Origin of the sequence: Peribacillus sp. NPDC097197, from assembly GCF_050278025.1 — a bacterium.
GTDB lineage: Bacteria > Bacillota > Bacilli > Bacillales > DSM-1321 > Peribacillus.
On sequence record NZ_JBNNST010000015.1, the window covers coordinates 1 to 57,671 of the forward strand.

The following is a 57,671-nucleotide window of genomic DNA, read 5'->3' on the forward strand; positions in this document are numbered from 1 at the left end:
AAAAACCAATAGAATGGATGGGACAGTTGGAGAACTGTCCCGTCTCATTTAAGAAAGTTTAGAATTGAGAAACCAAATTGGCATTTATTTGCTGCCTGAACTTTGCCCTATATAGTTACGTTTTTACAATACCTAGTAAAATCATTTTAAAGCTTATTAAGCTTTTTATTTGATGGGTAAACTCAAGTCTGATCAGTCAGCGACAATGACTCTGGAAAGTTATGAAAAGTAGGAATTAAGATAATTGATGAAATTGATCAGTTTTAGCCATTTTATCCTTGTTATTTTTACTTCTCCTGCGCCGGGCAAGGTACACGTTAAAACGGACTATAGAAATATCACATAGGGACAATTGTACCCATTTCATCCATTAGTAGTTGGTATTAATATCGTAGAACCTTACATCAATTACATAGTTAATTATCATAACGAAAGTGTTTGTCATTATAAAGTATCAGGCTATTCTTATGGAATGATTACACCACCCTTGAATTTTTAGAAGGGGACGGAGGAAAATGTATCAAAAAAATTGATGGGAGGTGATTTGCAGGCGCTCTCCTATTAGGGTGCTTAAGAGGTAATTCCCTTAAGTTGCATAAGAATTGAGGTTAAATAAAAGTCTCTTGTATTCCTCAATTTGTTGAATGTCAAATGCTATGGGGATGTCTGCCTTAAGGCCCTATTAAGAATTTGGGAAGAGCGGATAGTTTGCCAAACTACGTTTTCAAAGTAAAGGCGTGGAATGTTAAAAAAGATTGAAAAAGCAAAAAGGGAGCATTCATTTCTAGAAGCTCCCATTTGGTATGACGGGGTGCTAAATCGTGGCGAGACAAACATGACAGTAAAGAAGCATTAGTAAATACTGGCCTTGTAAAAGATGGCGCTTCAGTTACCCACGTATTATGAAGGTATGGAGGCTGAACTTCGCGTTAGAATCGAATGATGAGAGTTATTACTAGTCTCATAGAGGCTACATAAGTTCCTACATCCCTTTATTAGACCTAGACAACAGGATAACACGGAAGAAGCTGGCACTATTTTTTCGATTCTACCTCGAGTTCCTAAGGTTGGCCAGCCTTTTCCTTATGACTGGATTTAACGAAGGAATGTAGGCACACTGATGCCTAAAGAATTGGGAGGGATGTCAACATAGGCATTTATTGATCCATTATGCAGTGGGACACTCTATCAATGGTTAAAACCGTTGATACTACACCATTTATACAGGGGAGGAATATGATGAAAAGGTTTGGTCTGAAAAAAGTTTTTTCAATAGCGATAATAATTGCATTTCTACTTGGTACGAACCAAATGAGTTCTACGGCTGCGGAAAACCGAATTTTCAATGATATGCCACATACAGGAAATGTTTTCGCAGACATGGAAAAACAAATTGATTATTTTAAAGAAGATGGGAATATTCGGAGTGATATCGCGGTCCGTACATTGAAAATGCACATTAGCGGAGTAGCTCTTTTTCAAAAACAAGGACAGACCGATAAGGTAATTAAACAAATGCAGAGTTTTAAACGCCTGCTTGATAATCAGAAAAGCAGCGGGGGCATTTCCGGAATAGCGCATGATGTCCTGAATACGTACACGCAATACGCAATTGGAAAAATTAATGGTACATTTAACTCCGATAATGTTATGAAGCATATCAAACACCTAAGTGTTGATATTGGGCCAAGGGAGGCAGGCAGCGAGGGAGAGAGAGCAGGTGCTGAATACATTGAAAGTGTGTTGAAAAGTTACGGCTATGAGACCAAAATCGAGGAAGCGCCCAGAAGCAATCGAGTTGAATTGATACTTAAGGTGCTCTCCGACAATAACAAAAAACTTCCATTGAGGGCCGTTAGCGGGGCCCCTCAAACGACTGGGGACGGTATCACAGGGAATATATATCATGCGGGTGCTGGCCAACCGAGTGATTTCACTGGGGCTGCAAGTGGCAAAATCGCCTTAATACAAAATGGTGGAATCACTGCCGGGGCCAAGGTGCAAAACGCAATGGCTGCAGGTGCGATAGGTGTCCTTATATATGACAACCAGGATCGCTTTACCCTTCCATCTGTTTCCCTAGGCAGCGTACGCCCTAACATTCCGGTTGCGACAATTACCAAGAAGGATGGGGAAGCATTTGTTTCTCAACTTTCCAAGGGAAATGTAGAAGTCCAACTTTCAATTAAAACACTGACGAATCAAAAAACAGTCAATGTAATCGCTGTAAAAAAACCAAAAGGCATTGAAAATCCTGAAATTTATTACATTGGCTCACATTTGGACAGTGTTGCATTCGCGCCAGGGGCCAATGATGATGCCTCCGGGACGTCTACACTAATGGAGTTGGCAAGGATTTTTAAGGACTATGATGGCGACAAAGAATTACGCTTCGCTGCATTTGGGGGCGAAGAACTTGGATTTGTAGGTTCGAAATACCATATCGGTAATTTGTCAGAAGATGAAGTTAAAAGAACAAAAGTTCAGTTTCAGATGGATATGACTGGTACGGCTTGGGTACCTGCCTCGCAACTTTTTATTAATACTGTAGATGGGAAATCGAATCTTGTTTCGCAATCAACACACCAAGCTGCTGAAAAACTAGATATTAATAAGGATTTATTGCCTGTTCATATGTTGAGTAGGTCTGATCATGTACCATTCCACGAGAAAGGGGTACCATCAGCATTGTTCATATGGATGGAACCTGGTACACCACCTGGGGGAGCTGATATCGAGCCTTATTATCACTCTTTAGAGGATAAAATAGAGCATGTAAGCCCTGAAAGAATACAACTTACCGGGGATGTAGTTTTTAAAGCTATTTCTGATTTAATTGGTTTCCAGGAAAATGGTGGTAAGAATGAAGAGGCATCACTAAAGGATGCTTCATAGATTCATAGTTAAACAGATGAATGCCTGGAGAACAGCTTGATTTCGTAAGGAACTTCCAGATAAGTAACCAAAAATATCAAACATTTCCTTGGGAAGCCTAAAGGAATATTTGATACACTCACCACATTGCGAAGCTGTCGCGGTACTGGAATAGTTTAATAAGCGAAAAATAGCTGTGTCAAAATCCGGGTTTGAGTGGATTTCGGCACAGCTTTTCTTTTGTTAAAATCCTTAAGTCTGCTTCGGCTGAAAGCCAAGTATTTGAAGAAGCACTAGCTGCTACTCTTAGTCTGTTTTAATACAATAGATTTTTACAATGAAGAGCAAAAATTAAAGCTTCTCTATATTGCGATTTAAGCGCGTGAGAAATTGCTTGAGTTGCTCTAATTCGCTTTCTGAAAAATCATCATAGAGATCATTCATAAATTGATCTTTAAACATTGTACAGCCTTCTAATAATGCTCGTCCTTTATCTGAAATCGTTACAAGTACTTCGCGATTGTTTTTTTCATTACGTTTGCGTTCAACATATTGCTGTTCTTCAAGCAACTTTAAATGGCGCGTGATGGCCGATTGATCGATAGCTAAGGATTGTTGCAGTACCTTTTGTGTAACACTATCCTTTTTAACTAAAGAAACTAAAATTTCATATCTAGTCAAACTAACTTCTGTTCTTTTTTCAAAAATTTGAGTGACGTGACGGTCTAACCTTTTCAACATCATAATCATTTGTTTCTTATCATCCAAACAAACTTCCATACTATTCCTCCTCACATTGGTTGCTCGTCGTTTTGCGCTCACTAAAACTTGTGTTCGAATTCGGCCCTATTATAAAAGCAATTTAGGTATCTAATGATGTACGCCAAAAACTGCTCTTTGTTACATTGAGCTTTTGGACGCTTTGCGATCCCTATATGATAGCATTTCCGTTCATTTGGATAAAGTGTAACAAATTTCAAACTTACGTGAATCAAGATATGATTAATGATTTAGTGATACGAATCAATAACACGTCATGTGAATACTTCCTCTAATTCACTTAGCTTGAAAAACGAATAATTTGTTCAAACGGTAAACGTGATGAATTACGTGCTGGCATAGCAGGCTTTCCGATAGCAATTAAAATCATCGGTAACTCATTGGCAGGTAGCTCATATTTTTTAGCGAATGCTGCTTTATCAAAGCCGCCCATTATTACTGTTTCATAGCCCATGTCCTTCGCTAAAAGTACTACTTGCATAGAAATTAAACCAACATCTAAATGTGCAATATTTGTTCGTTCAATTTCAGAAAAATTACTATATGCAGATTCAGAATTGGCAATCATCATATCAGCAATATCACGTGGCATATAACCTAGCTCAACATTTAAATCATTAATTTGTTTAGCGTTTTTATACATTTCATTATCGCCTAATACCGCAATAATCGCTGATGATGTTTCGATTTGTTCCTGATTAAATCCAGCAATGCGTAATTCTTTCTTTTGCTCTTGATCATCAATAACAAGGAAGCGCCAAGGCTGTAAGTTACTTGATGATGGAGCTGATGTTGCTTGTTCTAAAATATGTTGAATTTGCTCACGAGGAATAGTAACACCAGGCTCGTATTTACGCACCGATTTACGTTCATCCATTAATTTTTCTAAAGCTGTTTTTTGTTGTATCATATTTTTCACCCTTTTTTGTTGGAATTTGATTCGGCTTTCATTATAGTTGATTAGTCAACAGTTGACAAGTCATTTATCGATTCGGGATTTTTGATAGGCGAATGATTGGACAATTGGCACGGAAGGGATCAGGGGTTCGAATCCCTTACAGGTCATCTATTTGGTAGGCCAGAATCCTTGATATATCAAAAGCTTTAGTCTTTTTTTATGTTATTATTTACATGATATTAGTTAAATTCCCTAAAATGGTAGAGATTACCAAATAGTATCATTAAGCGGTTAAAGAGGTAATTATAATAAAGATAAAATTAACGCCAGAGAAGCCAAAAAGATAGAAACGGTTTGCGTGAGCCATGGCACTGAATAGGGATTACCACGATGATATAAATTAAATTGCTTAGGTACTAATACATGGAAGCACCTGTCATTAGGTTCTGCTATGTATTTTTTTACATGGAAACTTATCCTAGATCACACTGACGGAAATAATTTTAGCTGAGTATGTGAATTTGTACGTGTGTTATCGTGTGAATTGTACAGAGGAAAAGAAAAATAGAATAACATTATGTGATAAGATACACTTAAATGTTTTTAAGGTTATTAAGTTAGTAAAGTTATTATACTATTATAAGGAGTCCTAAAAGTGAAAAGGATAACAAGTTATTTAGCATTACTTTTAACGATTATGTTTATGGTTGGTTGCACGAACGAAGAAAATGCAACCATTACAGGAGGAGAAATAGACTCACAAGAAGTAACCACAGTCAATACTGATGAAAATAGTATAAAGGAAGAGACTATCAATACGGATCTTGACGGATCAATAGTTGAAGAAACAACAACCGAACCAAATGACGAAAAGTTCTCAGGATACAAACGTATTGAAATTGATGGTGGTGATTTGTCTGGATATCGTGAACCCAACGTCGTTGTTGACATTGGCTATGGGGACCGTGAATATTGGGCATTTACTAATGAATATGGGCAACTAGTACGTGTCATTGCTGATGAAATCACTTTACAAGATGACCGTAACGAACCTGTCACATCGTCTGGAAGATACTATTCGGATGAGGCGAAAGTTCCAGGTGTCGAAAGCGATGTTCTAGATGAAGGACATATCATCGCTGATTCTCTCGGAGGGGTATCGAATGCATATAATATTACCCCACAAGATAGTACACTTAACCGCCATGGTGACCAAGCTTATATGGAGAACGCGATACGCAGTGCAGGTGGAGCAACTAATTTTGAGTCGATTATTACATATCCAAATTCGAAAACGCAGATTCCTTCACATTATCAATACACCTATACTTTGAGGGGCAACAAGATTGTTGATTCATTTGACAATGGAAACCCTGATGAAGTAAATGCATCACTCGGTTTAACAGGCAGCAAACCTTCTAATTCAGATAGATCAAATAAAAATTCAACGAGTTCAAATAAAAACGGTGATATTTCTAGTGTTGATACTAACGGAAATGGACAAGTTACGATTAAAGAAGCAAAAGAAGCAGGTTTCAGTATGCCCATAACGAGGGAACATTGGTTATACCCCTATATGCGTGATACTGATAATGACGGTATGGTAGGTGAGTAAGAGCCTTTAAGGTAAAATAAAGATTATTCACTAACAGATTTTTGCATTAATTTTATAAATAAACGGGGTTGTCCTAAAAGTCATTTGCCAGACTTTTGGGACAGCCCCGTTTTTTATTTTGCCTAATTGGCTGTATTTGAGCTTATAGAAGTATGCTGGTTAAGTACGTTCATTATAATGCGTTTAAAATTAACCCGATTGAAGCGTAGATAATTACCGTGAAGTAGATAACCATCATGTGTACTAAGGAAAATATAAACATTTTATTTGCCCAAACCTTCAGTTCGTTTTTACGTTGTCCGAATAAGCTGAGACCTAACCATATCAGGCCTAAAATAAGTGAAATTAAAGTAAGGCCTAAGCTTAGTGGTAGAAATAAAAAGCTGGACAGCACCAATAGAACTAAATAGAAATTTGTTTGAATATATGTCCGTTTCCTACTTTTTACAACGGGAAGCATGGGAATATTTGCTGCAGCATAATCTTTTTCCTTACGGATGGCAATCGCATAAAAGTGAGGCATTTGCCAAATCACCATGATTAAAAACAATGCCCAGCAAGCGGGATGCCAAATATCTGGAGCGACTGATGCCCAACCGATTAAAGGAGGCATGGCACCAGAAATACTCCCAACTTCCGTATTCCAAATAGTATGGCGTTTAGTCCACATTGTATAAGGGACAACGTAGAAAAATACCCCTAAAAATCCAAGTAAAGATGCTAATGGAGAGGTTAAATATAATAAAACTAACCCGATCACTAGTAATAAAATGGCAGCTACTAAAACTTTTTTAATCGATATAGCACCTGTAACTGTAGGGCGAACCTTTGTACGAGCCATAATGGCATCAATATCGCGATCATAAATGTTATTGAACGCACCGGCTGCGGCTATAACGGCTGCTGTTCCTAAAAATGCAAAAACTACATTCCAAACGTTATCTACAAAACTGTATTGATACGTATATAAAGCGAGCATTAATCCTGCGATCATTGGAATAAGATTTGACTTGATAATTCCTGTTTTAACTACTTGAGCCCATAAGGTCATCTGTGATTGCTTTTTCATTGTATTTTGTAGCTCCTCTTTTATTCACAAGAACTAATATAACCTATAAGGTTAGCTAAATTCCATCATAATATTGCTTTTCTACAATCATTTTTAATTATATCATGTCTATATCTAATGAGATAAAAATATAGATGAACTTTATCCATTTCTTTGTTTTACAGCATTGATTGCTTGCTAGGGGATAGTGGGATGGAAATGATATGGGTTAGTTGATCCAACATGAAAAATCATTGCTTTTGTGTACAGCTACTGAAACATGCAATGGACTTCTCGAAAGAAGTGTACGAAATAAGGAGATTATAATGACTCATGACTCAACCATATTCTTCTGCTTGGAAAATATTGAGTGGCTCTGAATATCCAAAATTGAATGGATAAATACATTCCTTTGACAAATAATAATTGTGAGAAAGTAAGCGGGAATTTTATTTTACATTGGAGGAATATCATGGGTAAATTGGATGGTAAAGTAGCTATCATTACAGGGGCAGCACAAGGGATGGGTGCCATGCATGTTCGCAAATTCGTGGAAGAAGGCGCAAAAGTAGCAATTACGGATCTAAACTTTGAAGGTGTACAAAAACTAGCCAATGAATTGGGAGAAAATACAATCGCTCTTAAATTAGATGTTGCTAGTGAAGAGAACTGGGTAGAAGTGGTAGGAAAAACAGAAGAAACATTTGGTCCAATCAATGTTTTAGTAAACAACGCAGGCATTGGTATTTTCAAAACTTTAGAAGAATTAACCGTAAAAGACTTCGAATTAACATTTAAAGTAGATGAACTGGGAGTATTCTTGGGAATGCAAAAAGTACTTCCTTCTATGAAAAAAGCTGGCGTAGGTTCAATTGTTAACATTTCATCAGTAGATGGTTTAGTAAGTGCGCCAACGGCCATTGCTTATAGTGCTTCTAAACATGCTGTCACGGGTATGACAAAAGGGGCTGCTGCAGAGCTTGGACCCTATAATATCCGTGTGAATTCCGTACATCCTGGAATCATCAAAACACCTATGGCTGACCAACCAGATGTTGAAGAATATCTAAAGCAACTTGAACAAGATATTCCCCTAAGAAGAAGAGCAGAAGTAAAGGAAGTTTCTAATTTAGTTATGTACCTTGCATCCGATGATTCTAGCTATTCGACTGGAAGTCAATTCGTAGTAGATGGCGGAATGATCTCTGACCTATAAAAAGAGGGAATGGTTATGAGGAAATTTTCAAATGCAGTCTTTATATTTTACTAATTATTACTATTATTGGCGCAATTCTGTAGTGGGATTGTGCTTTCTTATGATTATAGATCTAAAAATGGCATGTAGCTTGTCGAGTTAGAGAAAAGAATATATGATGACAAACAAATTATCACGACAGATTTTAATAAAAATTCAAAAGGGCTCGGAATTAAATACTTCCGAACCCTTTTACCTTCAAATTAAACGTCGTGTATGATGGGTTAATTTCTATGTGAAATGTTATATTACACAATTATGTTTTCTAGATAGATGATGAAAAATTAATTCTTGGGAAATCTTCGAAATCTCATTCATATAGTTAATTACGGAAAAAGTTCTGTTGAATTTTAATAATCCAATTTCCTATGACTATAAGTTCAAGTTCCTTTTTTAACATAGAATCAATTTTAATTCCTGGATGGAAGAGAATATGGTGAAGTAGAGGAGACGATTTAATAGTAAGGTTTGTATGATTATTAATCTTTTTTAAGATAACGTTTATAATATACATGATTATAAACGATCCTTTTCATGAGAAAGGTAGATACCTTCGTGTCGTTAGAATCCTTAAAGTATTGAGGAGAGTCCCATAACTCTTTAAAAACTTCTGAAATTAAGTTTTCTGAATGGATCTTAGATCCAGTTAATTTTAAGGCAATGCTCTTTAGCATTTCTTCATGATTAGAGTATAACTTACTAAAATACTCGGTATCTTTATCTAATATATGAGTAACAATTTCATTTTTTGTATCCAATATTACACCTCATTTCTGTGTTGCTATAGGTAATATGTACCCTGTTTTTACTGAAGGAAAACTTGAAATCATGAGAAGCAGAACTTTATATAGAACAAGGTTGTAGAATTTATGATATTTGCAGCTAAAAAGCCTACATGATCTCATAGAGTCATGTAGGCTTTTTCTTAGTTATAATTAAGTTTCATTTCATTTTTTAGGGATTAAAAAAAGATTAAACTAGTACAGACAGTTTGAAAGGAGTAATTATAAAGGAATAGTTATGTACGTTTATCTTTTCTAAAAGATTGCTGCGGAACGACTAGGTGGAATAATCTTTTCTTTTTTTACCTATGATTTAATTCTTTTTTTACCAGACAAACAAGTGATGTACACTCCAATTTAGGGTCGAATATGAGACAGCAATCAAATTTATGAATAGTAGCTAGAAACTACATAGCTTTATTTTTTCGACGAAGCAACAATAGTTCTATTGCTCCCGATCCAAGTAATACTCCTGAAACAATGAAGATAAGACCAAAAAAATGTGCTGGAACGATTGCTTCGTTCAAAAGAATAGCCGCACCGACTAATGAAAAAAAGGTGTTGAAGTTTAAGAAGATAGAGGATTCTGCGGCTCCAACCTTTCCAATGATATAATTATAAGTCATATGACCTATTCCTGTAGCAAAAATAGCTGAGAAAAAGAAAGCTACCCAGATAGAAAACGAAGCAGATGAGATTGAAGCTAAACCATGTGGTTCCTTCCAAAGACTTATGGCAAATAAAATAAATGATCCAATTAGCATCATGTAACCCGTTAATAGCCGCGGGTCCATCGTTTTCGAAGCTTTATAAATCAGGATAAAACTTAGCGCTTGTGAAAGAATGGAGAGTAAAATATCAAAATCTCCTAGATTAATAGAATGGATGCTTCCACTTCCGGCCAAAACGGTAACACTCACGCCAAGAGCCCCACAAATAAACCCAAGAACTCGAATGAATGTAAGTTTTTTGCGAAAAATCACCATAGAAAAGATGGCTGTCAATAAAGGTCCCATCCCCAAAATCAATCCAGTATTCGTAGCTGAAGTTTTTGTTAACCCTTCTGCCAAAAAATAATGGTGAAAGACTACGCTCAAAAGGGCTCCCCCAAAAATGTAAAAAAGTTCAGATTTTTTTGGAAGACGAATGAGGCCAAGCATTCCCAAAATTAAAAAGACTATCAAAGAAGCCGTAAAAATTCTTAGAGAAGTTATGGTCACAGGTTGAATGTGTTCAACTAAAATTTTTATAACAGAAACGTTGAAACCCCAAATAATCATGATTCCAATAAGCAACATGTAAGTTTTAAAATAGCTCATACAAAAACAACCTTTCAAACTTATTCAACAATTGACCTATTATACTACCTTTTTCAAGAAAATACCAAAACTAAAAGAGATAGTTTTTAAAAACTGAGCATGAGTAAATTATTTATGCCAATAATTTGTAGTGACTACTTTGAAATGGATGTTAGTCCCTATACTTCACATCGTATTAGTTTGGGTGTAGATGAAATGATTCTTCAGTTTGAAGAGTGGCTATAAAAAAGCCTACAAGATCTCATAGGATCTTGTAGGCTTTTTCATTAGTTAAAATTTAATTTTTTCTTCCATTTTAAAGAAATTAAACTTGAAGAAATCGTAATGATAAAGAGGACAATAACAATAATGAATACAGTATAGTAAGAACCTGTTGAATCAAAAATGTAACTGAATAATGTTGTACCGAATGCCACACCTAATGTAGAGGCTGACATGATCGTTGTATAAATGGATGCGTAGTCTCGCCCGCCGAATACTTCGCGAATCACGACTGGAGGAAGTAAGGTAGACCCTGAGAATCCTATACCAAATAGTAAGGCACCAGTATATAGCATACCAATTCCGAATGAATCAGAAATAAGTAGTGCGACAACACCTAGCATACCCCCGCCAATACCAACAAATAGAGCTACTTTAATTCCCATTTTATCGTTTATGGCACCAAGCAGGAATTTACCACCTGTTTGACCAATCGTTACACAAGTTACACCTGTAGCAGCCATTGTAGCACTAAAGCCTACGGATTGTACAAAGTTTGGTACATGGAAGCTAACGGTTGAAGCCAGTCCGAAAAGCCCTGTGAATAAAACAACCAAATAGAATGCTGGGGATTTCATTGCAACACCTTTCAAGACACCTGATTCAGGTTTTTGTTGCGTATTAGTAGTATCGGTGTCGACTTCATCGGCACCATAAGCAGTCATATTTAGTTGTTCTGGTTTTGAACGAATAACGAATAGAGAGAATGGTAAAATAAGAATGGCTACAATAACACCTAATGTCATATATGTGGAGCGCCAGCCAATCGATTCAATCAAGGCACCGGTGATTTGAGCGAAGACCGCACCGCCAACCCCCATGAATGCCATAGCAAAACCTAAAGAGGTACCAACTTTTGCTTTAAACCAGTTATTCATGATTAAAGGAATGGACCCGTAAATTAAGAATGTACTACCAATTCCTAATGCAATCCCTGAAATATAGAAAGGGAAGACAGAATGATAGGTACCCATTAATCCAAATGCTAGCGCATTTATAATACCAGCAATCGTCAAAATATAGCGGATGTCAAACTTGTTCAATATCTTTCCTGCAAATGGTAGTAAAATGGTGACAGTTAAATACATTAGCGATGTATACAAGCTAATTTCAGAAACCCCAACTTGAAGATCTTCTGCTACTGCACGGTATAGTAAACCTGCACAGCTTACGATAATTCCGACACTTGCGGCGTAAATTGCAGCACTTGCCACCATAATCCACCAAGCATAGTGGATTTTCCCTTGTTTTTTCATGATGTCACCTCGTAAAAGTGGAGAAACAAGCACGTTGCTTCTCCACTTTGTATTATTTTATAAATTAAGCAGTTAAAAATTTGTATATTTATTGAATGGTAAATCCGCCATCGATTGGTACAGCGGCACCACTTATGAATTTCGCTTCATCTGATGCTAAAAATACAGCTAAATCAGCTACTTCTTCTACTTGGCCAAATGTACGAGTCGGTACTAAATCCTTAGGAATTCCAGCTAAAACATCCTTAACTAAAGGTGTTTCGATGGTTCCTGGGCAAATAGCGTTAATTTTAATACCATGGCGTGCATATTCAGAAGATAAATGCTTGGTATACCCAATTACTCCATGCTTAGTAGCGGTATAAGCAGCTCCACCTTTACCTGCAACCAAACCAGCAACAGAAGCAATATTTACGATGGAACCAGTACCACGCTCAATCATGCTAGGTAAAACAGCATTCGAGAATTCGAATACACTTGTTAAGTTAATATTTAAGAAGAAGTTCCATTGATCTAATGTCGTATCTAATGATTTAGCATATTTATCAAATACACCTGCATTATTTACTAAGACATCAACTGGACCGAAAGTGTCTTCTGTTACTTTGACACAATTTTGGATATCCTCGGTTTTCATAACGTTCACAGATACAGCGATAGCTTCTCCGCCAAACGCTTTAATTTCTTCAGCAACAGCTTTTGCCCCTTCTAAATTCAAGTCAGCTACAACTACTTTTGCGCCTTCTTTTGCAAAACGGATAGCTTCTCCTTGCCCCATACCGGATGCTGCTCCTGTAATGATCGCTACTTTGTCTTTTAATCTCATATTGAAAACCCCCATATATTTTTTGTTCACAATTTATTCATATATCAGTGACAATTACATTTTAAACGTATTTTGATATAATGAAAAATACCAATTAACTATTTACTTATAACTTCAGGTTATTAAGGGTAGGAGGAAAATTATGGACCTAGTAAAGTTACGATATTTTTATACAACCGCACAATTAGAAAACGTGTCACTTGCAGCTAAAGAACTATCGATTTCGCAACCAGCGTTAAGTAAGGCGATCACTAATCTTGAAGCAGAGTTAGGGATGGATTTGTTTTTCCGTAGTGGCAAGCGCATTTCATTAAATGAAAATGGAAGGTTTTTATTCAAACGTGCGGAGCGCGTTTTCTCTGAGGTACATCATTTAGAGCGTGGATTAGAGGAAAGACGAGGCGAGGGAAGTGGGAACTTGTCGATTGTGACGACATTACCATATACTTTCACGAATATCTTAGATCAGTTTTTCAATAATTATTCCAATGTTAAATATCAACAAGTACCGTTATCAAAAGAAAATTTACAACAATTCACGGAAAATGGAAAATATGATGTATGTATTACCACTGAGCAAATCGAACATCCAAATGTAGAATGGGTCCCATTATTTGAAGAGGAAATTTTTCTAACTGTACCAAAATCATATAAAGAGAAGAAAGAAGGAACAATTAATTTGTTGGAATTTGACGAACTACCTTTTATCGGTTTAACCAATAAGTACACCTTTCGTCAATTTACCGACAGATTTTGTAAATCAATAGGATATACACCGACTTATCAAGTTGAAGTGGAAGAAGCAACAACCATTTTACAGCTTGTGAAAAATGGACATGGTGCAGCCTTTACACCTGAAACAGCTGTTAATTTATATGAAAGTAAACTTAAGCACTTAAAAATTGAAAATAAGAAGTTTACCCGTACCATCGGCTTATTAAAGCATCGATATTTATATCCTACAAAAATTTCAGAGGCTTTCATTGCCCACTGTCATCGCTATTTTCAAGAATATAAAAAAGATTAAATGAGATTAGTTTTAAATGGGGAATTATTCGTAATGAAGATTCGGCGAGATAGGGATTTAGATGGAATATCAATATATATTGAAGTGGTGAAGTATATATACACTTTTAGTAAAAGGGCTTAATAAGTTATAAACTAATATTTTTTTGTTAATGGTCATTCTTTAATAGCAGAGTGAAAAGAGAAGACAGGTACATCATCCTTCCTTTTCACTACAATGAAGATTAAAAGAAAAAGTTACGTACATTTCATTAATTAGGTAAATGGAATTTCTACAAATAATATGAGTTAACAATATTTTTGAAAAAGGTCATTGTAAATTCACGAAACTCGATAGCCGCTTGTGATAAGTAATGATTCTTATTCCAAGCCATACCTATTGTTCTTTTACAATCAGGATTGGTAATTTTTATTCGATGAGTATTTGGAGCTGAATCCCTAAGTATAGAAAGACTCGGAATAAAAGCAATCCCGTTACCTAATTCAACTAATTTTTGTACAGCCCAGGATTCTTCTAATTCAACAGTTGTATTAGGGGTGAAACCAGCCTCCTTGCAAAATTGGTCGGTAATATCTCTAAAGCCATATCCCTGCTGTAGTCCAATGAATTTTTCCTCTGCAACTTCCTCAAGGTCAATCGATTTCCGGTTGGCCAATCGATGGTTTAAAGGAACAGATAAGAATATTTCTTCATCAATTAACGGGATCCATTCAATATTAGAACTGTCAATCCGACTAGTAGAAATACAGATGTCTAATTCAGCTTTTTCTAGTTTGGACTGCATTTCTGACGATGAAGCTTGATTATGATTTATTTTAACATTGGGATGCTTGTTTAAAAATTCACTTAAAAACATAGGCGTTATATGAGGAAGAGTCATAGCTAATTTAATTTTCCCATTTTCCAGGCTACTCATGTCATTAATTTGACTTATCCCTTCATTTACTTCAAGAAACATACCATTCACTCGTTCTAGGAAGACTTTTCCGAAGTCGTTAAGATGTATACTCTTTCCTTTTCTGTAAAACAAAGATACGCCTAGTTCTGCTTCAAGACGAGCAATTGTCTTACTTAACGCAGGTTGAGAGATATTAAGATTAGCAGCTGCTTTTGTCATATGTTGATATTTAGCAGCTATTTGAAAATATCTTAACTGTAATAATTCCATTGTTAAACTCCTTTTCTCTTATAACCTTAGTGTTTTAAATATATAACATAAATTATACATTATTGGTTAATTATTTAAAATGATTCTTTGATAAGACTTCATCCATGTTCTGTTAGCCTTCAATAATCCGGGGTACTAGCGACAGTCTATAGCTGTAACGTATATCCATTTGTATTGTTCATTAGATATTTAGAACATCCAAGGGTATAAATGAATTGTTTGTTAGGAATAGTTTGTGCACTGAATAAAAACGAAAAGAATATATACAAGATGTGGATAGAAGAAATTAGATTAATATTTTTAGAAAATTCACAAAATATTTGTATTTATAACAAAAAATGCTATAATTGGGATTGTAAATAACAAGGAGGTTATAAGAGTGATTGTAAATACTCGAATTGAGGTAGCAAAAAAGGATAACTTGACGCGAAAAGAAACAGAAAATTCGAATATATCTTGGAATACTGGGGTTGATGGAGAAAAAATCTGGATGGGGCGTGTCGTGGCTGATCCTAGTGCTGAATCTGGTGCACAGCATCATAAACAATCTGAGACTGTACACTATGTGTTCCAAGGGAAGGCTACTGTTCATTATGGCAAGGAATTTGAAAAATCTGTGATTCTTAACGAGGGGGACTTTATTTACATTCCACCATATCAACCATATATTTTTCAAAATTCAAGTATTAACCAAACACTTGACTTTATCACTGCTATGGTGCCATCTCACCAGATAGTGCATATGGAAAGAAGTGAGAAAGTTGATATTCCTGAAGGTTTGGATAAAGAGGAGGTTTTGGTGGTAAGAGCATCAGATTTAGATGATTCGACTAATCAAACTCAAAACATGCCAAGAAGAACCGGGGTTCAATCGCCGAATCTTTGGATTGGACGCGTAACGGGTGCACCTGCAAAGGATTCAGGGGCTCATCACCACGGTATAGCTGAAACAGCTGGGTTCATTATTAGTGGTACAACACGTCTCTTATATGGTGAAGGTTATGAAGACTTTGAAGAATTAAGTTCTGGAGACTTTCTTCGTGTACCTCCGTTTTTGCCGCACATTGAACGTAATGTAAGCGATACCAATACTATCGAATTTGTAACAGCTCGTAATCCAAAAAATATTGTTACCAATCTAGAGGATTAATGGTGGATTTTATTATTGGAATGACAATATTACATCGGAGGGGTAAGAATGGCATTTCCTAAAAAAGTAATGATACGCGAAGTAGGACCTCGGGAAGGAATGCAAGTTGAAAAAACACCAGTAGCAACTGAGGATAAGATTCGGCTGGTTGATATGCTCTCTGAGTGTCACTTTCCTGTGATTGAAGTCACTTCATTTGTGAGTCCGAAGTGGGTTCCTGAAATGGCAGACGCTGAATTGATCGCATCGGGCTTTAAAAGGCATCCAGGTACAGAGTACCAGTGTGTATACCTGAACTCAAAGGGTATTGAGAGAGCTCAGGCTACAGGGAAATTTGACTTGGAAGGCGTCATTAGTGTAATTGCGAGTGAGACATTTTCCAGAAAGAACACAAATCGATCAATCGAAGAGACCTTTGTTGAAATGGACAATCGGATTTCCACCTTACGCGAGTTTAATATTCCAGTAAGCACAATCGCTGTCATGACTGCCTTTGGTTGTAACTATGAGGGAGATGTAGACTCGCAACATGTACTTGATTTGATTACGCGAACCATAGAAAAGGCAAACGCTCAGGGGATTAACCCTGATCGCATCCTTCTGGGTGATACAGTGGGATGGGCAAATCCCGTTTCTACCGAGTATCTTGTGGGTCAGGTCCAAGATAGATGGCCACAAAAAGACATCATTCTACATCTACATGATACACGGGGGATGGGATTGACGAACGCATATGTGGCGTTAAAGATGGGTGTCAGAAACTTTGATGCTTCAGTAGGAGGATTGGGAGGATGCCCATTTGGTGGGTTTAGTGGAGCAGCAGGTAACATCGCTACCGAGGATTTAGTTCACATGTGTCATGAACTAGGTATTGAAACTGGGGTCGATTTGGAGAAACTTTTGGAAGTGACGCGTGAGGCAGAGCGGATTTTAGGTCGCCAACTTCCTAGTAAAGTAGCTCAAGGAGGAAGTTTAGCTGCCTACCGTCAGCCTTCTCATAGTTAACTTTTAAGTCAGTAATAAATAGTAAAGATATCATCACCTGGTTTCGGCAACTTTATACGATTTTGCAAGAACACATTGTAACCGCTTACTAAAATGATTTATTCAATCAACAATTCATTTTGTAAGCACCAAGTCTATTGGCAGTTCAACTATTTTATTAAAAAAGTGACAAAAAGGAGTAATCATAATATGGGTAAAATAGATAGTTTAGTATATGAAAAATTAGAAAATATAAAAACATCAGCCAATCGTCCCTACTATAGCAAGTTAAAAGAGCAGGGAAAGATGTTTGTCCGTGATAGAATCCGATACTTAGTCGATGAGGACAGTATCGACATTGAAAATGGAATATTTGCACGTGATAATGATGAACAGTTTTTACCTGGAGATGCAGTAGTTACACTTGTTGCTAAAATAAATGGTCGGTCCGTTGCCATTATCGCTAATGATTTAACGGTAAAGGCTGGTACATGGGGAGTTAAGACAATTGAAAAAATCATGCGCATGCAGGAATTAGCGGAAAAGAGAAAAATCCCTTTAATCTACATGATAGATTCAGCTGGTGCTAGATTGAATGAACAATTTGATACATTTATAGATCGCCGACATGCCGGTAAAATCTTTTATAATACGGCAAGAATATCAGGTGTAGTTCCACAAGTTGCGCTTGTATTTGGTTCTTCGCCTGCAGGTAGTGCCTATCTTCCTGCTTTATGTGACTTTGTTGTCATGGTGGATAAAAACGCAAGCGTTTATCTAGGTTCTCCACGGATGGCGGAAATGGCCACCGGAGAAAAAGTGACAATGGAGGAAATGGGCGGAGCCCGAATGCATAACCAGATAAGCGGATTGGGGGATATGCTTGTTGACAATGAGCAGGATGCCTTAGATGCGGCAAGTAATTATTTAAATTTCATGCCTCAAAATTGGACGGAGAAAGTTCCTCTAAAGGAATCCGTTGAGCCGGTTCCGGGAAAAGAGATTGAAGAACTTGTACCAGCAAATCAACGTATTCCAATGGATATGTATGCGGTAATTGAACGAATCGTAGATGCTGACTCCTTCTTTGAGTTTAAAAAACTTTTTGCGAAAGAGTTGATTACCGGATTTTGTAGGATAGGGGGAAGGGCGGTCGGAATTGTAGCCAATCAGTCCAAAGTAAAAGGCGGGGTCATTTTCCCTGAATCAGCAGAAAAAGCTGCTCACTTTGTGTCCTTATGTGACGCTTATAATATTCCCTTACTATTTTTGGTCGATTTACCTGGATTCATGGTTGGCAGTAAAGTGGAGAAACAAGCAATCATTCGCAGAGGTGCAAGAATGTTATCGACGGTTGCGAATGCGACTGTGCCTCGGATATCGGTAATTATTAGAAAGGCATATGGTGCTGGGTATGTAGTAATGTCGGGTGCGTCGATGCAACCTGATGCGTGTATAGCACTTCCGCAAGCGCAACCTGCGGTAATGGGGCCAGAGGCAGCTGTTAATGCCATGTACTTTAATAAAATTCAATCAATTGAAGATCCTGAAGAGCGTCAAAGATTCATAATAGAGCAACGGGAGAAATATAACAACGATATCAATGTATGGAGTCCAGCCTCCGAGTTATTTATTGACGATGTAGTACCAGGTGATCGATTGAGGAATGATCTAATACAGCGCTTTGAACTTTATTCTGAGAATAGAGATACCTTAGAGGGAATCGCTGAAAGGAAAACAGTCGTGAGAAGAGGCTAGGAAAAGTATTAAACAAGATCAAAGGAGGTTTAGATGAAAATTGATATCCCTTGAAGATAGAAGACAAGAATTTGAGGAAAAAAGTAAAAAATGGGTTCCAGAACCTATACATGACTTCTTTTTTCGAATGGCTGAGAAGTATAAAGATAACGAATTTATAATTAGTCAGCAAAAAACATGGACATATTCGAATGTGAAAGATAGTAGCAAACAATTTGCATCTGGGCTAATTAACCTTGGATTAAAGCAACGTGAACATGTCGCTTTGATATTCCCAAACTATCCGGAATTTGTAATTTCAAAATTTGGAGTTTTGGCTGCCAATGGTGTTGCAGTTCCATTAAATTATCGTTTGAAAAATGAAGAACTTAAATATTTAATAAGCCAGTCGGATTCATCTTTTATTATAACTTTAGATGAGTGGAATGATGTAAACTTTGTTTCAATCCTAGAGGAATTATGTCCAGAAGTGTTTGAGGGGAAGAAATCAAGGACTTTTCCAAATCTGAGAAACATAATCGTTTTTTCACCTCGTGGAAAAAAGTATCCAGGAACTACGGATTTCTATGAATTACTATATTCGACAGAAGAAGATCAGGCAGAAAAGGTAGTTAGCAATCTACCGAAGGACACTATAAGTGTCATGACAGATATTTTATATACATCCGGAACGACATCCTTACCAAAAGGGTCACTTACTACACATGATATGATTTGGCGAAGTGCTTTTGGCAGTTGTATTAATAGAGGTTTTCAAGAAGGACGGAAGATTTTCGTGCCGATTCCTTTCTATCATTGCTTTGGTTATATTGAGGGTATTATTTCAGCAAGTATGGTAGGAGGAGCGGTGATTATCCAAGTCAATTTTGATGAAAATCAAGCCTTGGATTTAATGGAGGAATATAAAGCAGACGATATCATATGTGTACCAACGATTGGTTTGAAGTTGCTTGAAGCACAACGGAAAAAAGCACGCAACCTAACAAGCTTAGAAGCAATGTATTGTGCCGGTGCTGAGGTATCGCAAAAAATGTGGAAAGACTTAAAAACAGTGTTAGGCCTTGAAGAATTAATCACAGGCTATGGTATGACAGAGTGTGCGGCTGGAGTGTTACAGACTGATCCAAATGATGATCTTTCATACCTTCCTAAGTATGTTGGACGGACAATTCCTGGCGGTCATATCGGCCTTAGTAGCCTGGATGGGAATAATATTCAATTTAGGATTAGAGATATAAGTTCAAGTGAGTTTTTGCCTTACGAAAATGAGGGGGAATTGGTTTGTAAAGGCCCGCTGGTTACGGGAGGGTATTATAAAAATAGTAAGGAAACAGAAGATTCAATAGATAGTGATGGTTGGTTTAGTACAGGGGATTTAGCTGTAATGAATAAAGACGGGTATGTCTCTTTAACGGGACGGATTAAAGAAATCTATCGAATAGGCGCAGAAAATGTGGCACCTAAAGAGATAGAGGATGTACTTACGGGTCATATAAAGGTTAATCAAGCTTATGTTATTGGTGTGCCAGACCCAATAATGGGTGAAGTGGGGCAGGCCTGGATCGTGCCTGAGCCTGATGTTTCATTAAATGAAGAAGAAATTTTTGAATACGTTTTCAATCGCCTTGCTAGATTCAAGGTCCCGAAGTATATCAAAATTATTCGTCATGATGAACTCCCGTTGACATCCACTGGGAAGGTACAAAAGCTTAAGTTAAAAGAATGGTATAGTACTGAACAAGAAAAATCCGCTAGCAATTTAAAAAAATTAAATGAGGTGTTATAAATGGAAGTTTTGACAAATATGGCAGGAAACGTATGGAAAGTTGTTGTAGGGGTTGGAGATAAGGTCAGCGAGGGTCAAGAGGTTGTTATTTTAGAATCGATGAAAATGGAAATCCCCATTACAGTTGAAAGCGCTGGAGTGGTTGAAGAAATTGTTATCAATGAGGGTGACTTCGTCAATGATGGAGATCTCATTATTAAATTAAAATAATTGTATATACACAAATTCAATAAAGAAGGTGAAAATTTGTTCAAGAAAATCTTAATAGCTAACCGTGGTGAAATATCCGCCCGTATTATAAGAACCTGTAAATCCATGGGAATAGCAACTGTAGCCATTTACTCAGAAGCTGACGCAGAATCCCTACATGTCAAACTAGCTGATGAGAGCTATTTGGTAGGTGGGTCACGTGTTAATGAAAGCTACCTAAATGTTAATAAAATAATTGAAGTAGCGAAAGAGGCACAGGTTGAAGCGATTCATCCGGGATATGGTTTGCTATCAGAAAATTCAAACTTTTCTAAAGTGTGTCAGGAAAATGGGATTGTTTTTATCGGTCCCTCTCCAGAAGTGATTTCAAAAATGGGAAGTAAAATAGAAGCAAGAAAATCAATGGAAGCGGCAGGAGTGCCGATTGTTCCTGGTAATAGCACACCGTTATTGGATTTAGAAGAGGCAGCGACCACAGCCAATCAAATTGGTTACCCATTGATGCTTAAAGCTTCTGCCGGGGGCGGTGGAATTGGAATGCAAGTAATCCATAATGAGGAAGAGCTACGGAAGGCATTCAGTGGGAATAAAAAAAGAGCAACGGATTTCTTTGGCGACGGTGCTATGTTTCTTGAGAAACTGGTGAAAAATCCTCGGCATATTGAAATTCAAATTCTGGCTGATAATGAAGGGAATACCATTTTTCTCGGAGAAAGAGAATGTTCAATTCAAAGACGTCATCAAAAAGTAGTAGAGGAGGCACCCTCCACATTTATTGATGATTCAACCAGAAAAAGAATGGGTGAAACAGCTGTTAAAGCAGCCAAATCCATTGGTTATAGTAATGCCGGAACTGTTGAATTCATAATGAATGAAGAAAAAGACTATTATTTTTTGGAAATGAATACTAGATTACAAGTTGAACATCCCATTACTGAAGAAATTACTGGCCTTGATTTAGTAGAGCAACAAATCAAAATTGCATATGGAGAATCACTTGCTTTCAGTCAAGCGGACATTCAGTTAAGCGGTCATGCCATTGAAGTGAGAATTTATGCTGAGGATCCTAAAACGTCCTTCCCATCTCCAGGAAAAATCACTGAATTTATTATCCCAAACGGCGAAAATATTCGTCATGAATTATCAGTAGAAAAAGGGGCTATGGTCACACCATTTTATGATCCGATGATTGCAAAATTAATCGTTACAGGAAAAGATAGGGCAGAAGCGGTTGTGGCTTTAGTTAATGCGTTAGATGACTATAAAGTAGAAGGGATTAAAACGAATATTCCTCTGCTGCAAAAGATTATAACTCATCCTGAATTTAAATTGGGAAATACAACAACAAATTTCATTGAGAGAAATTTAACTCATAAATAGAAGAAATAACATGTTTCTTGGGAATAGGAGATGTTTCCAAGAATACCAATCTACTCAAATTGGGTTAATGGAGGTATGGTTTTATGGCTGGAAATGACAACATCATTTTGAAAATTTCTAACGGAGTCGCTACTGTAATATTGAATCGACCCCAGGTACATAATGCGCTTTCCGGGGAAATGATGCTGGAATTCGTAAACGTTTGTGAGGAGCTATCAAATGATCCCCAAATAAGAGTGGTAGTTTTAACAGGGGCAGGTGAAAAGTCTTTTTGTTCCGGTGCAGATCTTGGAGGTATGGATAATAATAGTAAAGATAGCGTCATTGAATTTAAGCAGCATGTTACTAAATATAGGGATTGTTTACTTGCCCTACGGAATTTGAAAAAACCTGTAATTGCTGCCGTCAATGGATACGCGTTGGCTGGAGGACTGGGATTGGCCGTTTCATGTGATCTTGCTTATGCTAAGGAATCTGCTCAATTTGGAGTACCAGAAATAAACGTAGGTTTATGGGGAATGATGATCAGTGCTCCTTTGGTGCAAAACATCGGTTACAAAAATACTTTAGAACTGATGTATACCGGAGAACGTATAAAGCCAGAAAAGGCAAAGGAAATTGGACTAATTAATGATATATTTTCCGAGGAAGAATTTGAAGAAAAAGTATACGGCATGGCAGAAAAATTGGCAACTAAAAATCCAATAGCTCTAAGTAATGGAAGAGAATCAATGTATATGATTCAAGATATGAATTATGAAAACTCATTGACATATTTGCGGGATCAAGTTGTCTTATTAAGCAGAACGGAAGATTATCAGGAAGGAATGTCGGCATTTAAAGAAAAAAGAGATCCTGTTTGGACGGGGCGTTGATACAAAGCCTCTCCTAGTGAAAAAAGAAGCCGTAAAAAATTTGGATCAAGGGGTGTTGAGGAAAATGACAAATTTAGTAATGGAAAAGCATAGTGATTTGAGAAAAACAGTGCGACGTTTTGTACAAAATGAGATTGTTCCTTATGTAGAAGAATGGGAAGAAAGTGGATTTCCAGATGAGATTTTTAAGAAAATGGGGGAAATGGGCTTGTTCGGTGTTTGTTACCCTGAGGAATATGGTGGTAGCAATATGGATTATTTTGCTGCTATGGCTGTAACAGAAGAAATAGTTGCTTCTGGTTCAGGGGGGCTTGGTATGGCTTTTAATGTACAATCCCTTATGGCAACAAATCCAATCTTAAAATATGGAACTGATTATCATTTGGAAAACTATTTAATCCCGGCCATTAAAGGAGAAAAAATTGCTGGGTTGGGCATAACGGAGCCATCGGCTGGATCTGATGTAGCTGGACTAAAAACCATAGCCAATAAGGTTGATGGTGGCTGGCTTATCAATGGTTCAAAGGTATTTATTACGAATGGACAACGGGCAGATTTCTTAATCCTTATAGCAAAAACTGACCCTGATGCTGGTATGAATGGGTTTAGTATTTTCTTGGTTGATAGTGATCTTGACGGGTATACAGTTGGTCAAAAGTTAAAGAAAGTGGGGATGCGTGCCTCAGATACAACTGAAATCTTCTTTGAAAACGTCTTTGTTTCGGATAACGCTTTGCTTGGGTTCGAAGGGAATGGTTTTAAACAACTAATGTGGCAACTAGACGGGGAAAGATTGATTCAGGCAACTGCTTGTGTAGCTGGTGCTCAACGTTGTTTGGATTTGGCAACTCAATATGTACAAGAGCGTGAACAGTTTGGTAAGCCTATATCAAAGAAACAGGTTATACGTCATTATTTAGCAGATATGCAAACCGAAGTGGGGGCAGCGCGTGCTCTTCTTTACCAAACAGCAGCTTCCTATGATAAAGGGATAGTATTACCTAAAGAAATATCCATGACCAAACTGTTTGCATCCCAAGTTTATTTTCGTACGGCTGATCAAGCACTGCAGATTCATGGTGGTTATGGATACATGGATGAATATCCGATTTCTCGGGAATGGCGTGATTCACGACTCATGAGAATAGGTGGAGGTACAGATGAAATTCAAAAAGAGATTATAGCCAAGCATATGAACCTGTAAATAAAGGCTTCTGAGAAATAAGAGAATTTAATATTGTTGCTATACCTTCGTCAAGTACTAATAAATAATTCAAGTACTTCTAAATCTGGAGGATTCCATTATGAGATTAAAAGACAAAGTAGCGATCATTACAGGAGCAGCATCCGGTATGGGGCAAGGAGAAGCTATCCGTTTTGCAAAAGAAGGCGCAAAAGTAGTTGTAGCTGACTTGAATTTAGAAGGGGCAAAAGCTGTTGCTGAAGAAATTAAAGCGTTTGGCGGAGAAGCTATCGCTGTATCTGTGAACGTTATGAAAACCGAGGATATCCAAAATTGTGTCAAAGTAACAGAAGACACTTTCGGTCCAGTTGATGTCTTAGTAAATAATGCAGGTGTATTTGATAAATATGCTAAATCATTAGATACGACATTAGATCAATGGAACCTCTTCTTAAATATTAACTTAACAAGTGTATTCGAATTCTCGAATGCTGTTTTACCTAGCATGATTGAGCGTGGTACTGGTTCCATCGTAAATATTGCTTCTGTTGCAGGTTTAGTTGCAGGTAAAGGAGGAGCAGCTTATACCGCTACTAAACATGGAGTAATTGGATATACCAAGCATCTATCTTCTGTATATGCACGGTATGGCATTAAAATTAATGCCATTTGCCCAGGGACAATCGAAACACCTTTGGTTAAAGATATATTAACTGGAATTCCCAAGGATTTAGTACCAACCCGTACATTCGGACAAGTGGAACAAGTGGCTGATTTAGCCGTATTTTTAGCATCGGATGAAGCGAAATTCATGAGTGGTGCCGCTGTACCAATTGATGGCGGGTTCACCATTCAATAATTAAAGCAGGATACATGCAAAAAACAATGGAAAGGTATCGAGTCCGCTTACCATCTACTGATTACCCGCTAAATAAAGATTTATAGAAGGAGTTGGGATTATAGTGTCCAAAAAAGGTGAGAAATTTCACTATGCATGGTGGATAGCAGTTGCCTGCTGTGCTATTTATGCAGGCAGCGTCGGAATTATTGTTAGTTGTGCTGGATTGTTTTATAAATCTGTGAGTACTGAATTGGGCGTTGGTACAGCTGATATTGTTTTTTATACAACACTTATGTATTTAGTGATAACCATCACTCTTCCTTTTGCAGGAAAAATTTTTTCCAAGTTTGATATACGCCTGATATTATCAGTAGCTGCACTAACGGATGCCCTTGCATTTGGGTTAATGGGGACCTTTACATCTGTTTACCAATTTTACGTTTCTGGTGTATTTCTTGGTATAAGCAACTCCTTCCTAATTTATGCGGCAGTACCATTGATTATTAACAACTGGTTTAAAGTCAAAATGGGAACTGTTCTTGGGCTTTCCATGACATTTATGGGTATAGGAGGAGCTATCTTTGCTCCTATTGCCGGGTATCTAATTGAAACAATTGGATGGAGAAGCTCATATATGGTACTTGGGTTGCTAGTTGCTGTCATCACCCTTCCTTTTACGATTTTTATAATCCGAAAAAATCCAAAAGAAAAGAATATGACTGCATATGGATCGGAACTTAATGAAGTTACACCCAACAAAAAGGTTGTTGAAGAGATAGGAATTCCATTCAATCAGGCAATTAAATCAGTTTCCTTTTACGGTCTATTTATTTTTACAGGTCTATTAGGTCTAGTGGTAACCGTAAGTTTTCATATTCCTAATCACCTCATGTCCGAAGGATTATCCACTACATTAGCTGCAACGGTCGTTACGTTTGTCATGATTGGACAAACATCCGGAAAGTTCCTATTAGGATGGTTAAAAGATAAATCAGGTATAAAGATTACGAATTTCGTTGGAATCGGTTCTGGTATGACAGGAATCATGCTTATTTTATTTAGTGGGAGTTTAGGTGGTATTTCTCTATATATTGGAGGACTTACTTTTGGTATTGGTTATTCCACTAGTACCCTTTTACCGCCATTCATGATCAAATCCGTTTTTGGAGACAGAGATTATGCTTTTATCTATTCCATTATCATGGCAGCCTCTACATTAGCCATTGCTGTTGGAACAACAATTTTTGGATTTGTGTATGATATAACTGGTTCCTATTATGCTGTGTTCCTTGGTGTATTAGCTATCCAGGCTATCGCTATTCTTTTAGGTGTTATGATGTTAAGAAGAAAAGCTAGGGTTGTCAATACAAACATCGCTTTAGCCGCTAATGAAAATTTATGAGTGTGTTTAAATGATGGGTCATATGAACCTATAACACTATAAAGGATTGATAAAATAAAGGAGAATATTATGAAATTAGTTACTTATACAGTAAATGGTTATACTAGAATTGGAGCAATGGTAGAAGGTAATCAAGTTGTCGATTTAAATTACGCGTATCAGGCTCTTTTGCAAAGTGAAGGAAAGTACCGCTATAAAGAAATCGCAGAAGCATTTATTCCACCCAAAATGGAACCATTTTTACAAGGCGGAATGGAAAGTATTGAAATGGCAAAGGTAGCCTTGAAATATGCAATTGAAAAGCCATCCGCTTTCAATCGGAAAATGGTGTATACCCGAGATAAAGTGAAAATAGAAGCACCTTTGTCTAAACCGGGTAAAATAATGTGTGTTGGCCATAATTATCGAGAACATATCGAGGAAATGGGACGTGAACTTCCTTCACACCCAGTGGTATTTGCTAAATTTTCCAATACAATCATAGGGCCAGAAGAAGCTATACCGCATTATTCTTTTTCAGAACAATTAGACTATGAAGCCGAATTGGCGTTCGTTATAGGGAAAGAGGCAAAGAATGTACCTGAAGAAGATGCTCTTAATTATGTGGCTGGTTATATGATTGCAAATGATATTACCTATAGAGATATCCAGAAAAGGACATTGCAATGGTTACAGGGAAAGTCTGTTGATGGCACTGCGCCAATGGGACCATGGTTGGTAACACCGGATGAATTAAAGGATCCATCGAGTCTTGGCATTTCACTTTCAGTAAATGGAGAAGAACGTCAACGATCAAACACCAAAAATCTTGTTTTCACAATACCAAAATTAGTGGCCTTCTTATCTGGATTAATGACTTTGGAACCTGGGGATATTGTGCTAACAGGTACTCCGGGTGGGGTTGGAGTTTCTAGAGAACCTCAAGTGTTCCTAAAAGAAGGGGATGTAGTAAAAATACAAATTGATGGGATTGGAATTTTGGAAAATAGGGTTTCCTCACAATAGATAGATTAAAAGTATAAAAAAATCATGTCCCACTGAGTTAGATTATTTTCTAACACGGTGGGACAACTAATTTATTTAAAGGCAACTAATTGAAAAGGGAGTTATTTTAGTTCCGTGAATATAAAGTAATTTGCTCTTATAACGCTTTATTAAGATGGTTGAAAATTAAGTTTTTAAGTGGTAACTTATTTGATCTATCCATTGTCCATTTTTCAACTGATAGCAAACTGTCGTTACCTTTATCCTAGCCAACAATCTTCATGGTAGGAATAGGTTGGCAGGTAAATTCACACATGGAAATATTAATCTAGCCAGAAAACTTGAATCGTAGAATCAGCCCTTTATTTTACAGGTATGGCATGTGAAATTTTATTTTCTTGCATGCCTAAGTCAATGACATTGTCTGTGCTTTTGATGGAAAGACGTAAAACATCGCCATCTTGCAAGAATCCATTGTCTTTTTGCGTATCGATAAAATAAGAGATTTTCTCTTCATGAGGAATTGTATTATCAGAAATATATTGGATGATATCAGCATTTAGACGTAAGCATACGCCACCGGGCGTTCCTGTAAGCACGAGGTCTCCTGTTTTCAAATTGAAGATTTCGGACATTTCACTTAATGTTTCAGTTGGTTTGAAAAGTAATTGATCCGTTATTACATGTTGGCGGGTTTCCCCGTTTACTTCTAAGTGAAGAACAAGTTGATCTAGGTATTGAATCTCATCTTCTTCTAATAAATAAATGTACGGCCCTACTGGACAAAAACCTCGATAGCTTTTTCCTTTGAACCATTGTTGTTCTACAATTTGCACGTCTCGTGCAGAAATATCATTAGCGATAACAAGGCCAGCAATGTAGTCTTTCAGATTATCCCCTGTAATCGTGGTTTGTTCTGTGATGTCTTTATTCATGATCAGACCAAGCTCAATCTCATAGTCCAATAATTTCACATGTGCAGGACAGAGTATATCAGCCGTTGCGGATGTTAATGTGCTAGACGCTTTTGTGAACAATAAATTGTACGGAGGCTTTTGTTTTGTAAAACCTGCTTCTTCGCGGTGTACGCTGTAGTTGGTTCCTTGACAAAAGATATTAGCATCTTCAGTGACTGGTGAAAGTAAAGTGATATCTTCATTAGTAACGATTTTTCCATTTGTTTTTGCATGTTGAATGGCTTCATACCCGTTAGTTAATAATTTGTTTAATGATTCGGCCTCATGTTCAATGATTCGAATCGCTTCTTCTAAAACACCCCAATGTACTTGAGATTCATATTTAAAACGTAATAATTTAATGCCCATATTAATATCCTCCTTAAAGTTATTACACTTATTGTAATGGTTAAGCTTTACATGGGACTAGAATAAGATTTATTGAAATCTAGAGTGAAATTAAATTTAAAAATGAAATTTGGTCTTGACATGTTTTTCAAATACAAAGTAATATTTAACATTCACGGAAAAATCAGCTCAATCAGGTCTTCATATTTAGAGGCTTCTGTATACCAATAATTGATCAAGTATTGTCAGTGTGAAAATTTGATAAATAAATCTGCAAGAAATAACCCGGTAAATTATTAACCTACTGAATTATTTTTATTAGATGACGTCTGTTGAATTAGAAGGCTCGTATTCTGTTTGGACGGATCCTTTTTTAGAGAGTGATGTTATCACCAACCAAATAATGGCTAGTGCCAATAAACCGATGGCAGCAAGAAATAGTGTAAAACGACCACCTACTTGTCCAAATGAATGTAAAGTTAGTTGATACATGAAAGGGCTAATGATAGCGCCAAGTCCTTGTGCGGCAGCTGCAAATCCAACGAAAGATATGCCCTTGGCTATATTTGAAAGATCCGAAATACGTGATAATACACCAGGAATCACGATTCCTAAGCCCATCCCCCCAACTAAACTGGCCATGAATATGAATGTTAAGTCTTTAGCATAGAAACACCACAGGATTCCAGCTGCAGTCAATATAATGCCGAAAGGAATATTGAAGTTTGGCCAAAGTTGGCGAAGTCGTCCGAAGAAGAAGCCAACTAATAATGTACCTAGAGTGAATAATGAAATAGCTAGGCCCGCTTCTGTTGCGCTACCTAGTTTTTCGGCTTGAATAATGATCGAAATGTTCGTCACATAGCCGAATACCAAGGCTGTATAAAAAACTTGTCCTAGTGTAAAGCCATAAACGGTTTTAGAAGCTGAAAATAGAATTTCTTTAAGAGAGGCATTCTCCACTTGTAGCCTGTTGGGCTCTGGTAAATATAAGAATGTAATCGCCAAAATCCAAATAGGAAAAAGATAGACTAAGAATCCGAATTGCCAGCTGTAGGCATCAGCAAGCATACCACCAGCCACTTGAAAGAATACTGCACCAATACAAGCAACAGTTGATGTGCCGAGACCAATTAAAGTATCTCTTTCACGACCATTAAAGAAGCTTGATATGATATCAATGGATAATGGTAGTGTAATGCCGACACCAAGACCCAATAAACCGCGGAATGCAATTATTATAAATAGATTATCTATGAAGAATGGCATAATTCCCCCAATAATGAACAGGAGGAGTCCGGTAAAAAGAAGGGTCCTTTTTGAAAACGCATTCGCTAATTTCCCATAGAACAAGGATGGGAAAATCTGAAAAAAACCAGGGATTGTAGCAATGAGCATCACGACGGAAGGGGGGAATTCAGGAAAGGCCACGATAAGATCGGCCATAATGGAACCTGCTACACCTGCGGCAACATCCTGGAATGCGATTAGAACGATTAAAAACTTTAAAAAAGTAACGTTTTTTGTCTTTGCCATAAATAAAGACCCCCAAATTTTTCATTCAATTTTAAATAAATGCCGTGCAATGGCTTAGATACTGAGTGTGACTCCCCTCTTAATAGTTACTCAAGATGATAGCATAGAATCTCACATACAATATCGATGGTTTTTAATCAAAAGTAGAGCCATTTTACGAAAAAATCACTTATTTATTCAGAATAATCAAAAAATATGAGAGCCTTTTTTATATAAAACTATAACTTTTAATGTCGGAAATAATTTGATTTGATGGTGAATTCAATAAAATATATTTGTTTTAGGTCAATCCATTTCAATTTTTCCTAAGATAATTAGGGATTTCAAAAGTAGCATAAGTTCAAATGAATGAGTAGAACTTCTTAAATCTTTATTGAGTATTTCTTCAATTTTTTGTATTCGATAGACCAGCCCACTCATTGATAAGTTTAAATCAAGCATGGTCTGTTGTAAGTTGCCGTTGTTGTTTAAAAATGCATAGAGCGTCTTTAAAAATTCATCCTTTTTATGTGTCTTTAATGCAAGAATGAGTGAGAGTTCTTTTTCCGCAAGTTGGATAATTGTATTCATATTGACGGGATTAATGATGGATCCCATAATACTCGTATTTTCATAGTAAATAAGGTTGGATTTCTTATCGATATTTAATGATGTCATTGCCTGTTGATTGGCTTCAGGTATATCTTCGATGGTATGAAGGGAACGACTTAAACCAACACGAAATTCATAACTTTTAAATGTTCGATGTAAATGTTTTAAAATATTTGTTAGAAGTTCATGTGTCTTTTCTTTCTTTGGAAACAAAAAAGTGATTTCTTGTTGAAACTCCGTAATGAAAATTTGAACTTGGTGCATTTCCAAATAGGTTGTAAAGGATTGAATAATTTTATTCATCAAGGTGGAATCCTTAATGATGATTCCTTTTTTTGTAATGCGTAAATTTCCAATATAGAAGTCTTCGTTTAAATCGATTTGCAACAAATAACTGCGAGATATCATGTTACTTTTCGATATATATTGCTTCTGTAATAGTTGCTCAAAAAAATAAGCCTTCATATTTTCTATAGCTTCTAAGCTTGATTTTTCATTTAAATAACATAAGGCTATCCCAGTAGCTGATCGTTGTAAAAAGTTCATTTCATCCTTTCGCGGTCCTTCTTCACATGAGTAAAGAAAAGAAATATAGCCAATGATTTGTTTTTGAACCGTTATTGGACTGATTAAGCGAATGTGTTCTGTGCAATCAATTTGAATTGAATGTAAAGGTTCAATGTGTTTCATTAAGATCTTCCCTGATTTAGTCTGCGGCATTTGATTAGCAAAATCAGTAGCTACAGCTTCTAATTCTGGTTCTGTCATTCCAATCGAATGCAGTGTATTAAAATTTAAATCCTGAATAATGACAGGAACATTTAAATTTTCATATATTGTTTCTAATATTTGTTCAATTGTCATTCCTTGAGAAATACCAATTGTTAAATCGTTATGGAAAGAGGAAACTTTTTCGGTTTGTTTTTTTTCGAGAAAAAGTTGTTCATAGGTTTGATTCAACACATCAATCATTGGTGCTTGATGTGTTTTTTGTAATTCTTCCTTCGTTTTTTCATCCCAATGTTCTATCATTCTCATTTCAAAAGCGCAGTCATCATCACCTTTAGCTCTACAAGTAATTTCAACAATATAAATTTCTCTCTTGGTTAAATAGGAAGTATAACCACTTGCATACCCTGCTAGGGTATGACAAATACATGAATCACTTTTGCCAAAATGATTCGTATGTTCATATATTTCATAAGAATTGATCCAGATTCCCTTTGCATACATATATTTAACCGTATCGTCAGGATTAAGTTCTAAAATTCTATCAGATATAACATCAGTAATCTGGCCAGAATTCAAATGATAACCAGAGGCACAATCTAATTTTTCACGTAAACTAAGTGGTCTCTGTTCGACTTCTTTTGCATGAACGACACCGATATTCCAGCCATAACGTCTTAAAAAGACTTTAGCATATTCCAAGCCGAGATATTCAATCAACTCTTTGCGTAGTAGACCAAATGTACCTGATGTTGAAAATAATTCTTTATCGACATATCCTGAATTCACCATCATAGAATCCTCCCCTTGAATTAACGGTTCCGTCACAAATTAAAGCGCTTACAGAAAACATTCTAGCAGAAATAAATGGAAAATGTAAACTTTATAGGAATTATAACCCATATGATTCGAGGTTGATATTTTTTGGTTTTTCAATTCTTTTAAAGGGGTTGATTACCTAGGTGAATTTATAAATGAAAATGGGGGAACGAGTCTTTTTTTTTGCGAAGAAAAGCAGCTTATAACCTGTTTTGAAAAAACGTTTTAAATAAAATTAAGCAGTTTTTATTAGAATTCATCATGAAAATTCAAGACATTTCACTAAAGTTTAATAGCTTGCAGTTTGATATATTAAATATTAATTAAGCAAAGGAGTTGGATATATGACAATCACCTTGAATGAAAAAGAATTAGAAACGATTCATAATGCTAAGCAAATAGCTAACGATATTCGCGATCGAGTAAAGGAAACTGAAACTCTCCGTCGCATTCCAAACTCTACAATCCAACAATTAAAAGATCATGGCATTTTCAAGATGCTGCGTCCAGCCAGGTATGGTGGGTTAGAAGTTAATATCCAAACTTATAGCCAAGTTATTTTAGAAATATCAAAAGCATGCGCTTCTACAGGTTGGGTTGCTTCTTTATGTGCGATTCGTGAAATGATGGTTGCTGAATCCTTCAGCGAAAAAACACATCTGGAAATTTTCAGTGGGGATCCGGATGACGTGTTGTTTGCAGGAGTGTATGAGCCCCGTTCATGTACTGTTAAGAAAGTTGAAGGCGGTTACATAGTGGAAGAAGGGCATTGGATGTTCTGTTCGGGCTCACTGCATGCTACTTGGGGTTACTTCGGCATGTATTTAAAAGATGATCTCGGAAATATTCAAGAGCAACTTTTGATGACATTGCCATTCGAAGAGTTAGAAGTGGAAGATGATTGGTTCACTCTTGGATTACGTGGTACGGGCAGTAACGCGGTTCACATGAAGAATGTATTCATACCGGAACATCGGTGTACGTCTTTTGTCAATGTATTGGATGGACATTTCCAATCGGAGCATCTGCGAGATAATCCACTATATAGTTCGGCATTATTCCCTTGTCTCATATTATCTTTAGCATTACCGGGATTAGGTGTGATGCAAGAAATGCTACGTTTGTTCCATCAAAGTTTACCTTATCGAACCGCGCAACATATGGGCGTCAAAATGATTAAGGATGCAGCAAGTACTCATAGCATCCTTGCCGAAGCAACATTAAAGGTAGAAACTGCCGAAATCTATTTAATGAATATAGCAAAGAGCATTGATGAATGGGCGAATAAGCTAACAATCATGCCAAAATCAGAACGTCTAAAGATACTTGCCGATATCGGTTATAGTAATCGTCTATTGAACGAAGCGATGCAAGAACTTTTATCCATCGGTGGATCAGGGTTTGTATATGATGGCAATCCGATGCAACGTTTAATTCGCGATTTCATTACTTTGCATTCACATCGTTCATTGTCGCCAGTAATCACTCTTGAGAATTTTGGTCGTCACTTATCAGGATTAGAACCAAATCAAGTCCGCTATTAAATTTATCTTTTGAAAAATAGAGGAGACGATATAGGGTAGTGAATGGTTTTCATTTTTCTAACATGAAAACCGTAAGGAGGGTTTAGGTGTGAAACCACAAATTGCAAAGTTAGGTTATGTAGCTTTAGAGTCTTCAGACATCGAAAAGTCGGTTACCTTTTTCCAAGATGTTATTGGACTAGAGTTAACAGAAAAAGTACAAGATACGTATTATTTTAGAGCTTGGGGAGATTTTGAACATCATACTCTATCTATTTCACCAGGTGAGATGGGAAAAGTGACATACATCGCCTTACGCACAAAAAGTTCAGAAGATTTGTACTTATTCAAAGAACAACTAGAAACAAAAGGTTATAGCATAGAGCATGTAGCAGCGGGAACGACACCAGGAATTGGAGAGGCCTTTCAATTTGTTGCCCCATCAGGTCACAGGCTAGAGCTATATTACGATGTTGAAAAAGGAGAAGTGGACGATCATCGGCGATCTGTCTTGAAAAATCAAACATATAAGTCTTGGGCAAAGGGAGCTTCTCCTCGTCGACTTGATCACGTGAATATCCATACATGTGCCTCAGGAAATAGCGCTTTCGATTTCTTTGTAGAAGAATTGGGCTTCCGTATCAATGAGTGCATTGAAACAGTAGAAGGTAAGCTGTTAGCTGGATGGATGAGCGTGACACCTCTAGTACATGACGTTGCACTTGTAGCACATGATTCATTGGAAACGAAAGCCCGCTTCCATCATATCTCTTATTGGTTAGATAGTTCAGGAGATTTGATGAGAGCGGCAGATATATTGAAAGAAAATGGACTTCAATTCATTGGTCCTGGAAAACACAGTGTTTCACAAGCTATTTATTTATATGTCATTGACCCTGGAAGTGGATGTCGGGTGGAGCTATTCACGGGAGGCTACCTGATCTTCGAACCAGACTGGGAAACGGTTGTTTGGCGACCTGAGGAAAGGGCATTTGGTAACACGTATTGGGGTGACAGTATTACGGGAAATGCACTTATAGTACCAACGATAGAAGCTTAAAGGAGGAATGAAGTGTGAAAATGACAAGGGAAGAGAAATTAATTACTTCGAAGCACATTAATACAGGGGAATATACGACTTGGATGAATGAAACGGGCAAAAAAAATGATGAAACGATCCTTTTTTTACACGGTTCTGGTCCAGGCGTAACATCCATTGCGAATTGGAGCTATGCTTTAGCCGATTGTGCCGATACATTCCACTGCTTGGCACCAGATTTATATGGGTTTGCCAAAAGCGACCATCCAGCAGAGCCATTGAAGAATCGTCAAGCTTGGATGGACTGCTGGATCGAACAAGTGATGGAAATTCTCGATTACTATGAATTAGAAAAAGTTCATCTAGTCGGGAATTCACTTGGTTGTTCTATTGCGCTAGAGCTATTGTTAGAATACCCTGAGCGATTTGACCGCATTGTTTTAATGGGACCCGGTGGTACACCTAATACCAAATTAAGCCTAGAATTAGCCCGTGCTAAGTCATTTTACGATAGCCCTTCCAAAAAAAGATTACAGCAAATCATGGGGTGGTTTGTATACGATAAAGAAAAGATGCAGCCAGTTATAGATGGCTTGACAGATGATCGGTTTGAAAATGCGATGCGTGAAGAGGTACGTCGTTCTAACAATTCCATTTTTTCAACGGCAGCTGTACCGATTCCTACAGTGGCGCTAGGTCGCATTAAAAATCCCATTCTTCTTGTTCATGGTAGAGATGACAAAGTGTGTTCGATTGAATCTAGCTATTATTTAATGGACTATCTTGATGATGCGCAATTACATGTTTTCAGTCAATGTGGACACTGGACGCAAATCGAAAAGAAAGAACAATTCAATCATCTTATACAAGAATTCTTTAATAGGCATTTATAACCTCTTATTAAAAGGCTTATAAAATAGGTAGATTATAGGAGTGAAAAGAATGTCGGAAATAACGGATATCGTGGTCATTGGAGCGGGAAATGCTGCATTATGTGCTGCCATTGCAGCAGCTGAAGAAGGCGTGACTGTCACGATTTTAGAAATATCATCCGCGGAAGAAAAAGGTGGTAACACAGCCTATACACATGGCTCCATTCGATTCGCCTATGAAAATAGTGAACAAGTCCGCACTCTATTACCGGACATGACGGATGAGGAGTTTAATACAATTGACTTTGGTACTTATACGAAAGAGCAATTTTTTGATGACCTTGCCGTGATGTCGAACTATCGAACGGATTATGATTTGGCTTCGATCATGACAAAAATGAGTTATGATACCGTTCGTTGGCTCACTGAACATCATGTTAACTGGATTCCAATCTACGGTCGGCAGGCTTATAAAATGGAAAATAAGTTTAATTTTTGGGGAGGAATGGTCATTGAGGCCGTTGGTGGAGGTAAAGGATTGGTCGATGCTCTCCACCGAGAAGCATTACGACTGGGTGTGAAAATTCACTATGATACAGCAGCAATCAACCTCGTAACCGCAAACCGCACAATTGAAGGAGTTATAGTGCGCAACGGTGACCAAGAACGGATAATTTCCTGTAAAGCTGTCATCTTAGCATCTGGTGGATTCCATGCCAATGTGGCGATGAGGACACAGTATTTAGGACCCGGATGGGATACGGTTCATACAAGAGGTTGTAAATATAATGTTGGTGATGGTCTACGGATGGCAATGTCACTTGGGGCGCGTACGACTGGCAATTGGTCAGGGGCACATGCAGTATGTGGAGATCGATATCTTCAAGATTATAAGGAAGGTTTTCAAAAGTTAAGTTTCCCTTTTGGCATTATGGTTAATCAACAAGGCCGGCGTTTCTTTGATGAAGGGGAAAATTTCCGTAACTATATTTATGCGAAAGTCGGTAGAGAAATTTTAAAGCAACCGGGACAAGTTGCATGGCAAATCTTTGATGCAAAGGTTAAACCTTTTATCCGAGAGGAATACAATGGTCGCCATATTACCAAAGTGACGGCCAATACATTAGAAGAATTAGCTGACAAACTGGATGGCATCAATAAAAATGGATTTTTAAAAGAAGTGGAAACTTTCAACGAATCCGTTTCTGAAAGTGTAGCTTTCAATCCCAATGTACTAGATGGCAAGAGTGCCGTAGGATTGGCTGTACCAAAATCGAATTGGGCCAATACGCTAGATGAAGGACCCTTTGAGGCCTATGAAGTGGCTTGCGGAATCACGTTCACCTACGGAGGGTTGAAAATCAATAAACAGGCACAAGTGGTACACAACGACTTCACTCCCATTGCAGGGTTATACGCAGCTGGTGAAATCGTAGGTGGGTTGTATTATGATAACTATCCTGGTGGTGCCGGCTTAACTTCCGGGGCTGTATTTGGAAAAAGGGCTGGTGAACACGCTGGGCAATACATTCAAAAGTTAAAAAGATTGAAAATTAAAACTACTTAGGAGGTATAGATATGACGATCAAACAAAATAAAGTTAAAACGGGTGAATTTGAAACGTATTTTCATGAGGGTGGTAAGGAACATGAAGAAACGGTTATTTTCATTCATGGGTCAGGCCCAGGAGCTAATGCAAAAGCCAACTGGCAATTTGTCTTAGAAGAATATGCACAAGATTTCCATGTTATTGCACCAGACTTAATCGGCTTCGGCGATACGGATCATCCTGAAATTTATCCGGAAAATGGTGTGCAATGGATGTCGATGCGAGTTCAGCAAATTTTAGATTTGATGGATGCATTGCAAGTTAAAAAAGCCAATTTAATAGGGAATTCTCTTGGCGGCGTAGTATCTATGTATTTGAACATGCAGGCACCGGAACGCTTTGGGAAAATCGTATTAATGGGAGCGGGGGTCCTTTTAAAAGAGCCTACTCCAGAACTGATGAAACTTTCCGGTTTCCATCTGGACCCGACAAAAGAAAATTTAAGGAACTTATTAAGCTGGTTTGTCCATGATTTGAATCGCATGAAGGATTTTGTGGATCAGGTAGTAGATGAGCGTTTTGCAATGTTCCAGCGTCCTGAAATTCTTCGTTCATATCGAGAGAACTTCACCAAGTCTTCGTTGACAGAAATGCTTATTCCACAAACTGCACTTGAACGGATGGAGAATGAGTTTTTATTGATTCATGGTTACTACGATCGTTTCGTACCATTACAAAGTAGTCTATATGCACTTGACCATTTGCCAAATGTGGAATTGCGCGTCTTCAAAAAATGTGGACACTGGGTAATGATTGAACAACGAGAAGAATTTTTGCATGAGACGAAGCATTTCTTTACCAAAGATAAAGTTCAAATGAAAATCTAAATGATTGGAAGGAGGAATTACGATGAGTGAAGCCATAGTGAATATAGAAAACGTCAGTGAGATGCTTATTGAAAACGCACGATCACTACGAAAGGAATTACGCGATGCTACTCTAGAAATAGATCAAACGAGTACATTATCTACGAAAATCGTTGATTCTATACGTGATAAAGGACTTTTGAAAATTCTGCGTCCGAAAATGTTCAAGGGGTATGAAACGGACATGCGCACGTACTTTGATGTTGTAACAGAAATTAGTCGTGGCAATGCTTCAGCTGGATGGTTTGTTTCGCTTAGTAATATTCGGGATTACATGATTTCGTATGCGTTTGGTCGAAAAGCACTGATGGATATTTTTGGACCTAATCAAGATAGGGATGTTGTCTTAGCTGGGAATTTCAAACCCATTCACATTGATATTGAAAAAGTAGATGGCGGCTACATGATTAAAGATGCTAAATGGCCATTTGTCTCCGGTTCACCATACGCGGATTGGTTTTACTTTGGTGCACCAATTGATGATGGCAATGGCGGCGTTGAGATGGCAATCCTGGTTATTCCAAAAGAAGATGTCACGGTTTTAGATGACTGGGACGTTGTGGGTCTTCGGGGATCTGGTAGTAACAGTGTTATTGTGAAGGATGTGTTCATTCCGGAACATCGTACGTCATTGGATCGTCTTGCGCAGCAAGGACATTATGTTATCGATGAACTTAAGGATAATCCGCTTTATCGCACACCGTTTGTACCATCGTTAACGTTGTCCATCGTGGCTCCGGCTTTGGGAATCGCGCTTGGTGGCTTTGATTTGCATATGGAGCGCGTGGCAAAAGCGGGAATCGGTAATACCTTCTACAACAAAATGGATGAAGCGGCAGTGACGCATCTGCAAATTTCTGAAATTGATATGAAACTGGAATGTGCACGAATGTTACTGGAAAATGCCATTGGGAATTTAGATGGCCATTCGACAAAAGGGCAAGTTTTTACACAGAAAGAAAGTATCCGGATAAAAGCGCAGTTTGGCTATGCTAATCAATTATGTAAGGAAGCATTTGATTTGATGTTAGCTGGATCAGGATCCATATTCGCTTATAACAACAATGTATTCCAAACATTTTATCGTGATTTCATCACCATGCATTTACATGGTTTCATTACACCGTCAAGTTTATTGGAGACATATGGCCGGGTTATGTGTGATTTAGAGGCAAACACATACTTTGCATAAATTAGATAAGGGGGAAATGGTATGAGTAAAGCAGAAATTTCAAAATTGGGTCATTTTGGGTTAGTGAGTACGGATTTAGAAAAATCACTTTGGTTCTTTAAAGAAGTGGTTGGATTAGAGGAAACTGATGTAGTGAATGGCGTCCATTATCTTCGTGCATGGGGTGACTTCGAGCACCATACATTGTCGATACGTGCTGGAGAGGAAGCTTACTTAGATCACATTGCCTGGCGTACAAAGCGTCGTGAAGATGTCGATTTATTTGCTGAACAACTCGAAAATAGCGGCATAGCCATCAAATGGGTAGAAGAAGGAACCGAAAAAGGACAAGGAAAGGCATTCCGTTTCAAACTACCAAGCAATCATACTTTTGAAATCTATTACGATATGGAAAAAACATTAGCTTCTCCAGAAACACGTTCTGTGCTAAAAAATCAAACACATAAATCTTGGAACAAAGGTGTGTCTCCGCGCAGAATTGACCATGTAAATCTATTAAGTTCATTGCCTGCGAATGAATTGGTAGACTTCATGCAAGAACACCTAGGTTTTAATCTCCGTGAATATGTAGAGGCACCAGATGGTACGTATGTAGGCGCTTGGATGAGTGTCACTCCACTGGTCCATGACATCGCCTTTAGCTTCGATCCAAATTCACCGTCAACACATGAAGTCCATCATATCGCTTACTGGCTAGATAATGCACAAGATTTATTGAGAGCGGCAGATATTTTAAAAGAAAATGGAATCTTCTTTAAAGGACCTGGAAAGCATGGTATCTCACAAGCCATGTATATATATGCGATTGATCCGGGTAGTGGTGTAAGATTGGAGATTTTTACAAACGGCTATTTAATTTTTGAACCAGACTGGGAACCAATTCGTTGGACGGTTGATGAAATGGATATCGGTTTCACATATTGGGGAGATCAAATGGATGCGAATACAGAAAATAATCCAACCATTAAAGCATAAAGGAGGGGAATCTGTATGGACGATCGTTTATTTCGAGATACAATGGGGAAATTTTCGACAGGCGTGACCGTGATCACAACAAAGCATGATGGCAAGGTGCACGGGATGACAGCAAATGCTTTCATGTCCGTTTCCCTTAATCCCAAATTAGTTGTTATTTCAATTGGTGAAAATGCTCGCTGTCTTAACAAAATTCGAGAAAGTGGCCAATTTGGAGTCAATATATTAGCCGAAGATCAGCAAGAATATTCGATGATATTTGCTGGACAGAAGAAGGGTGAAATAGATATTGAATTTGATACATTGGCTGGGGTTCCGGTGCTACCAGGTGCTTTAGCTCAAATTAGTTGCGAAGTGGTTTCTTCATATGTCGAAGGGGATCATACATTATTTATCGGTAAAGTTCAGGATATTCTCCTGGAAGAAAAAGAACCATTATTATTCTATTCAGGAAAATATTACTCACTGCAAACTGTCGTCTAGGGGGAAGGTATGAACATTCAATCAGCAAGCCAAGCATTACTAGATGCTGAAAAAAACAAGATACCTATTGAACCTTTTACATCCACAACTAAAATCTCGGTAGATGATGCATATCATATTCAACTGCTGCAGATCCAAAAGAAATTAGAAAATGCTAATTTAGTAGGCATGAAGATTGGTTTGACAAGTAAGGTCATGCAGGACATGTTTGGTGTTGATTCACCGGATTTTGGACATATTTTGAACAATATGGTTTTCGAGAATAATAGTGTAGTATCCGTTTCAAATTTTATCAGTCCAAAGGTAGAATTTGAAATCGCTTTCATATTAAGGGGGGATTTACAAGGCCCGAACATTACGGCGGAACATGTTTTAAAGGCAACCGAAGCGGTGGTACCGGCAATTGAAATAATCGATAGCCGAATTAGAGATTGGAAATTCCGTTTTGAGGATACGGTTGCTGATAATGGTTCATCGGCCGGTGCCATACTAGGCGATGTCCATTCCCAACCAACAATGGATGAATTAGCAAACATTAAGATTATAGCGATGAAAAATGGTTCGGTTTTTGATGAAGGAATTAGCAATGCTGTCATGGAGAACCCAGCAAAGGCCGTGGCATGGCTTGCGAACATGTTAGCAGCCTATGATATTACATTAAAAGCAGGACAATTTATTCTTTCCGGTGCAATCACTGCGGCTGTACCGTTTGAATCGGGAGATGTATTTGAAATAGATTATGGCCCATACGGCCATATGAAGGTAACTTTTTCAGACTGAGGTGACAATATGGAAAAACTAAAAGTGGGAATTATCGGTTCCGGGAATATTGGAACCGATTTAATGTATAAAATTGAATGTTGCGATGCATTAGAAATGTCGGTCATGATCGGTATCGATAAGAATTCAGAAGGCTTAAAACGAGCTAGAGATCGAGGTTATCATACGATTGAAAATGGGATAGAAGGGTTGAAAAATCAGCTGGATCTTGTTGATATCGTTTTTGACGCAACAAGCGCCTACGCACATGCGGAAAATTACGAGGTAATCAAGTCCGTGGGTAAAAAGATGATTGATTTAACACCAGCAGCAATCGGACCTTTCACAGTGCCACCCGTTAATTTAACGGAGCACTTTGATAAAGATAATGTAAACATGGTGACATGTGGTGGACAAGCTACAATTCCCATCGTACATGCTATCAATCGTGTAGTAGCTGTAGATTATGCCGAAATAGTTGCCACGGTTGCGAGCAAAAGTGCAGGCCCTGGCACACGCGCCAACATCGATGAATTTACACGTACGACTTCTCGTGCAATCGAAGTCGTAGGCGGTGCTAAAAAGGGTAAGGCCATTATCATTCTTAATCCTGCTGAGCCACCAATCATTATGCGAGATACGGTGCATGCCCTTGTTTCAGAAAAGGGAAAGGAAGAAGCAATCATTAGCTCTATTCGAGCTATGGTACAAGAAGTACAGGAATACGTGCCAGGCTATCGTTTACGTGGAGAACCTGTTTTTGAAGATCATAAGATTTCTGTATTCTTAGAGGTTGAAGGTGCAGGCGATTTCTTTCCAGCCTTCTCAGGGAATTTAGATATTATGACCGCAGCGGCCGCGCGTGTGGCTAATGAAATGGCGAAGAGTATGTTGGCTCAGGGAGGAGCGGTTTCATGAGGGATGTTCATGTGCTGGATGTATCATTACGGGATGGCAGTCATTCAATGAAACATGCTTTTACCGAGCAGCAAGTAAGAGATATTGCAAGAGGTTTGGATCAGGCAGGAGTGGAGTATTTTGAGGTAGCTCATGGAGATGGGCTTGGCGGTTCCAGTTTACAATACGGTTTTTCCTTGGTAGATGAACTGAAACTCATTGAAGCGGCTGTCGATGAAGTTCAGCAGGCAGAAGTAGCCGTACTTTTAATCCCAGGAATCGGTATTAAGGAAGATATAAAAGAGGCGGTTAAAGTCGGGGCAAAAATGGCCCGTATTGCAACGCATGTAACGGAAGCGAATATAGCTGAACAACATATTGCCATGAGTAAGGAATTAGGTTTAAAAACAGCAGGTTTTCTAATGATGGCGCATATGGCACAAGTCGATGTCATTGTAGAACAGGCGAAATTGTTCGAGCAATACGGTGCGGACCTCATTTACGTGACCGATTCGGCAGGGCATTTGTTACCGAATCAAGTGACGGAACGCATCCAAGCCTTAAAGCAGCATGTGCACTGTGAAATCGGCTTCCATGCACATAATAACATGTCTTTAGCGATGGCGAATTCACTAGCAGCTATTGAGGCAGGAGCTACATATATTGATGGTTCACTACGTGCGCTTGGGGCAGGTAGTGGCAATACTCAAACAGAAGCATTGATTGCTGTTTTAAATCGTCTCCATATTCAAACTGGTATTGATTTATACAAAATTATTGATACGGCAAATAATACTGTAGCGCCAATCTTGCCGAGACCACAAGAAATATCGGGTTCAAGCCTCATGATGGGCTATGCGGGAGTATATTCGAGTTTTCTACTTCACACTGAAAAAGCTGCAAGACAATTCCAGGTAGATGAACGTGATATTTTAGTAGAACTAGGAAAGCGCAAGGCAGTTGGGGGTCAGGAAGACTTGATTTATGAAGTAGCACAGCAATTGCAACACGCAAAGTAAATACCCTCTCATATCGTAAGAAAAGGAAGAGATAAATACTCTTTCTTTTTTTACAATTCACTAATGATTTTATGAACTTTATCCGTTTTCCATGCAAGTTCACCTTTGTGAAAACGAGTTAAAATGTCAGAAGGGAAGACAGGGTGGAACGATATAGAAATAGTGGGTGATTAATATAAAAAAATGTGGAAACTACCGTGCGAAATTTGGAGATGGCCCGATTTGGCATGAAGGATATGGTTTAATTTGGCTGGATATTACGGCGAAGAAAATCATTACGTACAACCCGGAAACGGAACAAGAAAGTGTATATGATGCACTAGGTTGGATCAAATCTATTGTGCCATCAGCGGATGGACAGTTTATTGGCATATATAAAGATGGTTTGTATTATTTGAATTTTAAAAAAGGTAGTAAAGTCCCTTTTGTCTTACCAGATGGACTCAATGATATTCATTATTTGAATGATGGCAAGTGCGGACCGGATGGACAGATTTGGGTAGGATTGTCGGACGGTTTTTTTAAACGCTTCAAAGAATCTCCTTATACAGCATTGTCACATTACCCTTTTGAAAACTCCAAGTTATTTAGTGTTGATGCTGGTGGGAATATTTCTGTGAAACTGGAAAATATAACATTTTCGAATGGATTGGATTGGAATCGCAAGACCCATAATTTTTATCATATTGACTCTTCTAAGCATCTGATTTTCCAATATCAGCTAAAAGAAAATGGTGAAATCCAATTTGAAAAAATCATCTACTCTTTTGAATTGGATGAAGGTTTCCCTGACGGTATGGCAATCGATGCAGATGGAAACCTATGGGTAGCTTTATATAAAGGTGGTACCATAGCTGCTCGCTTAAAGACACCGACGCGAATTGTATGTATCTGTCCTAAAAAGATGGAAGTCATTCAAGAAATTGAACTGCCATTATCACACGTGACCTCTTGCACAATCGGTGGTGAAAACCTAGATACCTTGTTTGTCACGACTGCATATGAACCATTACCAGAGGACAAGGTTAAGCGGGAACCTCTTGCGGGATATTTACTGGCTATTCCGATTGAACAACGAGGAGTGGCAAACTATCAGTTTATGACCAATGAGGATAAAGCGAAAATTAGGTAGTTCTTTATGGAAAACTGATTGAATTTCAGAAAAATGATTCGTAGTTTTCAATAAAAAAAGTTTGTAAGATGGAACCAAAGCTAATCGAGTTTTCATACAGGAAGGAAGAGGAGCATTGAAACCAGAAATTGCGAAGTTAGGACATGTTGCATTAGTTACGAGCGATTTAAATAAATCACTATTCTTTTTCAAAGAAGTGATCGGCTTGGAAGAAACTGAGGAGGTAAATGGTGTTCATTATTTGCGTGCATATAGCGATTTTCAACATCACACATTAAGCCTGGAAGCTGGAGAGGAAGGCTATGTGAAACATATTGGCTGGCGTACTAAAACAGCAAATTGCGTTGAAAGCTTCAAGGAAATATTGGAAAAACACGAAGTGGCCTTTGAAGAATATCCAAAAGGGACAACAGTTGGAATAGGAGATTCAATCCGGTTTAAGATGCCGAGTGGCCATACATTTGAGCTGTATTATGATGTGGAGAAGCCGAAAGCAACAAATGGAAATGCATCGGTATTAAAAAATCAGGTATATCAATCATGGCGAAAGGGTATTTCTCCTCGACGATTCGATCATGTGAATATTCATACGTCTACAGATGTAAACGCTTCATACGAGTTTTTAATGGATGTTTTGGGCTTTAACATGCGTGAATATATGCGCGGTGATGATGGTATTTTAGCAGCTTGGTTAAGTGTAACATCCTTGGTTCATGATGTTGCTTTACTAAAGAAAGATACATTACCAACTCCGGCTCGTTTGCATCATATTTCATATTGGTTGGATGATTCACAAGATATCTTACGAGCAGCGGATATTTTAAAAGAGAATGGACTGCAATTTATCGGACCAGGAAAGCACGGTGCAACACAAGCTATTTATCTATATGTTATAGACCCAGGAAGTGGGTGTCGTGTGGAATTGTTTTCAGGTGGTTATCAAATTTTCGAACCGGACTGGGAGCCGATTGAGTGGACATTAGAGGAACGGTCTTCCTGCAATACGTATTGGGGTGACACTGTGCAGGATAAGGAACTGAACAATCTTACTATTGAAGTTCGCTAATGTATGGAAGGTAGGCAAGAGTGATGAAAGTGATTCTTGTAAATGAACAAAATCTATCATTTGTTCAATCTAATAGTTGTTCAAGCGTAATGGTATTAGGGTTTTTTGACGGAGTTCATAAGGGGCACCAACATGTCATCACAAAGGCTACAAAATCAGCAAAGCTAAGAGGACTTCCTTTAGCGGTCATGAGTTTTTTTCCACATCCCAAAACCGTGTTTTCAAATCAAGAAATCGATTATTTAATGCCAATGGAGCAAAAAGTACAACAATTAAAGACACTGGGTGTAGATATTTTCTACATTGTGGAATTTACAAAGACATTTGCATCTCAAACACCGAAAACATTTGTGCAAGAATATTTAATCAACTTACAAGTGAAACACGTGGTAGCTGGTTTTGATTATACGTATGGAGCGAAGGGTGCTGGAACGATTAAAACGATTGCAGAGCACAGTGAACAACTTCTATCCGTGGATGCCGTAGAAAAGTATGAAATGTATGGTACTAAGGTAAGTTCCACTTATTTACGAGAACTTTTACGAAAAGGGAAAGTGGAAACGATGACTGCACTACTCGGAAGACCTTATCAAGTCCAGTACCATTTCCATGAGGGTTTGAAAGAGCATTATACTCTCCCTGATGAGGGTAGTTATTATGTTTCCATGTTGATTGGAAAGCGGGTTATTTCCCAAGTTGTGCATGTGTTTGATCAAAGAATACAATTCAATCAAAACTTTCATTTTGAGGAATCTACAATTATTTTTCATCAGAGTGTAGCACATGACTTACAAGTAACTAGTTAAAGGATGAAGTACATGCTTAAGACAGAAAAATTTTATCAATTATTACAGCAGCAAGAAACACTGTTATTACTAGGCGCATATGACGGTATGACAGCTCGGATATTAGAAGAAGCAGGTTTTGAAGCGATTTATGTGACAGGAGCAGGCATTGCCAATGCGCAACTTGGCTGGGCGGATGTGGGATTAACGACGTTAACAGAGATTGCACAAGTTGTTTCATGGATGTCCGATATCACTAAGGTTCCATTAGTGGTAGATGCAGATACTGGATTTGGAAATTCTGTTAATATGCAACGAACTATAAAAATATTAGAAAAGGCAGGGGCCGCTGCCATTCAAATTGAAGATCAAGTCATGCCAAAGAAATGTGGCCATTTTAATGGTAAAGAAGTGATTTCTCAAGAAGAAATGATAGGGAAAATACATGCAGCTCTTGATGCGCGTCAAGATGAAAGATTGGCAATCATTGCACGGACGGATGCACTGTCTGTGTTAGGTTTTGATGAAGCAATCAAGCGTGCTAATGCGTACAAAGAGGCTGGTGCTCATGCCATTTTTATCGAAGCTCCACAAGAATATGAACAGATTGTAGAAATTCCAAAATTAGTCACAGGCATTCCACTTATTTTGAACTTGGTAGAAGGGGGAAAGACCCCTCTATTTTCTCAAACGGAAGTACAAGAAATGGGTTATCGCGTTATGCTTTGTGCCAATACGGTTTTACGTGGTGCCATTAAAGGAGTAAAAGATGCAGTGAACGTTTTAAAGCAAGAACAGTCACAGAAAAATATAGCACCATATATTTGCACATGGGAGGAACGTCAAGAATTATTTAAATTACATGAGATTAATAAAATGGAAGAAAAATATTCTGAAAAGTGAGAAAGTGGTGAATGCACATGGATGAAGTAAATTATGATCTTGTTATTGTTGGTTGTGGAGCAGCTGGAACAGCAGCTGCTTTAGCCGCAGCGGAAGAGGCAAAAGCTCAAAACCAATCACTCTCTATTGCAATTTTAGAACGTGCACCGTTTGAAAAACGGGGTGGGAATACCCGTTGGACTGCTGCGTATATGCGAATGGAAAACATTGATACACCGGCACCTAATTTGGTGGGCGACATGCGTGATTTTTCAGATAATTTAATTGATATTCAATATGCTGAAACATTGGAAAAAGAGGCTGGGCCAACGTTACGATGGGTGGAATCCAAAGGGGTTGAATTTGATTTCTTACCTACTATGTTTTTAACCGCTTCCCGGCCACGCTTATTACCAGTGGGGGGAGGTAAAGCGATTGTTGATACGTTAAGTTTACGCGCTCGTGCTTTAGGTGTCGAAATTATATATGAGGCTACAGCTTGGGACTTAACCCTTGATGATACAGGAGCTGTAAACGGACTACATGTACGTGTATCAGATGGCAGTAGCATCTACTTGAAAACCAATGCCGTAATTTTAGCGGCAGGTGGATTTCAAGGCAATAAAGAAATGATGGCTCAATATGTGGGGAGAGATGCACACAAAATCCCCCCGGTTTCAGAAGGTGGCTTGTTTAATAAAGGAGAAGCTATTCGAATGGCGATGCGTATTGGTGCAACAGGAAACGGACAATTCGATTCCTTTCATGCAGAGCCGGTAGACCCTAGGAGTAAGCGTGAGGAAGCGGCTGTTATGTTATTTCCATACGCAATTCTAGTGAATCAAAATGGTGAACGCTTTACCGATGAGGGTGTATCAACAATTGATGAGCAGTATGAAGAAGTAGCACGCAAAATCTTTTATACATGCGAAAATCATGTTGCCTATATGATTACAGATCAAAAGATGTATACGATTCCAAATTATGAAGAGGCCTTACAAACCGATAGGCCACCAATTGTTGCGAATACCATCGAAGAGTTAGCCGACAAAATCAATGTAAATCGTGAAAACCTGGTGCAAACGGTAGATAATTTTAACGCTGATTGTCCAACTGGGGAATTCATTTATGACAAAGTAGATGGTTTAGCGACGACGACATTAGCTTTAAATAAATCGAATTGGTCGATTCCTATTAATGAGGGGCCGTTTATTGCTTATCCCATACATTGTTGCAATGTATTTACAAACGGCGGGCTTGCAACAGATGTCGAAGGTCGCGTGTTAACAGGTGATGCAGTACCGATTCCTGGTTTATATGCTGTTGGTGAAACGTCAGGCATATATTATGGAAAATATCCAGGCGGTACATCCGTATTGCGCTGCTTAGTATTCGGACGTCGTGCGGGTAAACATGCCGTGTCGTATATAGATAGCTATCAAACGATTTAATGAAGGAGGAGGTCTTAAATGGAACTAGAGGGAAAAGTGGCACTTATAACAGGTGCCAGTAAGGGGATTGGGAAAGAAACCGCCATTTTACTGGCTTCCTACGGAGCAAAGGTGGCCATTTGCGCCCGAGATCTGCAGGAATGTGAAAACGTGGCAGAGTTTATTCAAAACACTTATGGCACGGAAGCAATTGCCGTTTCATGCGATGTAGCGAATGAAGAGGAAGTGGAGGCGGTTGTAGAGAAGGTTAGGGAACAACTTGGGAAGGTTGATATTTTAGTTAATAATGCAGGAGCAATGCTTTTAAAACCTTTTACTGAAACATCGACTTATGAGTGGCAAAGGATGTTTGATGTGAATGTGCATGGCCCGTACTATTTCTGCAAACAAGTTGTAAAGGAAATGAAGCAAAAAAATGATGGAGTTATTGTGAACATTTCATCTATATGGGGTACTAAAGGTGGTCCGGATCGCAGTGCTTATATCACTTCAAAACATGCTGTAATCGGTTTTTCGAAAGCATTGGGAGAAGAATTAAAACCTTATGGCGTGCGAGTGAATGCAGTATGTCCGGGACCTGTCGACACGCAAATGACCGCAGCACTAGGCGGAAATATCAATAAGGCAGGATGGCTGCATCCCATCGATATAGCCTATGTAATCGTGGATTTAGTTTTACCAAAGAGTAAGGCTATATCGGCAACTTCTGTAGAAGCATTTGGTGCTGGAATGCCAGTTGGAATTACAAAATAATGAAATGGGGGAGTTTATAATGACAGAATTGAAACAGGTTTACACACAACAAACAATTACATTGGATTTGGCTAAGGAGATACTTAAAAAGGCAGAAGAGAAAGGGAAAGAGTTAGGCATGAACTTTGCGATTTCTATCGTGGATAAAGCGGGAAATTTAAAGGCGTTTTCTGCTATGGACGGTACGCCTGTCTTGGCATTGGAAATCGCTCAAAATAAGGCATTTTCAGCAGCCGCTTATAATCGTGCGACACATGAATGGTATGATCGCTTGAAGGATGATCCACCATTAATGGCTGGATTAGTACATACAAATCGCCTTGTGGTATTTGGTGGAGGATATCCAATCCAGGTAGATGGTGAGTGCGTTGGGGGGATTGGTGTTAGCGGTGGGCATTACACGCATGATATGCAAGTGTGTGAAGCCGGGCTAAGCGTTTTGTTAGCAGCAACAAAGGAAGTATAAGGTAATGAACCAAGTAGATGTGATTATTGTCGGGGCTGGGATGGCTGGCCTATGTGCCGCACTGGAAGCTACCGAGCAAGGATTAAGCGTCGCTATCTTTGAAAAACAAGATACCATTGGGGGCAGTTCCCTTTTAAGCGGTTGTTTTATGGCCTTTGCTGGAACGGATTTTCAAAAACGTCTCGGCATCCAAGACTCAACTCCTAGTTTAATAGAAGATATGTTAACGGTTGGCCAGCATCAAAATGATGAGGCGCTAGTAAAAGCGTATGGAAAACATCAACTGGAAACATATAACTGGCTCGTAGCACATGGTATTCAGTTTCAAGATTGTCAGGCAGTGAGTGGCCATTCTAATCCAAGAGGACATACAATCATACCGGAGCAAGCAATTTACACGCTAAGGAATAAGGCAGTGGAAAATGGAGCTATCTTGTATTTGAATAGTCCTGTAAATCGATTGATCATCAAGGAAGATACAGTTAAAGGTGTGGTATATGGACAGAAAGGTGAGAAAAAAGAATGCTTTGCCAATTCTGGTGTAATTTTAACGACTGGTGGATTTTCTCAAAGTGAAGAGATGCTACATTTATATGCCCCTCAATTAGATGGGACGATTCGCCTTGGAGGGACCGGGAATCAAGGAGATGGATTAAAGTTAGCCGCTTCTGCAGGTGCATGGTTAATAGATTTTCCGAATTTGAAAGGCACATATGGTTTTCATCCAAAATCGACTAATGAGGGAAAGCGCCAAGCCCATACATTCTATAAGGGTGGCATCATTGTAAATGAAGAAGGCAACCGTTTTGTGAATGAATCGATTTCTTACAAATTATTAGGCGATGCAGCATTACAACAAAAACAAAAAACCTTTCAAGTCTTTGATCAAGCAGTTATGAATGAAAGTGTAAAAAACGATGCTCTATATGATTTTGATCTTTTATATTCAGAAAATTTAATAGTGAAAGCAGATTCTTTAGAAGAGCTAGCTCTTATACTTCAATTACCTACTGAAAGCTTAATCCAGACCGTCGCATCGTATAATGATGGGATTGCTTCAGGAAAAGATGTATTTGGTAGAAGAACTTTAACTCATACATTTGGAACGCCGTTGCCAATTCAACAAGCACCATATTATGCCATGGAAACCGTTGCGGCTATGCTAGCGACATACGCTGGTGTACGGGTTAATACCAGAGCAGAAGTCATCAATCCATTCAATGAAGTGATTCCTGGTTTGTATGCGGCAGGTGAGATGGTTGGTGGATTCCATGGAGCAGGGTACATGACAGGGAGTTCTTTAGGGAAAGCGGCCATTTTTGGTAGAGTGGCAGCGAACCAAGCTATAAATAAGTTGAGGGATAAAAAATCATTAACAAAATAAAATGGACGCAGTTGTTCAGCATTCTTTTAAAAAATGGACGTCTGGATGAAGAGCCTCACAGGAGAAAGACCTTTACTGGTTTCAGTTATATAGAGACAATTAGTCTTTTGGAAAACCCATTCAGTGGGAGGGAATAGATATGAGCCAGAATATCAACATACAGGAAATAGAAAAAAGTACACTGAAGAAAACAATGGTAAGGATTTTGCCTTTTATTTTGGTTTTGTATATTGTTGCTTTCCTTGACCGGGTTAATATGGGATATGCTGCGTTAGAAATGAATGCTGAACTGGCGTTATCAGCCGAAATGTTTGGACTTCTATCAGGATTCTTTTATATCAGTTACTGTCTATTTGAAGTACCTAGTAATATGATTTTGCAAAAGGTTGGGGCAAAGTTTTGGATCGCTCGAATCATGATTACTTGGGGAATCATAGTCATACTTACTGGTTTCGTTCAATCGGCCGTGCATCTTTATATCTTACGCTTCTTGTTAGGTGTCGCCGAGGCAGGATTTACCCCTGGCATCATTTTATATTTAACGTATTGGTTTCGTGCCCGGGAACGTGGAAAAGCAACTGCAGCGTTTTTTGTTGCCCTCCCATTAGCTGCATTAGTTGGTGCACCACTCTCAACTTGGATTATCGATAAGATAGCTTGGGGTGGGTTATCTGGCTGGAGATGGATGTTTATTCTCGAAGGTCTCCCTGCTGTAATGTTAGGTATAATTGTGCTGTTTTATTTGACGAATCGCCCTGCCCATGCAAAATGGTTAACGAATGAAGAAAAGACATGGTTGGAAGGGGAACTAGAAACGGAAAGAAAGTTAGTTGCAAAACATAATAAAACCTCGCATAGGGGTATGCTGAAAGATTCGAATGTTTGGAAACTGTCAGTATTTAATATTGCAGGATTTGTAGCTGTGAACGGTCTGAATTTCTGGATACCGACCATTATTAAGAATCTTTCTGCGTCCGGTACTTCAAACATGGAAGTCGGTTGGCTTGCAATGATACCTCCATTGGTTGCCATACCTTCGATTTTATTTGTTGGTTGGAATGCGGACAGAACCAATAAGCATAAACAACATCTGGCTGTTTGTGTATCGATTGCTATGGTAGGCTTAATCGGTTGTGCATTTGTTACAACCATACCATTCATGATTTTAATGCTTTCAATAGCTTCCGCAGGACTATATGGAATTTCGGGTTCATTTTATGCTTATTTAACCTTTTTCTTCAGTGAATCTACAGCACCTGCAGGAATCGCTCTCGTAAGTACTCTGTCATCCTTGGGTGGTTTTATTGGGCCGATGGTATTAGGTGTCTTAAATTTACAGCAAGGTATGCTAGTCATTACAGGGTTTATGCTTGTTAGTTTGCTGACGCTCATTACCTTAAATCAACATCATAGAAAGTTCACGATGAATGTTGGCGAGGAAGTATAAACCGATAATAGACTTCGATAGTAATAATGTAACATTCCTTTTTCGTAAATTGCACACGTTAACTACTATTATAGGAGGTAACTTATGAAAATCTGGCATCAAAGTCTAACCAGCATTGAATCAGTCATTCCATATCGGGATGCTGTTTTAAAACATATTGATCGTATAGCCCGTCCGGGAGTAGAGGTTGTGCTCCACGGAATGGAAAAAGAAACCTACCCAACGAATTACCCTGGACACTTTATTACTTATTCTTATCTACAAAACTTGCATCGTGAACAATTTGTTCGCGCGGCAATAATGGCTGAAAATGCTGGATATGATGCCATGTTCATCGGTACAATCCCAGATGTGGGTCTGTTAGAAGCCCGTACATTGGTAGATATACCGGTTATCGGATATGGCCAAGCCTCCTTCCATATCGCCTCCATGCTTGGCGATCGAATCGGTGTTGTGAATTTCCTGGCTCCACTAGCAGATGAGCTTCGTCAAAATGCTGATCGGTATGGTTTAGGAGGGAAGCTCGGACCGATTGTTCAGACAGAGGTTGGTTTTGACGAAGTACTGGCCGGGTTTGAGAATCCAGAACCTGTAATAGCTTCATTTAAAAAGGCTGCTGAAAAGGCCATTGCTGAGGGAGCAGATATAATCGTACCGGGAGAAGGACCAATGAATGTATTCCTGGCAACCCATGGCATATCAAGGATTGGGGATGTTCCAGTGATCGACTCTTTTGCAGCTGGGATAAAGATGTGTGAATCGTTAGTGGATCTTAGGAAGAATTCAGGTGTTTATATGACTCGACGTGGGTTTTACAATTCAAAACCACCTGTAGAAGCAGTAGCAAGGCTTCGTGAACTTTACGGATTGGTTCCTGTTCCGGATTACAAAAACGACCATGGACTCCCAGTAAGAGGAAAACGATGAATCTAGTAGTTGTTGGGGCATAGGGAGAGAGCCAGCTTCAGGTATTTTTAGATAAATTAAAAACGTATGGAAGAGCTTTTTAATTAAGTATACTAGAGAGGAGCTAGACAATTTTATAGGATTTCTAAAAGAAATCAAAAGTTGACAGGAAAGGGTCAATGATCAAAGTGCTAACGTATAGGACGTAGGTTCAAGATGCATCAAGTGTGCGAATCCAATTTCAGAGCTGTGACAATATCGTTGTATCCTGTCATATGACAAGCATGTAGACCCATTTCGACAACACGGATTAAATTCCCATCTCCCAGTGGATACCATGGATCCATAATAGAATCTAGTACAAAACAAACATTAATTTCTGCTTCTAAAAGTTCCTTTAGCCTTGTTATTCCTCTTCGCTCAAGATAGCTGTCAAATCTTTCTTGTAAATGCAAATTAGCCTTCGGAAGTGCTACAAAATTAATATTTGATTGTTTTAGTTTCTTGAAAAGTTTGTATACACAGGCATCATTATAAGAGCTCATTGCGGTTGTATGGCTTGCTGTTACAAGCTCACCCATTCCTAATTTATAAGCTTCGGCAGCTACTGCCTCTACAAATCTTGATTGTTCATCGTCAATCTCATCACTTATTCGGAAATAATTGCAAAGTGAGGATTCATGATTTAAGAAATTTACAATCATCACTTCTTTATGTAAAAGTTAATGTAACAGGTGAATCGAATTCGATAAATACATTATTTCTGGATTGTATACTGAATCTGATTTTATTGGTTATAATTTATGTACTTTGATGGATATTATTGACGGCACTTCTTAAGAAGTAAATCAAAAGTACAGGTATTAATTTTATCTTCAAGACAAGAGAATCGTTTATTTTTCAAGGTAACCTAAACGCAAAAACAAAGTTTATGCTCTGTTTTTGCGTTTTTTACTGTTTCTTTGGTTTTCGTTGCTTGGATATTGTATGTAGTCATTCATCAAGACAATAGAACCCTATCTATTCCTTATCAATAAATGATAAGGATTGTATCTGTGGTTTTTGGTAATTAGGGAATTAATTTGATGAAAGTAACCATTTTATTAATGAATATTTAAGGGTTTTCACCCATACATTGTTATGAATGAAATGAGGAGGGGGTTGTTTGAAAACTAAGATGCGACTCAGTGATTACATCTCTGATTTAGCGGAAAAAAGAAAGCAGGAGGTTATTAAAGAAAATGATATATATGAAACAACTACAGGTATAACTTCACCTCTTGGAGCCACATCAACTGAAGAAATTAGAATTTTTAATGAATATATGGAGCAAGTGAATTTAATGAATATTACTAAGGCGGCTCCAGAAAAAAAAAAAATACTTGTTTTGAGGAAATTTTTCAAAATGAAACGAAATCAACAGGTTGTTATTAATTTGAAAAATGATGATAAAATCATTCAGATGCTTGGAAAGGTGACTGCTATTGGACGCGATTTCGTGATGCTAACCAACTTGAATGAGCGGATATGGCTACCTTATCATGCCATTGAATCAGCTAACCTTCCTACAGGAATACCGAATTTCTCAAGCAGTCATCAGTATTTTATTTTTGATAACGATTTAAGACGAAAGCTGCTAAATAACTTTGGTGAGACGGTGTCTAAGAGAGATGTATTAATTCAGCAATTTTTCGAGGAATCTTTAGCTACAAACTTGGTATCTTGGCGAAAAACGTGGGTGAAAATTCGAACCGATAAAGAAATAGTATTTGGGAAAATTCAGAGTGTAACCCAACAAAAACTAATACTTCTTTTATTTAATGAGAAAATCGAAGTTGATTTAACACATACTACAATTATTCAAAGCATACGGTTCATTAATCTTTTATCGCTTTTAGGGAAGAAACGATTTGGCCTGTTTTAAATAAGAATTTTTTCTTATCTGTGAATAGTTCGCCTGAAGAATGGTGCTTACTTTAAAAGAGGAGGGGTAGCATGAGTGAAAAAAAAAATCGAAATGACGAAAACAAAGATGACAAATTAGATAGAGAGTCGAATGATTGTGATTGCTCTAAGGAAAGTAGTGAAGAAAGTTGTAAGGAGAGTAGGGAAGAAAGTTGTAAGGAAAGTTGTGAAGACGATTTTTTTAGAGAGCTAAATGAATTTATTGGAGAGGAATTGTTAGTAGTAACAGAAACAGCACAACTAAATCTGTTAGGACAGACATTTAGACCGATTTTTGTTGGTCCGTTAGTGGAAGTGGAAGAAGGTCATATTACTCTATTTCCAGTAACTATAAAAATATTAAATGCACCTTTCTTTAAATTTCCGACACCATTATCTATTCCTTTGGAAAAAATCGCTCATTTCACACCAGGTTTTGATAGCGATACAAGGTTTCCACTCGTTTAATAGAGATACTCTGCGGCAAAGGAGGTTTAGTTGAATGAATAATGATTATTTTGATTGTCAGTCGATTAATACAATTCATGATGAGGCACTTGTTAATAATTTTAGAGATGGGATTGGCCTACGAGCTCTCATATTAACGCCATCTTATCCGTTTATGTTTATCGGAGAAATTCTTGATGTTGTTGAGGATGTTGCTAAAATTTGTGTGGAAATAACACAATTTTCCCAGTTGGAAAATCGAAATTGGTTTGTCCATATTCATAACATTGAAGTGTTCTATATAGAGCGGCCTGGAAAACCAAGAATTCCAGAACTAGATGATATGAAGTAAGGCACCAAGAGGAGGGAATATCATGATCAGACGCTATCATGTGGTGGCCATTCCTATCAGAATTGTTGTAAATAATTTTGGTGATCATAATCCAGATGGAAGAATGTATGTATTAAAAGAAAATGAAGCGAAAGTAAAAGAGCTTGTTAAAAAAAATCCATTTAAACCAGTAGAACTTGTGCAGCCTCTTACTATCAGGGCTAATGCTGGTGATACAGTAGAAATCCTTTTTGAGAATCAACTTCCGTTTGCAACTGGTATGCATTTTCAGGAAGCCAGTTATGATGTGTTAACGTCAGACGGAGCGAATGTTGGGTTTAACCCAAGTTCGTTAGTTGAATGTGGAGAAAAGATTCTTTATAGGATTTTAACAGATGTTGATGGCATTTATTTTTTCACTGATCTTGGTAATGTATCTAGTACTGAAGAAGGCTCAAGTATTCAAGGACTCTTTGGTTCGTTACTTGTACAAACAAGAGGTTCTTGGTGGACGGATCCGGTGACAGGTGGAGAGCTGAATAGTGGTGTTTTTGCTGATATTCATCATCCATTTCTACCTTCGTTTAGAGAGTACGCTTGGGTTTTTAATGATGAAATGGAAGTGGATGATTTAACTGGAAATAGAGCTATTAATATTCGTACAAATCAAGAAACAGAATCTTTTCACGGCGTAAATTACCGCTATGAGCCACTTCATAATCGTATTAGGTTGATAGATGAAGGCGTTGTAACTCCTGAAGCCGATGGGGAAGAAGTTCATCATGATTCCTGGGTTTTTGGA

51 protein-coding genes and 1 pseudogene (1 of these 52 running past the window's edge) are annotated in these 57,671 nt (G+C 38.0%); 40 read left to right on the top strand and 12 right to left on the bottom strand.

Features of this window, described 5'->3' with window-relative positions:
* The first annotated feature begins 1,239 nt into the window (after positions 1-1,239).
* On the top strand, positions 1,240-2,895 hold the full coding sequence (locus ACQKL6_RS16905; protein ID WP_427651541.1) for a M28 family peptidase: 1,656 nt from the start codon (positions 1,240-1,242) through the stop codon (positions 2,893-2,895).
* A gap of 330 nt (positions 2,896-3,225) precedes the next feature.
* On the opposite strand, the gene ACQKL6_RS16910 is transcribed toward ACQKL6_RS16905, so the two are convergent.
* Together ACQKL6_RS16910 and ACQKL6_RS16915 are read right to left on the bottom strand one after the other, a co-directional pair.
* On the bottom strand, positions 3,226-3,654 hold the full coding sequence (locus ACQKL6_RS16910) for a MarR family winged helix-turn-helix transcriptional regulator (RefSeq protein WP_427651543.1): 429 nt from the start codon (positions 3,652-3,654) through the stop codon (positions 3,226-3,228).
* A 280-nt stretch (positions 3,655-3,934) separates the two neighbouring features.
* Positions 3,935-4,564 carry a nitroreductase family protein gene (locus ACQKL6_RS16915; RefSeq protein ID WP_402876088.1) on the bottom strand — a complete coding sequence of 210 codons (630 nt, stop codon included), beginning with the start codon at positions 4,562-4,564 and terminating at the stop codon, positions 3,935-3,937.
* Between the two features lie 685 nt (positions 4,565-5,249).
* Here ACQKL6_RS16915 and ACQKL6_RS16920 point away from each other — a divergent pair.
* The gene (locus ACQKL6_RS16920) at positions 5,250-6,167 is read left to right on the top strand and encodes a DNA/RNA non-specific endonuclease (protein WP_427651586.1); all 918 of its coding nucleotides are present in this window, start codon (positions 5,250-5,252) and stop codon (positions 6,165-6,167) included.
* 172 nt (positions 6,168-6,339) lie between these two features.
* Here the strand turns inward: ACQKL6_RS16920 and cyoE are convergent, their stop codons facing one another.
* A complete protein-coding gene (cyoE, locus tag ACQKL6_RS16925) occupies positions 6,340-7,236 on the bottom strand; it encodes a heme o synthase (protein WP_427592219.1) in 897 nt (298 codons plus the stop codon).
* Positions 7,237-7,687: 451 nt separating this feature from the next.
* Between cyoE and ACQKL6_RS16930 the strand changes: the two genes are divergently transcribed.
* A complete protein-coding gene (locus tag ACQKL6_RS16930) occupies positions 7,688-8,431 on the top strand; it encodes an SDR family NAD(P)-dependent oxidoreductase (RefSeq protein WP_402876091.1) in 744 nt (247 codons plus the stop codon).
* Positions 8,432-8,949: 518 nt separating this feature from the next.
* Here ACQKL6_RS16930 and ACQKL6_RS16935 read toward each other — a convergent pair.
* The 4 genes from ACQKL6_RS16935 to ACQKL6_RS16950 all read right to left on the bottom strand — a co-directional run bounded on the left by ACQKL6_RS16935 (position 8,950) and on the right by ACQKL6_RS16950 (position 12,914).
* A complete protein-coding gene (locus ACQKL6_RS16935) occupies positions 8,950-9,228 on the bottom strand; it encodes an RNA polymerase sigma factor (RefSeq protein WP_427651544.1) in 279 nt (92 codons plus the stop codon).
* A 431-nt stretch (positions 9,229-9,659) separates the two neighbouring features.
* Positions 9,660-10,571: a DMT family transporter gene (locus ACQKL6_RS16940; RefSeq protein ID WP_402956475.1), complete on the bottom strand. Its 912-nt coding sequence runs from the start codon at positions 10,569-10,571 to the stop codon at positions 9,660-9,662.
* 266 nt (positions 10,572-10,837) lie between these two features.
* Entirely contained in the window at positions 10,838-12,121 is a 1,284-nt protein-coding gene (locus ACQKL6_RS16945; protein ID WP_427651545.1) for a CynX/NimT family MFS transporter, read from the bottom strand.
* Positions 12,122-12,176: 55 nt separating this feature from the next.
* Complete coding sequence (locus ACQKL6_RS16950; protein ID WP_402872331.1) at positions 12,177-12,914, bottom strand: SDR family NAD(P)-dependent oxidoreductase; 738 nt, start codon at positions 12,912-12,914, stop codon at positions 12,177-12,179.
* Positions 12,915-13,056: 142 nt separating this feature from the next.
* On the opposite strand from ACQKL6_RS16950, the gene ACQKL6_RS16955 reads away from it, so the two are divergent.
* Positions 13,057-13,941 carry a LysR family transcriptional regulator gene (locus ACQKL6_RS16955; RefSeq protein WP_402956479.1) on the top strand — a complete coding sequence of 295 codons (885 nt, stop codon included), beginning with the start codon at positions 13,057-13,059 and terminating at the stop codon, positions 13,939-13,941.
* A 271-nt stretch (positions 13,942-14,212) separates the two neighbouring features.
* Here the strand turns inward: ACQKL6_RS16955 and ACQKL6_RS16960 are convergent, their stop codons facing one another.
* Entirely contained in the window at positions 14,213-15,109 is an 897-nt protein-coding gene (locus ACQKL6_RS16960) for a LysR family transcriptional regulator (protein ID WP_402872337.1), read from the bottom strand.
* 379 nt (positions 15,110-15,488) lie between these two features.
* Between ACQKL6_RS16960 and ACQKL6_RS16965 the strand changes: the two genes are divergently transcribed.
* From ACQKL6_RS16965 to ACQKL6_RS17015, 11 genes are all read left to right on the top strand, one after another.
* On the top strand, positions 15,489-16,259 hold the full coding sequence (locus tag ACQKL6_RS16965) for a cupin domain-containing protein (RefSeq protein WP_427651546.1): 771 nt from the start codon (positions 15,489-15,491) through the stop codon (positions 16,257-16,259).
* 48 nt (positions 16,260-16,307) lie between these two features.
* Positions 16,308-17,264 carry a hydroxymethylglutaryl-CoA lyase gene (locus ACQKL6_RS16970; RefSeq protein ID WP_402872343.1) on the top strand — a complete coding sequence of 319 codons (957 nt, stop codon included), beginning with the start codon at positions 16,308-16,310 and terminating at the stop codon, positions 17,262-17,264.
* A gap of 93 nt (positions 17,265-17,357) precedes the next feature.
* Positions 17,358-19,001: an acyl-CoA carboxylase subunit beta gene (locus ACQKL6_RS16975; RefSeq protein WP_427651547.1), complete on the top strand. Its 1,644-nt coding sequence runs from the start codon at positions 17,358-17,360 to the stop codon at positions 18,999-19,001.
* A gap of 40 nt (positions 19,002-19,041) precedes the next feature.
* Positions 19,042-20,787: a class I adenylate-forming enzyme family protein gene (locus ACQKL6_RS16980; RefSeq protein ID WP_427651549.1), complete on the top strand. Its 1,746-nt coding sequence runs from the start codon at positions 19,042-19,044 to the stop codon at positions 20,785-20,787.
* Positions 20,788-20,997 carry an acetyl-CoA carboxylase biotin carboxyl carrier protein subunit gene (locus tag ACQKL6_RS16985; RefSeq protein WP_402872350.1) on the top strand — a complete coding sequence of 70 codons (210 nt, stop codon included), beginning with the start codon at positions 20,788-20,790 and terminating at the stop codon, positions 20,995-20,997.
* A gap of 36 nt (positions 20,998-21,033) precedes the next feature.
* Positions 21,034-22,377, top strand: a complete 1,344-nt coding sequence (locus ACQKL6_RS16990; RefSeq protein WP_427651550.1) for an acetyl-CoA carboxylase biotin carboxylase subunit — start codon at positions 21,034-21,036, stop codon at positions 22,375-22,377.
* An 83-nt stretch (positions 22,378-22,460) separates the two neighbouring features.
* Positions 22,461-23,252: an enoyl-CoA hydratase/isomerase family protein gene (locus tag ACQKL6_RS16995; RefSeq protein WP_427651551.1), complete on the top strand. Its 792-nt coding sequence runs from the start codon at positions 22,461-22,463 to the stop codon at positions 23,250-23,252.
* A 16-nt stretch (positions 23,253-23,268) separates the two neighbouring features.
* Positions 23,269-24,456, top strand: a complete 1,188-nt coding sequence (locus ACQKL6_RS17000) for an acyl-CoA dehydrogenase family protein (protein WP_427651552.1) — start codon at positions 23,269-23,271, stop codon at positions 24,454-24,456.
* 100 nt (positions 24,457-24,556) lie between these two features.
* On the top strand, positions 24,557-25,294 hold the full coding sequence (locus ACQKL6_RS17005; protein ID WP_427651553.1) for an SDR family NAD(P)-dependent oxidoreductase: 738 nt from the start codon (positions 24,557-24,559) through the stop codon (positions 25,292-25,294).
* A 103-nt stretch (positions 25,295-25,397) separates the two neighbouring features.
* On the top strand, positions 25,398-26,678 hold the full coding sequence (locus tag ACQKL6_RS17010; protein ID WP_402872362.1) for an MFS transporter: 1,281 nt from the start codon (positions 25,398-25,400) through the stop codon (positions 26,676-26,678).
* A gap of 69 nt (positions 26,679-26,747) precedes the next feature.
* Positions 26,748-27,683, top strand: a complete 936-nt coding sequence (locus tag ACQKL6_RS17015) for a fumarylacetoacetate hydrolase family protein (RefSeq protein WP_402872365.1) — start codon at positions 26,748-26,750, stop codon at positions 27,681-27,683.
* A gap of 341 nt (positions 27,684-28,024) precedes the next feature.
* Here ACQKL6_RS17015 and ACQKL6_RS17020 read toward each other — a convergent pair whose 3' ends face one another.
* The 3 genes from ACQKL6_RS17020 to ACQKL6_RS17030 all read right to left on the bottom strand — a co-directional run bounded on the left by ACQKL6_RS17020 (position 28,025) and on the right by ACQKL6_RS17030 (position 32,614).
* The gene (locus tag ACQKL6_RS17020) at positions 28,025-28,987 is read right to left on the bottom strand and encodes a fumarylacetoacetate hydrolase family protein (RefSeq protein WP_427651554.1); all 963 of its coding nucleotides are present in this window, start codon (positions 28,985-28,987) and stop codon (positions 28,025-28,027) included.
* Positions 28,988-29,284: 297 nt separating this feature from the next.
* Positions 29,285-30,502, bottom strand: coding sequence for an MFS transporter (locus tag ACQKL6_RS17025; RefSeq protein ID WP_427651555.1), 1,218 nt, complete (start codon positions 30,500-30,502; stop codon positions 29,285-29,287).
* A gap of 285 nt (positions 30,503-30,787) precedes the next feature.
* Positions 30,788-32,614: a helix-turn-helix domain-containing protein gene (locus ACQKL6_RS17030; RefSeq protein WP_427651556.1), complete on the bottom strand. Its 1,827-nt coding sequence runs from the start codon at positions 32,612-32,614 to the stop codon at positions 30,788-30,790.
* 371 nt (positions 32,615-32,985) lie between these two features.
* On the opposite strand from ACQKL6_RS17030, the gene ACQKL6_RS17035 reads away from it, so the two are divergent.
* The 21 genes from ACQKL6_RS17035 (at position 32,986) to ACQKL6_RS17135 (ending at position 54,168) form a co-directional block, all read left to right on the top strand.
* A complete protein-coding gene (locus ACQKL6_RS17035; RefSeq protein ID WP_402989772.1) occupies positions 32,986-34,185 on the top strand; it encodes an acyl-CoA dehydrogenase family protein in 1,200 nt (399 codons plus the stop codon).
* A gap of 88 nt (positions 34,186-34,273) precedes the next feature.
* On the top strand, positions 34,274-35,224 hold the full coding sequence (locus tag ACQKL6_RS17040; protein ID WP_427651557.1) for a VOC family protein: 951 nt from the start codon (positions 34,274-34,276) through the stop codon (positions 35,222-35,224).
* Between the two features lie 20 nt (positions 35,225-35,244).
* Positions 35,245-36,096 carry an alpha/beta fold hydrolase gene (locus tag ACQKL6_RS17045; protein ID WP_402873160.1) on the top strand — a complete coding sequence of 284 codons (852 nt, stop codon included), beginning with the start codon at positions 35,245-35,247 and terminating at the stop codon, positions 36,094-36,096.
* Between the two features lie 49 nt (positions 36,097-36,145).
* On the top strand, positions 36,146-37,642 hold the full coding sequence (tcuA, locus tag ACQKL6_RS17050; RefSeq protein ID WP_427651558.1) for an FAD-dependent tricarballylate dehydrogenase TcuA: 1,497 nt from the start codon (positions 36,146-36,148) through the stop codon (positions 37,640-37,642).
* Positions 37,643-37,653: 11 nt separating this feature from the next.
* On the top strand, positions 37,654-38,511 hold the full coding sequence (locus ACQKL6_RS17055; RefSeq protein ID WP_427651559.1) for an alpha/beta fold hydrolase: 858 nt from the start codon (positions 37,654-37,656) through the stop codon (positions 38,509-38,511).
* 22 nt (positions 38,512-38,533) lie between these two features.
* Positions 38,534-39,742, top strand: a complete 1,209-nt coding sequence (locus ACQKL6_RS17060; protein WP_402872387.1) for an acyl-CoA dehydrogenase family protein — start codon at positions 38,534-38,536, stop codon at positions 39,740-39,742.
* A 21-nt stretch (positions 39,743-39,763) separates the two neighbouring features.
* Positions 39,764-40,717 carry a VOC family protein gene (locus ACQKL6_RS17065; RefSeq protein ID WP_427651560.1) on the top strand — a complete coding sequence of 318 codons (954 nt, stop codon included), beginning with the start codon at positions 39,764-39,766 and terminating at the stop codon, positions 40,715-40,717.
* A 15-nt stretch (positions 40,718-40,732) separates the two neighbouring features.
* A complete protein-coding gene (locus ACQKL6_RS17070; protein ID WP_402872394.1) occupies positions 40,733-41,200 on the top strand; it encodes a flavin reductase family protein in 468 nt (155 codons plus the stop codon).
* A gap of 9 nt (positions 41,201-41,209) precedes the next feature.
* Positions 41,210-41,980, top strand: coding sequence for a 2-keto-4-pentenoate hydratase (locus ACQKL6_RS17075; protein ID WP_427651561.1), 771 nt, complete (start codon positions 41,210-41,212; stop codon positions 41,978-41,980).
* A gap of 9 nt (positions 41,981-41,989) precedes the next feature.
* A complete protein-coding gene (locus ACQKL6_RS17080; protein ID WP_427651562.1) occupies positions 41,990-42,877 on the top strand; it encodes an acetaldehyde dehydrogenase (acetylating) in 888 nt (295 codons plus the stop codon).
* Positions 42,874-43,875 (top strand): 4-hydroxy-2-oxovalerate aldolase, encoded by a 1,002-nt coding sequence (gene dmpG / locus ACQKL6_RS17085; RefSeq protein WP_427651563.1) that lies wholly within the window; start codon positions 42,874-42,876, stop codon positions 43,873-43,875. Before ACQKL6_RS17080 ends, dmpG begins: the two co-directional genes overlap by 4 nt.
* Before the next feature lie 166 nt (positions 43,876-44,041).
* Positions 44,042-45,007 carry an SMP-30/gluconolactonase/LRE family protein gene (locus ACQKL6_RS17090; protein ID WP_427651564.1) on the top strand — a complete coding sequence of 322 codons (966 nt, stop codon included), beginning with the start codon at positions 44,042-44,044 and terminating at the stop codon, positions 45,005-45,007.
* A gap of 115 nt (positions 45,008-45,122) precedes the next feature.
* The gene (locus tag ACQKL6_RS17095) at positions 45,123-46,073 is read left to right on the top strand and encodes a VOC family protein (protein WP_427651566.1); all 951 of its coding nucleotides are present in this window, start codon (positions 45,123-45,125) and stop codon (positions 46,071-46,073) included.
* Positions 46,074-46,096: 23 nt separating this feature from the next.
* Entirely contained in the window at positions 46,097-46,879 is a 783-nt protein-coding gene (locus ACQKL6_RS17100; RefSeq protein ID WP_427651587.1) for an FAD synthetase family protein, read from the top strand.
* A 12-nt stretch (positions 46,880-46,891) separates the two neighbouring features.
* Positions 46,892-47,761 carry an isocitrate lyase/PEP mutase family protein gene (locus ACQKL6_RS17105; protein WP_427651568.1) on the top strand — a complete coding sequence of 290 codons (870 nt, stop codon included), beginning with the start codon at positions 46,892-46,894 and terminating at the stop codon, positions 47,759-47,761.
* A 17-nt stretch (positions 47,762-47,778) separates the two neighbouring features.
* A complete protein-coding gene (locus tag ACQKL6_RS17110; RefSeq protein ID WP_427651570.1) occupies positions 47,779-49,191 on the top strand; it encodes an FAD-dependent oxidoreductase in 1,413 nt (470 codons plus the stop codon).
* An 18-nt stretch (positions 49,192-49,209) separates the two neighbouring features.
* Positions 49,210-49,944 (top strand): SDR family NAD(P)-dependent oxidoreductase, encoded by a 735-nt coding sequence (locus ACQKL6_RS17115; RefSeq protein ID WP_402989732.1) that lies wholly within the window; start codon positions 49,210-49,212, stop codon positions 49,942-49,944.
* 19 nt (positions 49,945-49,963) lie between these two features.
* Positions 49,964-50,410 carry a GlcG/HbpS family heme-binding protein gene (locus tag ACQKL6_RS17120; RefSeq protein WP_402872423.1) on the top strand — a complete coding sequence of 149 codons (447 nt, stop codon included), beginning with the start codon at positions 49,964-49,966 and terminating at the stop codon, positions 50,408-50,410.
* Between the two features lie 4 nt (positions 50,411-50,414).
* Complete coding sequence (locus ACQKL6_RS17125) at positions 50,415-51,794, top strand: FAD-dependent oxidoreductase (RefSeq protein WP_402989729.1); 1,380 nt, start codon at positions 50,415-50,417, stop codon at positions 51,792-51,794.
* Positions 51,795-51,933: 139 nt separating this feature from the next.
* Positions 51,934-53,241, top strand: a complete 1,308-nt coding sequence (locus tag ACQKL6_RS17130) for an MFS transporter (protein WP_427651573.1) — start codon at positions 51,934-51,936, stop codon at positions 53,239-53,241.
* Positions 53,242-53,325: 84 nt separating this feature from the next.
* Positions 53,326-54,168 (top strand): aspartate/glutamate racemase family protein, encoded by an 843-nt coding sequence (locus ACQKL6_RS17135; RefSeq protein WP_402989723.1) that lies wholly within the window; start codon positions 53,326-53,328, stop codon positions 54,166-54,168.
* A 215-nt stretch (positions 54,169-54,383) separates the two neighbouring features.
* On the opposite strand, the pseudogene ACQKL6_RS17140 reads toward ACQKL6_RS17135, so the two are convergent.
* Positions 54,384-54,794, bottom strand: a pseudogene (locus ACQKL6_RS17140) (amidohydrolase family protein); the annotation flags it as partial.
* 518 nt (positions 54,795-55,312) lie between these two features.
* On the opposite strand from ACQKL6_RS17140, the gene ACQKL6_RS17145 reads away from it, so the two are divergent.
* The 4 genes from ACQKL6_RS17145 to ACQKL6_RS17160 form a co-directional block, all read left to right on the top strand.
* Positions 55,313-56,071, top strand: a complete 759-nt coding sequence (locus ACQKL6_RS17145) for a hypothetical protein (RefSeq protein ID WP_427651576.1) — start codon at positions 55,313-55,315, stop codon at positions 56,069-56,071.
* Between the two features lie 71 nt (positions 56,072-56,142).
* A complete protein-coding gene (locus ACQKL6_RS17150) occupies positions 56,143-56,559 on the top strand; it encodes a hypothetical protein (RefSeq protein WP_402989715.1) in 417 nt (138 codons plus the stop codon).
* A 34-nt stretch (positions 56,560-56,593) separates the two neighbouring features.
* Positions 56,594-56,890 carry a hypothetical protein gene (locus ACQKL6_RS17155; RefSeq protein ID WP_402989712.1) on the top strand — a complete coding sequence of 99 codons (297 nt, stop codon included), beginning with the start codon at positions 56,594-56,596 and terminating at the stop codon, positions 56,888-56,890.
* Positions 56,891-56,912: 22 nt separating this feature from the next.
* Positions 56,913-57,671, top strand: partial view of a copper oxidase gene (locus ACQKL6_RS17160; protein WP_402989709.1) — the start only. It continues 2,892 nt past the right edge of the window; the window shows 759 of its 3,651 coding nt (coding positions 1-759); the start codon lies at positions 56,913-56,915; its stop codon lies off the right edge, out of view.

Coding starts and splice junctions, on each gene's coding strand:
- ACQKL6_RS16905 (WP_427651541.1), top strand. CDS start 1,240: ATGAAAAGGTTTGGTCTGAAAAAAGTTTTTTCAATAGCGATAATAATT.
- ACQKL6_RS16910 (WP_427651543.1), bottom strand. CDS start 3,654: ATGGAAGTTTGTTTGGATGATAAGAAACAAATGATTATGATGTTGAAA.
- ACQKL6_RS16915 (WP_402876088.1), bottom strand. CDS start 4,564: ATGATACAACAAAAAACAGCTTTAGAAAAATTAATGGATGAACGTAAA.
- ACQKL6_RS16920 (WP_427651586.1), top strand. CDS start 5,250: ATGTTTATGGTTGGTTGCACGAACGAAGAAAATGCAACCATTACAGGA.
- cyoE (WP_427592219.1), bottom strand. CDS start 7,236: ATGAAAAAGCAATCACAGATGACCTTATGGGCTCAAGTAGTTAAAACA.
- ACQKL6_RS16930 (WP_402876091.1), top strand. CDS start 7,688: ATGGGTAAATTGGATGGTAAAGTAGCTATCATTACAGGGGCAGCACAA.
- ACQKL6_RS16940 (WP_402956475.1), bottom strand. CDS start 10,571: ATGAGCTATTTTAAAACTTACATGTTGCTTATTGGAATCATGATTATT.
- ACQKL6_RS16950 (WP_402872331.1), bottom strand. CDS start 12,914: ATGAGATTAAAAGACAAAGTAGCGATCATTACAGGAGCAGCATCCGGT.
- ACQKL6_RS16955 (WP_402956479.1), top strand. CDS start 13,057: ATGGACCTAGTAAAGTTACGATATTTTTATACAACCGCACAATTAGAA.
- ACQKL6_RS16960 (WP_402872337.1), bottom strand. CDS start 15,109: ATGGAATTATTACAGTTAAGATATTTTCAAATAGCTGCTAAATATCAA.
- ACQKL6_RS16970 (WP_402872343.1), top strand. CDS start 16,308: ATGGCATTTCCTAAAAAAGTAATGATACGCGAAGTAGGACCTCGGGAA.
- ACQKL6_RS16975 (WP_427651547.1), top strand. CDS start 17,358: ATGATTTATTCAATCAACAATTCATTTTGTAAGCACCAAGTCTATTGG.
- ACQKL6_RS16985 (WP_402872350.1), top strand. CDS start 20,788: ATGGAAGTTTTGACAAATATGGCAGGAAACGTATGGAAAGTTGTTGTA.
- ACQKL6_RS16995 (WP_427651551.1), top strand. CDS start 22,461: ATGGCTGGAAATGACAACATCATTTTGAAAATTTCTAACGGAGTCGCT.
- ACQKL6_RS17005 (WP_427651553.1), top strand. CDS start 24,557: ATGAGATTAAAAGACAAAGTAGCGATCATTACAGGAGCAGCATCCGGT.
- ACQKL6_RS17015 (WP_402872365.1), top strand. CDS start 26,748: ATGAAATTAGTTACTTATACAGTAAATGGTTATACTAGAATTGGAGCA.
- ACQKL6_RS17020 (WP_427651554.1), bottom strand. CDS start 28,987: ATGGGCATTAAATTATTACGTTTTAAATATGAATCTCAAGTACATTGG.
- ACQKL6_RS17025 (WP_427651555.1), bottom strand. CDS start 30,502: ATGGCAAAGACAAAAAACGTTACTTTTTTAAAGTTTTTAATCGTTCTA.
- ACQKL6_RS17030 (WP_427651556.1), bottom strand. CDS start 32,614: ATGGTGAATTCAGGATATGTCGATAAAGAATTATTTTCAACATCAGGT.
- ACQKL6_RS17035 (WP_402989772.1), top strand. CDS start 32,986: ATGACAATCACCTTGAATGAAAAAGAATTAGAAACGATTCATAATGCT.
- ACQKL6_RS17045 (WP_402873160.1), top strand. CDS start 35,245: ATGACAAGGGAAGAGAAATTAATTACTTCGAAGCACATTAATACAGGG.
- tcuA (WP_427651558.1), top strand. CDS start 36,146: ATGTCGGAAATAACGGATATCGTGGTCATTGGAGCGGGAAATGCTGCA.
- ACQKL6_RS17055 (WP_427651559.1), top strand. CDS start 37,654: ATGACGATCAAACAAAATAAAGTTAAAACGGGTGAATTTGAAACGTAT.
- ACQKL6_RS17060 (WP_402872387.1), top strand. CDS start 38,534: ATGAGTGAAGCCATAGTGAATATAGAAAACGTCAGTGAGATGCTTATT.
- ACQKL6_RS17065 (WP_427651560.1), top strand. CDS start 39,764: ATGAGTAAAGCAGAAATTTCAAAATTGGGTCATTTTGGGTTAGTGAGT.
- ACQKL6_RS17070 (WP_402872394.1), top strand. CDS start 40,733: ATGGACGATCGTTTATTTCGAGATACAATGGGGAAATTTTCGACAGGC.
- ACQKL6_RS17075 (WP_427651561.1), top strand. CDS start 41,210: ATGAACATTCAATCAGCAAGCCAAGCATTACTAGATGCTGAAAAAAAC.
- ACQKL6_RS17080 (WP_427651562.1), top strand. CDS start 41,990: ATGGAAAAACTAAAAGTGGGAATTATCGGTTCCGGGAATATTGGAACC.
- dmpG (WP_427651563.1), top strand. CDS start 42,874: ATGAGGGATGTTCATGTGCTGGATGTATCATTACGGGATGGCAGTCAT.
- ACQKL6_RS17100 (WP_427651587.1), top strand. CDS start 46,097: ATGAAAGTGATTCTTGTAAATGAACAAAATCTATCATTTGTTCAATCT.
- ACQKL6_RS17105 (WP_427651568.1), top strand. CDS start 46,892: ATGCTTAAGACAGAAAAATTTTATCAATTATTACAGCAGCAAGAAACA.
- ACQKL6_RS17110 (WP_427651570.1), top strand. CDS start 47,779: ATGGATGAAGTAAATTATGATCTTGTTATTGTTGGTTGTGGAGCAGCT.
- ACQKL6_RS17115 (WP_402989732.1), top strand. CDS start 49,210: ATGGAACTAGAGGGAAAAGTGGCACTTATAACAGGTGCCAGTAAGGGG.
- ACQKL6_RS17120 (WP_402872423.1), top strand. CDS start 49,964: ATGACAGAATTGAAACAGGTTTACACACAACAAACAATTACATTGGAT.
- ACQKL6_RS17125 (WP_402989729.1), top strand. CDS start 50,415: ATGAACCAAGTAGATGTGATTATTGTCGGGGCTGGGATGGCTGGCCTA.
- ACQKL6_RS17130 (WP_427651573.1), top strand. CDS start 51,934: ATGAGCCAGAATATCAACATACAGGAAATAGAAAAAAGTACACTGAAG.
- ACQKL6_RS17135 (WP_402989723.1), top strand. CDS start 53,326: ATGAAAATCTGGCATCAAAGTCTAACCAGCATTGAATCAGTCATTCCA.
- ACQKL6_RS17150 (WP_402989715.1), top strand. CDS start 56,143: ATGAGTGAAAAAAAAAATCGAAATGACGAAAACAAAGATGACAAATTA.
- ACQKL6_RS17155 (WP_402989712.1), top strand. CDS start 56,594: ATGAATAATGATTATTTTGATTGTCAGTCGATTAATACAATTCATGAT.